The 57,671-nt window shown below is 36.2% G+C and carries 50 protein-coding genes, 1 tRNA gene, 1 pseudogene and 1 riboswitch (1 of these 53 only partly in view); of the genes and pseudogenes, 14 read left to right on the forward strand and 38 right to left on the reverse strand.

Features of this window, described 5'->3' with window-relative positions:
• Nucleotides 1-626: 626 nt before the first annotated feature.
• From AB3H93_RS03885 to AB3H93_RS03925, 9 genes are all read right to left on the reverse strand, one after another.
• The gene (locus tag AB3H93_RS03885) at nt 627-5,819 is read right to left on the reverse strand and encodes an LPXTG cell wall anchor domain-containing protein (protein ID WP_368020175.1); all 5,193 of its coding nucleotides are present in this window, start codon (nt 5,817-5,819) and stop codon (nt 627-629) included.
• Nucleotides 5,820-6,306: 487 nt separating this feature from the next.
• Nucleotides 6,307-7,107, reverse strand: a complete 801-nt coding sequence (locus AB3H93_RS03890) for an Asp23/Gls24 family envelope stress response protein (protein ID WP_034698113.1) — start codon at nt 7,105-7,107, stop codon at nt 6,307-6,309.
• 14 nt (nt 7,108-7,121) lie between these two features.
• Nucleotides 7,122-7,304 carry a DUF2273 domain-containing protein gene (locus tag AB3H93_RS03895; RefSeq protein WP_010719084.1) on the reverse strand — a complete coding sequence of 61 codons (183 nt, stop codon included), beginning with the start codon at nt 7,302-7,304 and terminating at the stop codon, nt 7,122-7,124.
• Between the two features lie 12 nt (nt 7,305-7,316).
• The gene (gene amaP / locus AB3H93_RS03900; protein ID WP_368020176.1) at nt 7,317-7,886 is read right to left on the reverse strand and encodes an alkaline shock response membrane anchor protein AmaP; all 570 of its coding nucleotides are present in this window, start codon (nt 7,884-7,886) and stop codon (nt 7,317-7,319) included.
• 18 nt (nt 7,887-7,904) lie between these two features.
• Nucleotides 7,905-8,798, reverse strand: coding sequence for an SDR family oxidoreductase (locus tag AB3H93_RS03905; RefSeq protein ID WP_010719082.1), 894 nt, complete (start codon nt 8,796-8,798; stop codon nt 7,905-7,907).
• A gap of 29 nt (nt 8,799-8,827) precedes the next feature.
• Nucleotides 8,828-9,766 (reverse strand): magnesium transporter CorA family protein, encoded by a 939-nt coding sequence (locus AB3H93_RS03910; protein ID WP_010719081.1) that lies wholly within the window; start codon nt 9,764-9,766, stop codon nt 8,828-8,830.
• A 27-nt stretch (nt 9,767-9,793) separates the two neighbouring features.
• Complete coding sequence (locus AB3H93_RS03915; protein ID WP_010719080.1) at nt 9,794-10,144, reverse strand: iron-sulfur cluster biosynthesis family protein; 351 nt, start codon at nt 10,142-10,144, stop codon at nt 9,794-9,796.
• A gap of 45 nt (nt 10,145-10,189) precedes the next feature.
• Nucleotides 10,190-11,092 carry a glycosyltransferase family 8 protein gene (locus tag AB3H93_RS03920; protein ID WP_034698121.1) on the reverse strand — a complete coding sequence of 301 codons (903 nt, stop codon included), beginning with the start codon at nt 11,090-11,092 and terminating at the stop codon, nt 10,190-10,192.
• On the reverse strand, nt 11,085-11,942 hold the full coding sequence (locus tag AB3H93_RS03925) for a glycosyltransferase family 8 protein (RefSeq protein WP_368020177.1): 858 nt from the start codon (nt 11,940-11,942) through the stop codon (nt 11,085-11,087). The genes AB3H93_RS03920 and AB3H93_RS03925 overlap by 8 nt, the downstream gene beginning before the upstream one ends.
• Before the next feature lie 320 nt (nt 11,943-12,262).
• On the opposite strand from AB3H93_RS03925, the gene AB3H93_RS03930 reads away from it, so the two are divergent.
• Together AB3H93_RS03930 and AB3H93_RS03935 are read left to right on the forward strand one after the other, a co-directional pair.
• On the forward strand, nt 12,263-13,072 hold the full coding sequence (locus AB3H93_RS03930; protein ID WP_368020178.1) for a Cof-type HAD-IIB family hydrolase: 810 nt from the start codon (nt 12,263-12,265) through the stop codon (nt 13,070-13,072).
• 21 nt (nt 13,073-13,093) lie between these two features.
• Nucleotides 13,094-13,585, forward strand: a complete 492-nt coding sequence (locus tag AB3H93_RS03935) for an isochorismatase family protein (RefSeq protein ID WP_010719076.1) — start codon at nt 13,094-13,096, stop codon at nt 13,583-13,585.
• Between the two features lie 317 nt (nt 13,586-13,902).
• Here AB3H93_RS03935 and AB3H93_RS03940 read toward each other — a convergent pair.
• A tRNA-Ile gene (locus AB3H93_RS03940) sits at nt 13,903-13,976 on the reverse strand.
• 406 nt (nt 13,977-14,382) lie between these two features.
• Between AB3H93_RS03940 and AB3H93_RS03945 the strand changes: the two genes are divergently transcribed.
• Genes AB3H93_RS03945 through AB3H93_RS03955 form a run of 3 tightly spaced genes read left to right on the forward strand, consistent with a single transcriptional unit; the run spans nt 14,383 to nt 15,339 of the window.
• Complete coding sequence (locus AB3H93_RS03945) at nt 14,383-14,637, forward strand: hypothetical protein (RefSeq protein WP_010719075.1); 255 nt, start codon at nt 14,383-14,385, stop codon at nt 14,635-14,637.
• Nucleotides 14,638-14,674: 37 nt separating this feature from the next.
• Nucleotides 14,675-14,920: a helix-turn-helix domain-containing protein gene (locus tag AB3H93_RS03950; RefSeq protein ID WP_063627160.1), complete on the forward strand. Its 246-nt coding sequence runs from the start codon at nt 14,675-14,677 to the stop codon at nt 14,918-14,920.
• Nucleotides 14,921-14,952: 32 nt separating this feature from the next.
• Nucleotides 14,953-15,339 carry a TIGR02328 family protein gene (locus tag AB3H93_RS03955; RefSeq protein WP_081127538.1) on the forward strand — a complete coding sequence of 129 codons (387 nt, stop codon included), beginning with the start codon at nt 14,953-14,955 and terminating at the stop codon, nt 15,337-15,339.
• 276 nt (nt 15,340-15,615) lie between these two features.
• On the opposite strand, the gene AB3H93_RS03960 is transcribed toward AB3H93_RS03955, so the two are convergent.
• Entirely contained in the window at nt 15,616-15,816 is a 201-nt protein-coding gene (locus AB3H93_RS03960; RefSeq protein WP_010719072.1) for a cold-shock protein, read from the reverse strand.
• A gap of 345 nt (nt 15,817-16,161) precedes the next feature.
• Here AB3H93_RS03960 and AB3H93_RS03965 point away from each other — a divergent pair, with 345 nt between their 5' ends.
• Nucleotides 16,162-16,311, forward strand: coding sequence for a hypothetical protein (locus AB3H93_RS03965; protein WP_010719071.1), 150 nt, complete (start codon nt 16,162-16,164; stop codon nt 16,309-16,311).
• A gap of 806 nt (nt 16,312-17,117) precedes the next feature.
• Nucleotides 17,118-17,286, reverse strand: a riboswitch (M-box (ykoK) riboswitch).
• Between the two features lie 367 nt (nt 17,287-17,653).
• Here the strand turns inward: AB3H93_RS03965 and AB3H93_RS03970 are convergent.
• Nucleotides 17,654-18,040, reverse strand: coding sequence for a DUF1093 domain-containing protein (locus AB3H93_RS03970; RefSeq protein WP_368020179.1), 387 nt, complete (start codon nt 18,038-18,040; stop codon nt 17,654-17,656).
• 443 nt (nt 18,041-18,483) lie between these two features.
• Between AB3H93_RS03970 and AB3H93_RS03975 the strand changes: the two genes are divergently transcribed.
• Nucleotides 18,484-19,086 carry a DUF4352 domain-containing protein gene (locus AB3H93_RS03975; RefSeq protein ID WP_368020180.1) on the forward strand — a complete coding sequence of 201 codons (603 nt, stop codon included), beginning with the start codon at nt 18,484-18,486 and terminating at the stop codon, nt 19,084-19,086.
• Between the two features lie 478 nt (nt 19,087-19,564).
• Here AB3H93_RS03975 and AB3H93_RS03980 read toward each other — a convergent pair whose 3' ends face one another.
• From AB3H93_RS03980 to AB3H93_RS03995, 4 genes are all read right to left on the reverse strand, one after another.
• On the reverse strand, nt 19,565-21,973 hold the full coding sequence (locus AB3H93_RS03980; protein ID WP_368020181.1) for a MucBP domain-containing protein: 2,409 nt from the start codon (nt 21,971-21,973) through the stop codon (nt 19,565-19,567).
• A gap of 16 nt (nt 21,974-21,989) precedes the next feature.
• Entirely contained in the window at nt 21,990-22,970 is a 981-nt protein-coding gene (locus tag AB3H93_RS03985) for a DUF916 and DUF3324 domain-containing protein (protein ID WP_249509705.1), read from the reverse strand.
• Between the two features lie 40 nt (nt 22,971-23,010).
• Nucleotides 23,011-23,697 (reverse strand): WxL domain-containing protein, encoded by a 687-nt coding sequence (locus AB3H93_RS03990; RefSeq protein WP_368020182.1) that lies wholly within the window; start codon nt 23,695-23,697, stop codon nt 23,011-23,013.
• A gap of 463 nt (nt 23,698-24,160) precedes the next feature.
• Nucleotides 24,161-25,630 (reverse strand): helix-turn-helix domain-containing protein, encoded by a 1,470-nt coding sequence (locus AB3H93_RS03995; RefSeq protein WP_368020183.1) that lies wholly within the window; start codon nt 25,628-25,630, stop codon nt 24,161-24,163.
• A gap of 746 nt (nt 25,631-26,376) precedes the next feature.
• On the opposite strand from AB3H93_RS03995, the gene AB3H93_RS04000 reads away from it, so the two are divergent.
• Nucleotides 26,377-26,601: an XRE family transcriptional regulator gene (locus AB3H93_RS04000; RefSeq protein WP_094940216.1), complete on the forward strand. Its 225-nt coding sequence runs from the start codon at nt 26,377-26,379 to the stop codon at nt 26,599-26,601.
• A gap of 261 nt (nt 26,602-26,862) precedes the next feature.
• On the opposite strand, the gene AB3H93_RS04005 is transcribed toward AB3H93_RS04000, so the two are convergent.
• Entirely contained in the window at nt 26,863-27,009 is a 147-nt protein-coding gene (locus AB3H93_RS04005) for a hypothetical protein (protein WP_161637840.1), read from the reverse strand.
• A 436-nt stretch (nt 27,010-27,445) separates the two neighbouring features.
• Here AB3H93_RS04005 and AB3H93_RS04010 point away from each other — a divergent pair, with 436 nt between their 5' ends.
• Together AB3H93_RS04010 and AB3H93_RS04015 are read left to right on the forward strand one after the other, a co-directional pair.
• A complete protein-coding gene (locus AB3H93_RS04010; RefSeq protein WP_368020184.1) occupies nt 27,446-29,215 on the forward strand; it encodes a CocE/NonD family hydrolase in 1,770 nt (589 codons plus the stop codon).
• Nucleotides 29,216-29,287: 72 nt separating this feature from the next.
• On the forward strand, nt 29,288-30,187 hold the full coding sequence (locus AB3H93_RS04015) for a LysR family transcriptional regulator (RefSeq protein WP_161651727.1): 900 nt from the start codon (nt 29,288-29,290) through the stop codon (nt 30,185-30,187).
• A gap of 1,946 nt (nt 30,188-32,133) precedes the next feature.
• Here AB3H93_RS04015 and AB3H93_RS04020 read toward each other — a convergent pair.
• The gene (locus AB3H93_RS04020) at nt 32,134-32,331 is read right to left on the reverse strand and encodes a cold-shock protein (RefSeq protein ID WP_010718754.1); all 198 of its coding nucleotides are present in this window, start codon (nt 32,329-32,331) and stop codon (nt 32,134-32,136) included.
• A gap of 293 nt (nt 32,332-32,624) precedes the next feature.
• A complete protein-coding gene (locus AB3H93_RS04025; RefSeq protein WP_010719054.1) occupies nt 32,625-32,819 on the reverse strand; it encodes a hypothetical protein in 195 nt (64 codons plus the stop codon).
• 392 nt (nt 32,820-33,211) lie between these two features.
• Between AB3H93_RS04025 and AB3H93_RS04030 the strand changes: the two are divergent.
• A pseudogene (locus AB3H93_RS04030) lies at nt 33,212-33,478 on the forward strand (transposase); the annotation flags it as partial.
• A 140-nt stretch (nt 33,479-33,618) separates the two neighbouring features.
• Here AB3H93_RS04030 and lepA read toward each other — a convergent pair.
• Nucleotides 33,619-35,454: a translation elongation factor 4 gene (lepA, locus tag AB3H93_RS04035; RefSeq protein WP_010719053.1), complete on the reverse strand. Its 1,836-nt coding sequence runs from the start codon at nt 35,452-35,454 to the stop codon at nt 33,619-33,621.
• 146 nt (nt 35,455-35,600) lie between these two features.
• Between lepA and AB3H93_RS04040 the strand changes: the two genes are divergently transcribed.
• From AB3H93_RS04040 to AB3H93_RS04050, 3 genes are read left to right on the forward strand one after another with little or no spacing between them, the layout of a single operon-like run.
• Complete coding sequence (locus AB3H93_RS04040) at nt 35,601-36,821, forward strand: enhanced intracellular survival protein Eis (protein WP_010719052.1); 1,221 nt, start codon at nt 35,601-35,603, stop codon at nt 36,819-36,821.
• Between the two features lie 16 nt (nt 36,822-36,837).
• Nucleotides 36,838-37,332: a nucleoside 2-deoxyribosyltransferase gene (locus AB3H93_RS04045; RefSeq protein WP_010719051.1), complete on the forward strand. Its 495-nt coding sequence runs from the start codon at nt 36,838-36,840 to the stop codon at nt 37,330-37,332.
• A complete protein-coding gene (locus tag AB3H93_RS04050) occupies nt 37,325-37,990 on the forward strand; it encodes a hypothetical protein (RefSeq protein WP_010719050.1) in 666 nt (221 codons plus the stop codon). The genes AB3H93_RS04045 and AB3H93_RS04050 overlap by 8 nt, the downstream gene beginning before the upstream one ends.
• Before the next feature lie 471 nt (nt 37,991-38,461).
• Here AB3H93_RS04050 and clpB read toward each other — a convergent pair whose 3' ends face one another.
• The 18 genes from clpB to murC form a co-directional block, all read right to left on the reverse strand.
• Nucleotides 38,462-41,074: an ATP-dependent chaperone ClpB gene (gene clpB, locus AB3H93_RS04055; RefSeq protein WP_010737669.1), complete on the reverse strand. Its 2,613-nt coding sequence runs from the start codon at nt 41,072-41,074 to the stop codon at nt 38,462-38,464.
• 223 nt (nt 41,075-41,297) lie between these two features.
• Nucleotides 41,298-42,332 (reverse strand): YbhN family protein, encoded by a 1,035-nt coding sequence (locus tag AB3H93_RS04060; protein WP_368020185.1) that lies wholly within the window; start codon nt 42,330-42,332, stop codon nt 41,298-41,300.
• Nucleotides 42,333-42,342: 10 nt separating this feature from the next.
• Nucleotides 42,343-42,615 carry a DUF1294 domain-containing protein gene (locus AB3H93_RS04065; RefSeq protein ID WP_010719047.1) on the reverse strand — a complete coding sequence of 91 codons (273 nt, stop codon included), beginning with the start codon at nt 42,613-42,615 and terminating at the stop codon, nt 42,343-42,345.
• 26 nt (nt 42,616-42,641) lie between these two features.
• The gene (locus AB3H93_RS04070; protein ID WP_025480176.1) at nt 42,642-43,547 is read right to left on the reverse strand and encodes a diacylglycerol kinase family protein; all 906 of its coding nucleotides are present in this window, start codon (nt 43,545-43,547) and stop codon (nt 42,642-42,644) included.
• Between the two features lie 132 nt (nt 43,548-43,679).
• Nucleotides 43,680-44,912, reverse strand: coding sequence for a peptidase T (gene pepT / locus AB3H93_RS04075; RefSeq protein WP_010719045.1), 1,233 nt, complete (start codon nt 44,910-44,912; stop codon nt 43,680-43,682).
• Between the two features lie 14 nt (nt 44,913-44,926).
• Nucleotides 44,927-46,048: a Nif3-like dinuclear metal center hexameric protein gene (locus tag AB3H93_RS04080; protein ID WP_368020186.1), complete on the reverse strand. Its 1,122-nt coding sequence runs from the start codon at nt 46,046-46,048 to the stop codon at nt 44,927-44,929.
• Nucleotides 46,048-46,746 carry a tRNA (adenine(22)-N(1))-methyltransferase TrmK gene (locus tag AB3H93_RS04085; protein ID WP_053766819.1) on the reverse strand — a complete coding sequence of 233 codons (699 nt, stop codon included), beginning with the start codon at nt 46,744-46,746 and terminating at the stop codon, nt 46,048-46,050. The genes AB3H93_RS04080 and AB3H93_RS04085 overlap by 1 nt, the downstream gene beginning before the upstream one ends.
• A gap of 116 nt (nt 46,747-46,862) precedes the next feature.
• Nucleotides 46,863-47,297 carry a lipoprotein gene (locus AB3H93_RS04090; protein ID WP_368020187.1) on the reverse strand — a complete coding sequence of 145 codons (435 nt, stop codon included), beginning with the start codon at nt 47,295-47,297 and terminating at the stop codon, nt 46,863-46,865.
• A gap of 505 nt (nt 47,298-47,802) precedes the next feature.
• Nucleotides 47,803-48,729: a primosomal protein DnaI gene (dnaI, locus tag AB3H93_RS04095; RefSeq protein WP_096709058.1), complete on the reverse strand. Its 927-nt coding sequence runs from the start codon at nt 48,727-48,729 to the stop codon at nt 47,803-47,805.
• Nucleotides 48,729-50,117 (reverse strand): replication initiation and membrane attachment family protein, encoded by a 1,389-nt coding sequence (locus AB3H93_RS04100; protein ID WP_096709057.1) that lies wholly within the window; start codon nt 50,115-50,117, stop codon nt 48,729-48,731. The genes dnaI and AB3H93_RS04100 overlap by 1 nt, the downstream gene beginning before the upstream one ends.
• Before the next feature lie 40 nt (nt 50,118-50,157).
• Nucleotides 50,158-50,652 carry a transcriptional regulator NrdR gene (gene nrdR, locus AB3H93_RS04105; protein WP_010719039.1) on the reverse strand — a complete coding sequence of 165 codons (495 nt, stop codon included), beginning with the start codon at nt 50,650-50,652 and terminating at the stop codon, nt 50,158-50,160.
• Nucleotides 50,653-51,096: 444 nt separating this feature from the next.
• A complete protein-coding gene (locus tag AB3H93_RS04110) occupies nt 51,097-51,429 on the reverse strand; it encodes a hypothetical protein (protein WP_010719038.1) in 333 nt (110 codons plus the stop codon).
• 52 nt (nt 51,430-51,481) lie between these two features.
• Complete coding sequence (gene coaE, locus AB3H93_RS04115) at nt 51,482-52,117, reverse strand: dephospho-CoA kinase (protein ID WP_368020188.1); 636 nt, start codon at nt 52,115-52,117, stop codon at nt 51,482-51,484.
• The gene (gene mutM, locus AB3H93_RS04120; RefSeq protein WP_096709056.1) at nt 52,081-52,917 is read right to left on the reverse strand and encodes a DNA-formamidopyrimidine glycosylase; all 837 of its coding nucleotides are present in this window, start codon (nt 52,915-52,917) and stop codon (nt 52,081-52,083) included. The genes coaE and mutM overlap by 37 nt, the downstream gene beginning before the upstream one ends.
• A 69-nt stretch (nt 52,918-52,986) precedes the next feature.
• Nucleotides 52,987-55,632: a DNA polymerase I gene (gene polA, locus AB3H93_RS04125; protein WP_010719035.1), complete on the reverse strand. Its 2,646-nt coding sequence runs from the start codon at nt 55,630-55,632 to the stop codon at nt 52,987-52,989.
• 166 nt (nt 55,633-55,798) lie between these two features.
• The gene (locus AB3H93_RS04130) at nt 55,799-56,482 is read right to left on the reverse strand and encodes a Bax inhibitor-1/YccA family protein (RefSeq protein WP_010737680.1); all 684 of its coding nucleotides are present in this window, start codon (nt 56,480-56,482) and stop codon (nt 55,799-55,801) included.
• Entirely contained in the window at nt 56,475-56,960 is a 486-nt protein-coding gene (locus AB3H93_RS04135; RefSeq protein ID WP_010737681.1) for a MaoC/PaaZ C-terminal domain-containing protein, read from the reverse strand. The genes AB3H93_RS04130 and AB3H93_RS04135 overlap by 8 nt, the downstream gene beginning before the upstream one ends.
• A 225-nt stretch (nt 56,961-57,185) precedes the next feature.
• Nucleotides 57,186-57,671: the end of a UDP-N-acetylmuramate--L-alanine ligase gene (murC, locus tag AB3H93_RS04140; protein WP_010719032.1), read on the reverse strand. Its footprint extends 849 nt past the window's final position; 486 of the gene's 1,335 nt are visible here — the last part of the coding sequence; its start codon lies beyond the right edge, outside the window; it ends in the stop codon at nt 57,186-57,188.

The raw sequence follows: 57,671 nt of genomic DNA on the forward strand, positions 1-57,671 counted from the left end.
ATTACTCTATTAAGAAAAAAATTTTTCTTTCATCAAGAAGCATATAAGGAATTATTTTATCGTACAATGTCATATTTTACCAACAAACCAGGAAAAATAGACTTACTTCAAATCGTTATTTTTTAAATTGTACTATAAATGTAAAAGGAAATGAAAAAAACTGATATTTATGGGATTGATGAATCATCATTGATTTTTCCGTTTCATTTCAGATAGTAAAAATGCTGAGAAAAACTGATATTACAATAAAATTCACTTTAGATAGAATTCACCCTCCCTCTAGATGTGGTTAATGAATAAATTTCAACAGGATGATTATCGTAGTAACTTGAAACCGATATGTACGTTTAGTTAAGCAGATATCATTTTTAATTTTGTTATAATAACAATAATTTTAGTTATACATATAATAAAATAGTTGAAAAGCTATTTTCCAAAGCTTACTAAAGAATTCTATTCGGATATTGATAGACGATGGATGTTATCCTCATGTTTGCATAGAGGATGACATGGGCTTTATTTGTGCAAATGGTAAGTCAGACAACTCAGTGACAAAGAGCTAAAAAACACTCATTAGAAGTTTTACGACAACTAATGAGTGCTTTATTTATTTCAATAGGATTATACTACTTTTTTGGTTCTTCTTTTGGTTTTTTCTTTTTCCAAAGCAGAAACATTCCTACCAAACTAATTAGCGCGGTACCTAAAAGTGGGAACATTGCATTTTTGGTTTCATTGGTTTTTGGTAAGTTACCACCGTTTGCTTCTTCTGTTCCTTCACCTTCCGCGTTGGTCTCTTCTTCTGTATTTCCTTCGCCTGAACTTTCTCCTAACGCTCCTGGTGTTCCTTCTTTCACCACCTCATAAGTCGCTTCAGTTTCAGTAGAAAATCCACCGTAAGAGCGGTCAACTTTGACCACTAATTTAGCGACACGATTTCCTAAACTTGAAGTATCGATTTCGGTTTCAGGATCTAATTTCACTGTATAGGCGTTTTTCGGTACTTCTTTCCCGTTGACTTTCACTTCTTTCAAGAGATCTTTAAGATCCACTTGTTTGGTATTAATGATTATTTTTGCTTCTGCCGGTGTCACGGTAAAGTCCCCAGTCGGTTCAAAGCCGTATTCGGTCACATTATAATACGCATAATTGGAACCATAGGTATAATTTTGCTCCGTTTCTTCTGCCATCAAGACATTCCCGCTTGGATCCGTATGATACACTTTGATTTGATCCCCTGCAGAAACTTTTAATGGCTCCCCACTATTGAATCGCTCGATTGCTTGAGCAATCGTTTGTGTGCCGCGCACTTCGTATTTATATTTACTAGTGTTATTTGTAAAGACTTCGATCCCATAATACACATCTGCATCGTTGACTTCAGTGACTCGACTAGCTAAGTTCGTTCCTTCTTTTCCTTGTAACGCCTGGAGTTTCAATTGTTTTTTGTCTTTTGTTAAGCCGAAAGTACCAACGGTTTCACCTTTTTTATTTTTGAGCTGGATCGTACTTCCCCATTTGACTTCGTAAGGTACTTCCACATCTGTAGAAGTGACACCATCTGAGGTAGACAATTTCACTGTTAACATCTTCGCTCCAGCGGTATTCGTATCAAAGTCAGAAACTTGTTCGACATCATATAATGTCGTATCTAATTTTTGACCATTAAAAGTGACATTTTTGATCAAATCCATTCCATCAATATCACTGGCATCTTCGCCTAATGTCAATTCTTGCGAAACTGTTTCAGCTTTCATCTCAGTGATCGGTTCAAATTCTTGATTGGCTACTTGATAATAGGCATAATTTGAACCCGCTGTATAATTTTTCGTCAAGTCATCTCGCATCAATAAATTATTCTTCGCCTCTGCATGATAAACTTTTACGATGTCCCCTTCTTCAATTGACAACGGCTGTCCATTATTAAACCCGTTAATGGCCTGACCCACAGTCATGTTTCCAGTCACATCATACTGGTATTTTATTTGTTCCGATAATCGAGTCGTCGGATCTAAGCCCATAATATTTTCAACGGTTACACCAGATCCTTCCTTCGGTTGATTTTCTGAACTTGCTACTACTTCGATCCGATAGTAAGTATCGCGACCAAAAACGTTATTCACGTGATTGGTTAAGACGGTGGAATCCTCTCCTTTGCCAGCTTGGATCGTCCACTCTCCATCTTGTTCCACAATACTATAAGCGCCCACATTCTGGTCATCTAATCCTTTAAGCAAGAAGGTACTTCCCCAAACCACTTCGTAAGGAACATCCAGTTCGATATCTGCGGTCTCATCGGCTGTCGTCAGTTTTAATCTGACCTCCTTTTTGCCCACAGTTGCGGTATCTAATTCAGAAAGTTTCTCCACTGTATAGTCTTCATTCGTAACGATTTCGCCATTGATCGATACTTGTGCTAACAATTGACTCAAGTCCGTCGTTTTCGTATTCTCCTTTAATGAGAATGCTTTGTTGGAGCCAACAGCTTCAATCACTGACATCGGCTCAAAACCATAGGATGTTACTCGATAGTAGGCATATTGCGACCCGTAGGTATAATCTTCTTCCATTTCATCTACCATTAACACTGAACTACCTTCTGAACGTTGAGGATGATACATTTTAACGACATCACCAGCTTGGACATTTAACGTTTGTTTCGTCCCGAAATTGTCCATTACCTGTTGGAGAGAAGCACGTCCCGGTACCTCTTGTAGATAGACAGAACGCCCGTCTCGCAATACTTCAATGGAATAATAAAGCGAAGAATCGGTACTAATAGGTGCATTGAGATCGGTTTTTAATCCTTGGTTAAAGACTAATACACGATTCGTACTGGAAGTCCCCGAATGTAATGAAAACGCCCCGGCTGATTGTCCATTTTGAGCTTTCATCAAAATCGTATCGTTCCATTTAACTTCATAAGGAACCTCGATTTCTTTTGAAACGAGTCCATCTTTCGTATCAATACGCACGTTGATCGTTTGTGATCCTGCCACCGAAGTATCAAAATCACTCATTTGTTTGACTGTATATTGATTACTTCCCACTGCCGTTCCATTAATCGTAATGCTATTGATCAACTTCGCACCATCAACGTTACTACTATCTTCACCTAAGATAAATTCTTGAGCCATCGAATCAGCCGCAACCGCTAAAATTGGTTCCAAGCCATGGTCAGTGACTTCATAATAGGCATAATTGGAACCAATCGTATAATCCTTGACTAATTCATCTTTCATTAAAAGATTTTTCCCAAGAGGATCGGCATGATACACTTTGATCACGTCGCCATTACTGACCGTCAACGGTTGCCCATTATTGAATCCCTGGATGGATTCACGAATCGACTGATTACCTGCCACTTCATAACGGAACTTGCTGGTAGCTCCTTGTAAAACTTCGATAGAATAGTAGGTATCACGCCCAAAATAATTATCCACCGGATCATTTAAGTTTGTGCCGTCCACTCCTTGAGAAGCTTGGATTTGCCATTGATTTTGATTCTTCAATAAACTAAACGCACCAACTGTTGCCTCTTTCAAACCTTTAATAACAAAAGTGTCTCCCCATTTCACTTGATAAGAAATCTCAATGATTTCAGAAGCAAGTTTATCTTTTGTCGTGACTTTGACCCGCATATTTCGTTTACCGATCGTGCTGGTATCAAACTCATCAAGAGGTTCTACTGTATAAAATTCATTGTCCGCTACCCCACCGTTGATCCGCACATTTTTTACTAGTTCATTCAAATTCGTTTGCTTCACGTCTTCGCCTAAAACGAACGCTTTTTCCGCACTTTCTGCCGTCATGACAGGTGCTGGATCAAACCCATAAGGAGTCACGCGGTAACGGGCGATCTCCGTACCATACGTAAAATCATTTTCTTTTTCCTTAATCATCACAACCGAAGCATTAGGTGTCTTGCTTGGATATGTGATTTGGATAATATCATTCATTTGTACCGTAGTGTTGTTATTAGCATCACCATAATCATTCATAATTTCTTGTAACGTGGCACGTTTCGGCACCTCTTGTTTGTAAATTTCATTGCCATTACGCAAGATTTCCAAACGATAATAAAGACCAAATGGATCGGTCATATCGCCAACTCCTTCATTTAAAGGAGACGCAATGCCCTGACGAATCGATAGCGTAGCTGGGGCATTATTAGAATTACTACCATCTAACGCAAAAGCTCCGGCGGAATAGCCATCAACCGAACGTATTAAGATGGTATTACCCCATAGTACGTTCACGGTAGTAGTTCCAGATCCTTTGATCATAACATTAGAATTAGGATGCTTCGCTTGCACAGTGATGCGTACTTCATGGGTACCAACCGATTGAAATTCAGTCTTGGACGATTCGTTCGCAACAAACTCAAGATCATCAATCGCTACAGGTTCCCCTAACAGTGTTGCCTCTTCAATATAGTTTTTAAACGTATTGGCTAACGTATCAGACGACTCCACCAAGGTTACGGTACGATCCTCAATCGGTTTTAATTTTAGTTGTAACTCAGGATGTGGCAGCACTCTCATGGTTATTGATTTCGTTATTTCTCGGTTATCAGAGGTTCTTACTGTAGCTTCCCACTTATGTATTCCTGCTGTCATTGTATTTGGGTTATTAGACCATTGAAGCGTATAGGATCCTTCCGTGGTTACCTCAAAATAATCATTGACATCTGGCAAAAGAGAATATTGATAGATTTCACCTGCTTCCTTTTTTACTGTGAGCAGAGATTTAACTGTCATCGTAAATGTTAGTTCTTTTGACCGACCTGTTTCATCTTCCACTAATACCTTAACGTTTTGATTTCCTAGTTTATTTGTATCTGGTTTTGTTATCCATGTATAAGTCACTTTTCCAAGGCTATCTTTCACCTCTACATAATCTTCTGGTTTAGGAGAGCTCTTTTCTTCGACCACATGAGGACCATCTTTTACCTCTGCCTTAAGCGTTCCTTTACTTTTAGGAAAATCAACGTTAAACGTCATCGGAACATAACGAGTAGTATAAGCTACCCCATAATCATGATTGATATTACTATAAGGGAACTTACTTACTTTGAATACTTCTTTTTGAGGAATAGCTACTTTTAGTCGCGTAAAGGTAACATATAAATTATTATCTGAAGGTGCTACATAATAAAGTCCCTTAGCTTGATCAGAGGTGGTAATTTTCATTTGCCAATTTCCACTTTCTGATTCACTAGTAACATAAAACAAGGCATATGTACCTCTTAAAATATTTAGAAGAGTGACTCTATAATTACTAGAGTTTTCCCAGTTCTCCCAGAAATCACTGAACTCACTAGAAATGATTTCAGCTCCATTCGTATTCCCACCTAGAAAGACGCCAGGAATTTTATAAGTAATTGTATCGCCTACTTTAAAATCATCTGTCGAATTATCTATCATAAGATTCAACTTTTTAGAAAGAAATTCATTTACAGCTTTTCCAATTTCTTTTTCTGAGTCAGTAGATGCCGCTATAATGTCAGCTCCAACAGGTATTGGTAATTCAAATGTCGGATTAGCAAAACTTTCAATTGAACTTTTTATTTTATTACTTTCTGTTGAACCAGCAACTTTTTTGTCTTTCTCGGTGTTTTTTTCCTTCGTGCGTTTCTCGTCTTTTTTTACTTCTTTCTTGGTCGTAGTTTTCTTTTCATTCATTTTTGAAATTTTCTTGACATCAATACTTCCCACTGAACTTAACATCGAAACAGCTTCAACAACTGTCCCGCTGGTTTGTCCAAGCGCTAGCGCTAATATTAATGTACTATGTAATAACTTTTTTCTGGTTTTCAATGTACTCCTCCTTTTAAGGCTATATCTTTAAATGGCAATAGAAAAGTAATGTCTGTTTTCTCATAAGAAAGACTCCTTTTTATGCCATACTTATGTTTGATTTCTTCCTTTGTTTCTGCCAATTTAGTAAAGTTAAAACGTTATGTTTCTTAAGTTTTTTTTCTTTTCTCCCAATTCGCCCCTTTTACGTTTATTTTTATGGAAAAACTTCAATAAAACCCTACTTCTTAAGTTTAATGTGAATCACAAGAATATGTAATGTCACTTTTTCACAATGGACAAACACTAAAAGACAGAAGCTGTTTTTGTTATGTAAAACATTTTACTTACCATTAAAAAAGGAGCCTTAGCCAAAAATAGAAGAGACCGAGACAAAAACTTGTCTCGGTCTCTTCTATTGACTCTATAAATAAACTAATTTTTAGTTACTTCGCTTTCAACTACTTAGCGACTGAACGAACAGCTAATTCGTGCTTGAATCAGTTGATTATTGGTTATTTTCTTTTTGTTGCTCAATTGCTGATTTGGCTTTTTCCGTTTGTTCAGATGCAAATTCTCCTGTGGCTTTTGCCGCATTTGTCAATTTATCTTGAACTGTTTCACTGTTTGCTTCATATTCTTCTTTTGTCTTAATGTCGACCACATCGACATTGACTTCAATGACATCTAGATGTGTCATTTCATGAACTTCTTTGGCAATGATTTTTTTGATTTGTTGGTAAATTTCTTCGATGTCTTTGCCGTATTCAACAACGATCTTAAGATCAACAGCGACTTGTTTTTTCCCAACTTCCGTGTCAATACCGGCTGTTACATTATCAGTGTTGACTAATTTTTCTGCCACGTTAGAGAAGAAGCCACCATCAGCTGTTAATAATCCATCCACTTTTTCTAAGGAGATGCCTATGATTTTTTGAATGACTTTATCTTCATATGTCACATCACCATTCATAGATTCACCGTTTTCCGTTGTGTTTTTTGGATCTTTTGCTGGGGCTTCTGGCTTAGGTGGTGTATGCCCTGGCATTGGAGGTTTTGGCTGATCTCCATGATGTTCTTGTGGTTTACTAGAATTTTCATGTTTCCCTTGTTGTCCTGATTGTCCTTCGTTTTCTTTTTTATCATGAGCCACTTTGTTTTCAACGTTGGGTACAACCGGATCTGGATGTGCTGAAACGGGTGCTGTTTTATCTTTGGCATCATGAACACCATTTGCATTGTTCGGTGTCGTTGGATCTGGATGTGCAGATACTGGTTTGTTTTGGTTGTTTGTTTTGTTGTTATCCATAATAGAATTTCCTCCTAAGATTTATGATCAAAAATTTTCGTTTGTTTTAAATACATTCCGACCGCCACGCCAATGATCGCCATAAGGATCAGCAACAAGGTTTTAAAGAATCCCACTGTAATCAATAGTACGGCGAGAATCAACCCAATTGCCCCGCAAATGATCGGAAGCTTATAAGCAGCAAAAAGTTCATTCATTTGTGCCCCTCCTTATTCCACACGAGCGTGTTCGTTTGTTTGATATTTATTGGTAGGTGCTTGGTAACCTGTATACTTCACCGACACTTTTACTTGCTCGTCTGTGCCGAGTAACTGTTTCACTTCTTTTTCGATTTCATTCATCAATATTCTTGTTTTCCCGATCAATGAAGAAGTCCGTTTTAATTCACCTTTAACTGTAACTGCGATCTTATTTTTTGTGGCTTTGATATTGACCTTAGGTGAGTGAATGAATTCATCTTCATGTAAATGTGAACGAACCATACCTTCAATCGCTTTTTTATCTAACGTTAATTCGCCGTCCCCTTTTTTCAATAAGAAGGTTCCAATCGTTTTCGGATAAAAAATGACGATCAATAATGCAATAATTAGTAGAATCGCTAAGCCGACTGCTACCCAAAAAATATATTGCTGCATATAGTAATTCGTTATTGTAAAGAAACGGAATCGTTCAAGCATCAATGGTAAAGGATAGACCGCACTGATCAAGACGACAAATAGTAGAATAGACAAAAGTAGCAGAGAAAAAATGACACCAATTGTTTTAGTCCCTTTATTCATCCTGGCACCTCCCATTTTTTATAAGTTGATAGCTTCCCCACCAGTTACACCATAAATTTGTGCAGTAACGTAGCTCGCTTTATTTGAAGCTAAGAAAACGTAAACTGGAGCTAATTCTACTGGTTGGCCGGCACGTTCAAGCAAGCTTTGTTGGCCAAATTCAGGAATAGAATCTTCCGGTTGTCCTTCGTCTAACTGTAGTGGTGTCCAAATAGGACCAGGAGCTACTCCATTAACACGAATGCCTTTTGGTGCTAATTGTTTTGCTAAGCCAATTGTAAAGTTTGCAATAGCTGCTTTCGTGGAAGCGTAATCTAAAAGATGTTCACTTGGATTGAACGCTTGAACAGAAGTAGTGTTGATAATTGCCCCTCCTGCTGGAATATGCGGAACCGCCTCTTTAACAATCGCAAACATCGCTAAGATATTCACCATGAAGGTATCTTTCACTTGTTCTAATGGAATTTCTTCAATAGCCGGGCAAGAGATTTGTTGTCCCGCATTTAATACTAATGTATCTAAGCCACCTAATTCACTGACAACTTTTTCAACGATTTCTTTAGGCGCTGTTTCGTCTCTAAGATCATATGGTAGTAAAACAACTTTTCGTCCTGCTTTTTCAATATAGGAAGCTACTTGTTTGGCATCTTCTTCTTCTCCTGGGAAAAAGTGCAAGCCGATATCTGCCCCTTCTCTTGCAAAAGCAATAGCTGCCGCGCGCCCGATCCCTGAGTCTCCGCCAGTAATCAGAACACGGCGATTTTCTAGTTGATTTGATCCTTCATAAGATTCTTCTCCACAGTCAGGAACTGGTTGCATTTCTTTTTGTAATGCTGGTGTATCCTGATCTTGTTTAGGAAATTCCTCAGTATGGTAAAGTTTACGTGGATCAATTAATTTTGGTTCTGTCATGTGTATCCTCCTCATAGTTTGGTACTTTTTTATTTTGTATAATCTTTTCGGTAAAGATGGTAGCCTACAGCTCCTGCAACAACGATCGAGCCAAAGATAACTAATAAAAAGGCTAAGCCAGAGCTTTTACCAGGTAATCCGCCAGTATTCATCCCCCAAATCCCTGCAATCAATGCTGGAACAGAGATCACTAATGCCGCCGAATCAAGATATTTCATTAGATGATTCAAATGATTGTCCATCATTCCATTAAAAAGATCCCCAATACTTTCTAACAAGTCACGATAGATCAAAATCATTTTTTCTGTTTGTCTTTGTCTCAATTGGATGTCATAAAGTAGACGAGCATCAGCTAATTTCTCAACAAAATCTTCTGATTGCCATAAGGTATCTAAAGTCTCTTTTTGATCTCTCAACGTATGGTCAATATAAACAATGTCCCGTTCTAAATCCGCTTGCTTATATAGTTCTTCGTTTTCCGTCGTTTTACGCGCTTCTTGATCGAGGGAATCAATCCTCTTTTTCATTTCTGTTAGTTCTTTCACGTAATGGGTATAGATGTTCAAGACAGAATATGCAATAAGTGTTTCAAAAGAATTAATCTTATTCCCATGTTTTGCTAATACTCGATCAAAAAAGTCCGTTTTTTTATCGATACAACTAATCAATAACTCATCCGAATAAATAAACGAAATAGGCATTAATCGATTCTCGATTTTCTGCTCCTGGTTGGACAAATTCAGTAGCACTAAGGAAATCGGATGGTTCAAATTCGTCCCCACAAGCTCTTCGATTCTTGAAACTTCTTCTGGTAGAGAAGTTCCAACAAAGATATCTTTTGGTAAACGATACTTTTCAATCACCTGTTCGATTTCCTTAGTGTCACTACTGTCGATCACGAGCCAATTATAGTTGTTTTTGTCTGTCGTTATTACTTTCTCTTTTCCAATAAAGTAATAGTCCAGCATGATCAATCTCCCTTTCTACAAAGGATGTTAGCTAAAGAAACAGTTACTTAATTTAATGTTACGATCCAAGACAACAATCTCATTTTCTAAAGAGAAACTGTTTAATTGGTGGTCATAGGCAAGATTCAAATGTCTACCTAAATAAGATTGCTCTAATTTAGATGTGTAGATTTCCAGAGTGGGATGTTCGATTTTATTGACGTATTTCCCAAATTCTACAAAGAAAGGAATAATCTGGAAAAAACTGCCTTTTGCACAAGCCCCTTTATCTCTTAAAAACGGATCTGAAGAATCAATCAATGCCAAAGCAATTTTTGAATCTTTTCCTACTTTTTTTGTCAATGCCTCCATCGCATGTTTTGTCATCGTGATTTCCATCATCATCATCTCCTTCAGATTATATATAAGTTACGACATTTTTCCTCAGCGGCTCACTTCTGTGTTACGATTGATTCTGGCATAAAGTGGATATTTAGGAAATTTTGCGACACAACGGAAAGCTGTCATGTTTGCATATTTATCGTAGTATTTTTTAGTTGGCCCTTCAAAATCTTTACTCCATGGTTTAACATGACCAGAGAAGTGGATGATCGATGGATCTTTACGTGTTTCTTCGTATTCCTTTTCTCCTTGTGGTGTTGGATGTTTTTTCGCTTTTGCCATGATATATCCTTGAGCATTCCATTTTGGATGTAATGGAATCCAACGATCATGTAAAATTGCATTTAACGCATCTTGATCGTGGAAACGTAATTTTTCAGGATTTTCTTCAATGAATGTTAGAACTTTTTTAGTAATGTCTTGTTCTAACCATTTTTCAACATTGATGAGCATCAATCCAGAATTGAAGTAGCGTGTTGATTTTGCTGGAATCTCCATTTTTTCTAATCGTTGGTGGAAACCAGCATCTTCTACAGCGGCCAAGATCGCACCGTTAAATTCAAGATCCCATAATGGTGTAACATCTTTTACGGTAATCATGTCACAGTCCATATATAAAAGACGTTCGACATTTTTTCCTCTAAATAACTCAGGAATAGCAATACGATAGTAAGCAGTTTCCGGAATACGATCACTTGTTACTACATTTTCAAAGAATTTTTTGTTGATCTTCAAGAATTCAACCTCTGTATTCATACGAGAATTCTTAACAGAGAAACGTAATAATTGTTTGCTTTCATTATCAATGTTGTCATCAATGACATAAAATCGTACAAAAACTTTTGGATCACTATTTTCTAATACTGAAACGAACAGCGCCGCTAGATGAGGCACAAATTTGGTATTACAACTTGATACGATTGCGATTTCTTTTCTTCTATTCATTTACCTCTCCCACTTTCTTTAAAACGCTATGCGCTAATTTTTTTAAATAGACATTTGTATATGGATGATCTTTTAACGTATTCCATGGTTTGTCATGCCCTGTGAAATGAACGATCGACGGCGATTCATTTCCTGCTTTGTATAATTTTTCATACGCAGCATCTGGAGCAGGATGACGTTCAAAAATCAAGGAAGTCTGCATATTCCATTTTGGTTCTAATTGCTCCCAGTCTTCATACAGAACTGCATTTAACGCATCTTGATCATGGTAAATAATTCGATCACCATTTTCTTTTAAATAATTGATTGTTTTTTCAGTGATCATTTTTTCATTCCAACGATCAATGTCGATAACCATCACGCCTGAATTAAAATAATAAGCATCTGATTCAATTCCTAACCGTTTCAAAGCTTTCGTTTGACCTGGATCGATGACAGCTCCAATCGTTTTACCATTTAATGGTTGATCATATAAATGAACGATGTCATCCAGTACTAAAATATCTGAATCTAAATAAAGCACTTTTTTATAGTCGTATTTAGCTAAGATCTTAGGTAAAGATATTCTTAAGTATGCTGTAGTAGTAATATGGTCACTTACTAGGAAATCTTCGTAGATATCTTTATCAACTGTTAAAAATTGAATCGTTGCATTGTCTGAATGTTTTTTAACCGTTTGTCTAAGTCCTTCTTTGCTATATTCAGAAATACCGTCGTCAATGACATAAAAATAAATGTGTCTTGTTTTAGTGGAGTTTTCCAGTACAGTGGCAATCATCACGCTTAAGTAAGGAGCGTAATTTTCATCTGAAGCAGTTACTACCGGAACGATACCTTGTTTCATCTCCATTAAAATCACTCCTTTTTCTAATCTTTTTCTAACCTTTTCTATATCCAGAATATGCCTCAATAAACTTTAAAGCAAAAGATATGCTTCATTTTCATTGAATAATTCATAAAAATAAACCTTTTTTATCGAATTGAAAACGTTAACTTAATCGTTTTTCTGCCTATTTATTCAATTATAGGATGTGGAATACTACCTATATATGTCTAATGAAAACTAAGAATATTTTTTGAAAAAATTCAAAAACACAAAGCATTTTATTTTTATTTTAGGAAATTCTCATTTAACCTTAGAGTAAGCAATAGATAAAGGGAGCGAATAATATGAAATTAGCAGCAATTGATTTAGATGGTACTTTACTCGATCGGAATGGAAAGATACCAAAAGAAAATATCGAGGCACTTCAAAACTTTGATCGACATGGTGGGATCGTCACGATTGCGACTGGTAGAAATAGCATCTCTGCTAAAGATGTATTTGAAGAACTTGGGATCGGCGGCTATTTGATTTCATCTAATGGTTCTTTCGTGGCAAAGATGATGAAAGGCGAGATCCTTCACGTATTGAAACGTTCTAAAATTGAGCTTGCTACCCTTAAACGGGCCTTCTTCTTAGCACAAGAGGCAAAAATATCAATTATTGCTAGTCGAGAAACTCAAGATGATCAATTAACCTTTGATGAGTCAAATTTGGTGAAAGATGATCCCTACTACCAACATTTCAATTTACAAAATCAGACATTTCCTGAAATCACTAAGTTATTAGAAGATCCATCTGTCAGCTATTTAAAATTGGCATTAACAGATAAAGATGAATCAAAATTGCAAAAACTGCAACAAGATTTAAAAAGTGAAGGGATTGATTCCGTCTTTTCAGACCCCCATTTTTTGGAAATCACACCTAAAAATGTAACAAAGGCTCACTCATTAATCTTTTTAGCTGAGACCTTGGAAATCGATCCTCATGAGATCGTTGCCTTTGGTGATCAGGAAAATGATATTGCGATGCTAAAAGTCAGTGGAACAAGTATTGCGATGGGAAATGCACAGAAACAGGTAAAAAATATTGCGGATGAAGTAACCAAAACAAATGAAGAAGCTGGTGTAGCGTATATTATCAACAATTATTATTAAGGTTTAAGGAGGGAGACAAAATTGTTAGTAATCGTCGATATGCAAAATCATATTCTAGATCCTGAGAGTAAATATTATGTTCAGCACGCAGATAAGTTAATCAAACAAATCCACTCACGTTTAGAAGCTGCACGTAAAAAAAACGAATATATTCTTTTTACCAGAGATATACCAGTCGAGCGAAAAGAGCAGGATGAAGAAGGCGAAGATTTGCAAATCATTCCTACACTTGCTCCTAAAGAAAATGAAAAAGTCGTCAAGAAATACTACTTCACGATGCCACCGGAAAGCTTACTTGAGATTAAACAAGAAGCTTTTGACCAAGATGAAAAAGAAAAGCACATTGAAGTCGTTGGTACAGAAACGAATCTCTGTGTCTTATCGAATACCATTGCTTTACAAAGCGTATTTCCAGAAGCTGATTTTTTAGTGGATACAGCTTTTGTTTCTGAAAACAAGCATGGCGATCAAGCGCTAAAACTACTCAAAGATTTTAATGTTGAGTTGAAGTAACCGAAAATAAAACGCCCACAACATTTAACTTTGTGGGCGTTTTATTTCGTTATTTACTAAAGGCTTTTCTTTGTTCGTACTATCTATTTCCTAAAATTTGTATTGATCGTTCCCTCACTTTGTGGAAAGTAACGGTTAGGATTTTCTTACTAATAAACTTCCTATAGAGTTTATAAAAAATATCAAATGAGGTTCCCCATCTCCAATAAACAATAGTTGAAACGTCAGTTATTAGTCATTTCTAAAAGCATGCAACTTTTCAAAATAAAAAAACAACGATTATCTAATCATTGTTTAAAGAAACGAGCGCTTTAATATGTACCCTGTAGGACTCGAACCTACGACCGGACGGTTATGAGCCGTCAGCTCTAACCAACTGAGCTAAGGGTACAGTAAAAATTTTAAGATATAAAAATAACTTATATCTACTATAGCATGAATAAAAATCCGAAACAAGCTTATTTAATAAAAATCCAAAAGCATCCCATTAAATAACAAATATTTTATTTGAATCAGACGATTTCCAGCTCTTCCCTCCCTCTTCACCACAAATGCTCTATCACTTGGTATATGAATTGTTTGAATCATTTGTTTTTTCAAACACGTAGCATATTATTTGTTCTGTTACTCGGAACGTGCTATCTTGTATTTGGGTTGTTTTTTTATTCTTATGATTATTTAAGTCGTAATCACTTTTCGAAGTGTTTTCCACCTCTTAGTATAAGTGGTTGTTCGTTGTTAACCTACGACTGAAAATCAATGATTATTTAAATACGAAATCTATAGGAGTTAGTACTATGATAACATTGAGTCGACTTATTTTTTTTATTCCTACCTTAATTCTTATCCCTATTATTTGTTACTTAATCAACTGGAACAAGGAACGCCTAATTTTAGCGTTTTTTACGTTACCAGCAATCTTTTTTTCATATAAAATCTTAAATTATCAGTATTTTGAACCAGATCAATTATTCGTAGCAGAACTGATTGGTTTGATTCTAGCTTTGTTATTACCAATTGCTTATTTGGTTTATTTAAATAGAAAGCATTGATCGATGAATTTATTTGAATGACAAAAGGAGCGAATTTATGAGTATTGAAGAAGCGATTTTATTAGATACACTACGCTGTCGGCTGGATTATCTCCGAAAAAAAAAGAATTTAACCGTTAAGGAAGTGGCTGAACAAACCTCACTCCCGTTGGAAACTTATCTACAATTAGAGCAGGGAAAACGTTGTCCGAGCGCTATCGATCTAATTTTTATTGCGGATTTTTATCATGTATCTGTTGACTATTTGATCGGACGATCAGAAAAACCAGACCGCGTAAATTAAACCATCTAATCTAAATGAAAGAGAGTGAGTAAATGCGCTTATGGCATGAAGAATTAATCCCTTTGCTTCCTAGAAAACAATTATTAGGTCAACATAGAGAATGTTGTGCATTAAGAGGTAATGGTTGGGGAAGAAAGCATGCAACAGTTGATTATGTCTTCCAACATTCCCCTTACAAGCTTTATCAGTATCACCATCTTATTCTTACTGAAATGAAAAAGCGCCATTATCTTCCTTCTCCAGAATGGTCTGTCCCGGAGTACCGTGGGAAAGCCTGTGATCCTTATACTTATCTTTCTCCTCAAAAACAAACTTCACCTATTTATCCTGAGCATGACGAGGACTACCTGATGATCTGTTTAACAAACCTTAAACAAAAAGGAATTGATTTAATCCATATAAAAGCTGCGGATTCTTAAAAGTTCATCAGATTTTCCTCATTTATTGATCCAAATAAACGTAATGAATATGAGAGTATGAACCTTTTCTCACTCTCATATTCATTATATTAGCATTCATTTAAACTGTCTGACTGACACATTCATTCGTCGATCACGATTCTTCGCTATTGAATAGGGAGAGGTCCGTATCCCTTCCTCAATAGTCTTCACTTGAGCGGCAGAGCAGCATTTTTCTTTACTAAGAAAAAACAAAAAAACTACTCTAATGGAAGAGCAGTTTTTATTATGACAGTATTAACCTTTTACGATGTTTACTGCTTGAGGGCCACGTTGACCGTCTTCAATATCAAAAGTCACTGCTTGACCTTCGTCTAATGTTTTAAAACCGTCACCTTGGATAGCTGAGAAATGTGCAAAAACATCATTTCCATCTTCAGCAGTGATAAATCCAAAACCTTTGTCTGCGTTAAACCATTTTACTGTACCGTTATTCATATATATTTCCTCCTAATACGTATCAACGTACGATTTTATTGCAATAAATTATTGATAGGCAAAAGGAGTCATAAACTAAAATAGTTAGCTCAAATTACGTTTCAAAATAGATTACTTACTTAATATAGCATAGATAAATGAGAAACACAAGAATAAACCTCTACTTTTTTTATAGTTTTTTAATTAAAGCGAATAGGCTATTTCTATCCTGTTTATCTTATCTTCTATATAAAGTTAAACAATCCTTAATTAGCAAAGTTTTCTTCTTTATGCTATAATAATAAATGGAATTTCGTTATCAACGTTTCGTTGCCTTTCGCAAGAATTTAAGAAAGGAGAATGATTATGACATTCTATAACAAAGACTTACAATATCGTGTAACTCTAAATACTGATTTGAATCTATTTGTGGTATTTGATAAAACAAATGAAAATCGAGTAGCCACTGGAGTGACGATTGAACAAGCAGTGCAAGAATTGAAAAAATCCGCATAGGAGTGAAAACCCCAAATGAACGATTACAGTTCTAGTTCACTTTAAAAGCACCTATTCATTCAATGGTAGGTGCTTTTTTGTCGTCTATTTACCTCACTTTATTCAGTTCTCTCCTTAACTTATTCCGCCATTAATGAGTATACAATTAAAAATTGGACAAGGTAATACAAAACTCTTTGTCGGTTATATACTACGTGCTATTATCTAAATTATGCAAAGGCTGTATAAGGATGGGTCATATGATTACGATGAGTAAATTACTGTTTTGGATCCCTTTTATTGGTATTATTCTTTTTTTGTCTCTTTATACAAAATGGAACAAATATGACATACTAATGCTTCTCTCCTCTTTTCCGTCTATCTATTTTATGATCCAAATTTTAGAATATTCCTATAGTCAACCTGTTCAATTATTCGATTTCTATCTTAAAGGACTCGCTTTTTCCACCATCTTCTATTCCATTCTTGTTTTCATTATTATCAAAAAGAAGAAATAGCTCACTTGTTTTAATGACAAGAATATTATTTTTCACTTTTTAAAATCTGTAACTACTGGCATTCTAACAGAGAAAACTATGCAAGGTGTCCAGCGATATTCAATCGATGTAATAAAAATAATCTTACAGCCTAAAAAACTAACCTAAACAAAATTAGTAAAAAAATTTTTGGAACACCTGCTGCAAAATAACAAATAAACGGTGCTCCAGCATCAGTTCTTCAGACAGGATAAATGTTGAACGTCTACCAACGTTTCATTTTTTTATCCTGTCTGAAGAACTGATTGATGCTTTTGCTACCGTTTTCGTTTGACTTACGTCACGTTTGAGCTTTGGCACTATGCAACGTAAAGTTTGCACTTAGCTACCTTAAGAAAAGCCTTGCTATCGACAATCCCTGTTCTACCCATTGGCGTCTCTCGACATTTTTGGGCAGTAGCTTATGTTTACATAGAAGCCTCACCTAACTATTTGAAGATATTTAAATGAAAATCATCAACGACACTAAAAGTCCAAAAAAGCCGACTACCGGAATCATTCCCCAAGTTACAAAGGTTTTATCCTTAGCAAGCTTAGAGTACCTCTGGTCATTATCCATTTCATTCACCTCATCTTTCTATTCTTAATAAACCATATTAATGATTTTTTGTCAAAATTTCATTCGTGAATCCTAGAATGCGTATTTGGACAATCCCCTGCTAATCTATTTCTCCATCTAATTGAGTCAATGCTCCATCACATGGAATAACCGATCAACAAAAAAATCTAACCAGTACATGCTCCGGCTAGATTTAATAGTTGATTTTGAATCAGACTTTTTATCGTCTCTTTCATTTTTTTGAAAACTAATTTAATTCGTCTACTTTATTTTTGATTTCTTTAGGAATCTTTTCTTCTGCAATTACTCTAGGAGAGCTTGTTCTTTTGTCACTGATGTCAGCTTGAACGTAACTGCCTGGTTTCAATGGTTGTGGTGCTTCTCCACTCACACTAAATGTTCGTTTGGTTGCTTTACCATCAGCTTTTACAAAAGTCACGTCATAATGGTAACTATATTCACCCGCAATGATTTTCCCATCGCTGTTCTTTGATTTCGTTTTTTCTGGCACTTCTGTTGGAATCTTAGTGTATGCAGTAGTTGTTTTATACGTTTCGCTATAATATTTGTAACCGAAAAATCCTCCAACTCCTAATAAAATTAATACAACAACCCCGAATATTCCCTTTTTCATAAACTCACCTCATCAATAAATTTAACTTATTTTATCTTTTTTGAGCTTTTTTTTCCATTTATTTATCTTTCAAATTTGTCACATAAATGACATTAACCACTTATCAATAGATGCTTATCATCTCCTACATCTTTTTTGATAATCCTACTTCTCTATTACTTTCTCGATACCTAACATGATCTTTCGAATAATAAAAAATAACAAATTTTATAATTACATATTTCCAAATCAAACACATCATGTTACTATATGTAAGTAAAAAATGAATATTCTTATTTGATGCGAACTGTTAGGTGTTTTTTTGAAGCTTTTCATTTGTGAAAAACTGAATATTTGGTAGTAAAGATGTCTTAATAAATGAAACACAAGATATCTATATTTTGGCGACTATCACTACCTGCCATTAAGTGGGAGTAAATTAGATAATTATTATGGAGGAAACAATGGTTAAAAAAAGTGTTGTAGGGGAAGATGGCAAACGTTACGTAGTAAAGGAGAAAAAGCCATTTTATAAAAAAGTTTGGTTTTGGGTACTAGCAATCATTCTTGTAGCAATAATTGGATCTGCACTGGGTGGCTCAGATGACAATAAAGCAAGCGATAACGGCGGAGAAAAAGTGACAAAAACAAGTTCTACTAAAGAAGCTACATCAAGCTCTTCTTCAAAAGAAGCGCAAGAAAGTTTTTACCAAGTTGGGGATACTGTAAAAGTTGGCGATGCTGAGTACACATTAAACAGTGTGGAACTTACTGACGAAAGAAATCAATTTGCAGATGAACAACCTGCTCAAGTAGTCAAGATTACTTACACAATTAAAAACAATGGTCAAAATGACCTTCCTGTAGGAATGGATGTAGAAGTTTATGGCTCTGACGATAAAAAAGCTTCTTCTTATCCAAATGACAATACAATGGGATCAGTTGCTCCTGATAAAGTAATGGATTGTACTGCTCATTTTAGTCTAAATCAAACTGGAGACATCGAAATTCAGTTTAGCCCATTAGTTTCTATCGAAAAAGCGGCTAAATTTAAAGCAACAGTCTAGTTTATAGATTCATATCAGGCCATTTTAGAAAAAAAGTTAAACGACGGTTAGCTATTGATATGGTTAACCGTCGTTTTTTGGTGAAAAACAAGTTCAGAAATAGCGAGTATCTACTGTCCTTCTTTTAAATAGTCACTATCTGTTATCGTTTTGAACAGTTTGTGTATTTTGCGTTCATTTAGTTTTGTTTAGTTTTTTTCATCTCATCCTTCCTAATACTAACTTCTATATATTACATAAAATTTATATTACATAAGTGAACTAATTTTTCGATCGTATTTCATAGTTCCCGCATATCATTTTATAAACCTCGATTGTATTCTTCTAGTTGGAGTAATCGAATGACAAAGTCTTTGATAAGTCTCTTGATAACAAAAAGCTTAGGACACGAATCAACTATTTTCTGACTCGTGTCCTTTGCGTTTATCCTTTTTCTTATGAGGGACTATAAAAAAAGAATCGTTTGGTCAAAACCATCTTATCCTGGCGCATCTTCAAGCGTCCAAATTAGGCTCCCCTGATACGATCCTGTTTTATCGGAAGGATGTAAATTTAACTGGATCTTATGATGATCAGTGAAGCTTGCACTACCCTCTCCTTGCCAAACCAATTGGTCTTCTGCATTAATCGTTTGATCCACTCCACTCCTCTGCAGATGAAGAGCATTATGCAACTGGTCATTCTCTTGGTTAGTTAAAGGTCGTTCTTCTTTTAACTTAACGTGCCAATGACTCTTCTCCAACACACTTTCATCGATAAGCTGAATTTCTTTTTGATTCGTTGCTTGTACCGATTGATCTTGACCCGGAATCTGTTGTTCCCCAAACGTCAACTGTTCCGGTAATCTAAGCTTAACCCCGTGATCAATTAAAACCTGACGGCTCTCTTCCTTTGATTTTTGTCCTTTTTCGTTTTCCATATAAAAAGCAACTTCCTTGTTCAACCAATTTTCAGGAAGCTGAACATTCACTTTATCTTGGATCTCGTTTTCGGAACTTGGATAGTCCTTTAACCTTAAGACTTCATCTCCACATTTCGCCATAAATGATAAATTCTGTTTCTCTTCATAAGAAATATGAATCGTCACCTCTCTTGTTTTTGAGAAACGAGAAAACAGTAAAGGATTTTCTTTAGGCATCAAAGTAAATTCAATTGGCGAACCTTTCTCATAATGATGAACGAATTGCTGTTCTTCTGGAGTAAAGATTCCTTGATCCCTTTCCACTATTTCCTTGACTGGATAATATCCGTTCAATTCTGGATATTCTTGTGATAGATCAAAAGAATCTGTTATGATTCCTGAAATGATTTTAGGATCAGAAAGTTGTTGGTTATTTTCATCCAAGTAATTCAGTATGACCTTCCCCACGTAGTATACAGAAGAATAGGCAGAACTCGTTCCTTTCTGTTTGTGATTAATCTGTGTAGTAACAGTGAAAGGAATGTTTAAATAGCCTTCTTTCAAATTCGTTTTATCTACCGGATTTTGCTTACTCCCAATCCACTCAAGATTAAGTTGATAATTCAAAACTGTATCATAAAGATTTTCATTGTTAGGGTCTTTTAACGTTAGTTGATAGGAGTGATCCTCTTTTTGATTCCCCACAAAAAGATCACTAATGTCCGTCCCATCAAACTTCACTACGTTAAAATCTTTAATCTTATATTGTGAGTGAGCTGTCACATCATCCAATGAAAAAGTCACAGATAAATCTTTCATTTTATTCCCATGTCCCACATTCGGTATGGTTTGCATCGCATTTAAAGTAACCTTTTGTTGTTCCTTATCAAAACGCTTATCCACTGCTTCAGCAGCAGGAAACTCTGGACTAGCCAAAAAATCTGTTTCATACATGAGAGAGGATGGCGTATTATCTAAGTTTTTAACAACCGTTTCTATTTTAGTTACTGGTTTAGTGATAATCTGGAACTCTTGTGTAGGATGCCCCCATGGTTTCGAAAAATTATTTTCAAAATACGTCCAGAAAGAATGATCATCACTCCACGTATGGTAACTGATATCTGTTGGATTATTCGCAACAAGATATTTTGCCACCTTACCGATATGATTATAGCCGATATACTTGTTTCGATTGATCCCAAAATAATTAAAAGAAGTTTCAATTGGAAAAGCATTCCCCGCTTGATCGAAAAATTCATAAGTAAGAAAGACTTCGCCAGAGATATCGATATCTAAAAAACTCTTTGGATTGCCAATACCGATCTCTCCTCCTGCTTGTCCATCCTTTTTTTTCATTATTATTTTAACATCTACTGGTTTCCCATTGAAAAAGCCAACATTTTTGATCAACGCACTACTTTCTGGATTCTCCTGATTGACAACCAGCCAATTCCCAGAATACTGACCTTTAACTTGTTCCACAGTTGTAAAACTACCATAATGCATCATAAATGTGTTATTGGCGGGAGTTTCTATCGTATTTGCATATCTGAAATACGGAAGATTTGTAATACTTCCAGCTGCTCGAACTTCTTTTGGAAATATGCCAATCAACCCTAACAAAAAAGGAAGTAACCAAATTTTATTAAACTTACGAACAAATTTCTTCCTCTTTTTACACCAATACAGGATGATTAAAGTCAATAGAGCTACACCAATAAAGAGATATAAATGATGGTTAGATTGGTTTGTTTTGGGATACATTTTTATTTTTCCAGCTTCTTCAGACTTCGCTTGTCCATCAGTAACTGGTCTATTTCTCTCATTTGGATTAAGAACTTTTTCCATTGGGACAATTTGGTGCGCACTCGTTGGTTGGTAAAAACGAATCCCTACCTGACTATTGACCTGGCTATCAGCTAAACCAATTCGTGGGAAAACCACTAAGAAAACCAGTAAGAGTATATTGAGCCATCGTTTTTTCATCAATGTGCCACTTCCTTTAATTTCCTTTATTCCTTCGCAATTTTGTAATATGCCACAGTAACAAGCCAATAATGAGTAAGCAAACAATTAGCCCCCCATATAAGTATTGGTAGTTATTGTTCTTCGATTTTTTAAGCTTTACCGTTTTGTTGTTAAGACTTTCATCTTTTCCTTTTACCGTAAAGTCTTTTTTCAACGTCCAAACTTTCCCCGACTTTTCTTTCAAAACGGTAGTTAACGTATACTCTCCTTTTTTTAAAGGTTCATTTTCCCAACTAATCGGTAATTTGAAGGTACTTCGTGGTGCTAAAGAAACCAGCTTACTAACATCGTGCAGTACTTCTTTCTGTTTCTTTTTTGTGATGAAAGCATGAAGATCCAATTGACTCATAATCATTGGTTGTGGATTTGCCAATTTTGCATAGACTGTTAAATAACCATTATCTAATCCTGGCTTTGCCTCCAAGAGTTTTAGTTCAGGAGCAATTTTTTTGTCTGAACATTGGAGTTGGATACCAATTGTATACGCAAATTTATTTGCTAAGCTAAATCCAGTTGGTTGGTCCTCTGCCTTATTCTTTTCTTCATAGCAATAAAAACCACCCAGAACCGTCCCCTCAAATCCAGTTGACGGAATCTTTAATTGGAACACGACATCTTTTTCTTCATTCGGATTCAGTTCAACCGTTTGAGGACCTGAAATCAGTTCTTCTAAAGAAGGACCACCTAATAATTTTTGATCATGTTGTGAATAATCTAGCACCCCATTTTTATTGGTAGTCGCATTATTGGCTGCTACTTTGACTTTTATCTTTTCAGAGCTGGTATTTTTAAGCTTTATCGTCAACTCTTGGGACTGGTTAGGCTCAACTTTAAGATCATAATAGCTTGCTTCTGAACGTTGATTCTCTGGCAAGACAGCCTTAGCTTCAAAGTTCACTTCTGTTTTTTCAGCAAAAACTGAGGCAGGGTGGCAAGCAAACAGTAAACTTGTCATAAAAAGGATGGAGACTATCCATCCCCATCCCGGCCTAAATTTATACTGGAGCATCGCTTAACGTCCAAGTAATCTCAGCTGTATAATTTTTTGCTTCCACACCTGCCCGGGGAACATGTAATTTCACATTTTCGTTCTTGCCATCTGTTCCTTCGAATACTGCAGCAAAAGCCCCTGCACCTTCGCCTGGTTGAGCCAACATAACGGTTTGATTGACTTCGTTTAGTACAAATGTATGATCTTTTGACTCTGCCAAATGAGGTGCTTTGGATGAGTTGTTTTTCGTTACTACTTGACCATTGTTTAAAGATAGCTGTGCGCCTGTCAACTCCGAGTGATCTTTATCTGTTGAAGTAAATGGTGAGATAGATACACCTAATGTCCAGCCTTTCGCTCCCCCACGAGTATCATTCACTTGGACAAATGGCTTTTTATTCAATGCAAAATAATCCGCATCTCCTTGTTGGATTTCTTGTTCACCAAAAGTAATGTTTGATGCGAAAGGAATAGACAATGAGCCTTTCGCTCCTGTGCTTGGATCGTCATCATGGGTATCATCTGGTACCACTGGCTGAACATCACTACCCGAACCTTCCTTCAAAGTTACATTTGTTTTATTTGTGACTTGACTTGTTAGTCCTTCATTTTCAGCTGCACAAACCACGGAACTAGATGTCCCTAATGCCAATAAGGCAAGTCCAGCTATACTAACAACTTGTTTCTTCATAATTCTCTTCCTCCTAATAAAAATTAGTCTGCCATTGCGACTACAACTATTCTTCCATTTCTTGATGAGGAAAAAAACAGTAAAAAAATTCCGGAATCCGGAAAAAAATTAGAAGTACTTTTTTGAAAAACGATTCGTCTCTCATTTGATTTCCTATTGATACTGCAATAATTGATTGAAAACAGGTGCCAATTCGACTTATTCTCAGCTAAGCCATTTACAATCAAATCCAAAAGTGCTGATTGACTCAATCTATTTTTCAATTAAAAAGAGGTCGTGATATGTCCAGATTTGAGAAAAAGCCGGAGAATCCAAGACAGTTTTCCTATTTTTGGAATTCTTCGGCTTATTTCAAGGAGCTGATGCTTAAACATCGTTTAGAGTAAAGTGTGAGTTTTATGTCTCAGACTCTGACAAATAAACCCTTGAAAATTTTGATTGTTGATAAGTTTAAAAAAAATAGTTATTTGTTTGTAGCTCTTTCTCTATGCAACTCATATAAGATTTTTTCAAGATTTCGCCAGTTACGTTCTGTCGGAATGTTTTTCATTAACAGTAACGGTGTATTTTTCGTATCCAAGAAATAATTTGAGATTACTAAATCAACCTCTTCAAATTTGGTTTCAGAATCAAAAAAAGAAAGAGCATAAACATTACTAAACAATGTTTTGATTTTATTCATTAACCATAATCGATGAGGACGATGCAGATCATCCGTGAGCAAAATTTTTATTGGTTGAATACTTTTGAGTAACAATCCATAATAATCCAGCAAATAGTAATAATTTAAAAACAGCTGGTGCGTGTTCTTTAAATGGGGTAATAACTCTGCGGGAGCTATCTGTATCATCGAGTCATGAAACTTCTGAACCATTCGGCAAATTTGAGGATCAAGCTTTTCTACTTCAGATATATATGATTTATTGAAAAAAACATCGGGATTCCCCCAGAAAAAACAGCTTCTTTCATAAAACGCAATCAAGCTAAACAAATGGTTCTGGTTCCTTCGATCAAAGTCGTAATCAAAGACTTCTTTTAGCGAACAACTGAGCAATTCAACTAAACGATAGGCTAAACTTTGACTTCTTGTATGAGCACGCACCGCTTGTTGCTCATAGCACTCCTTTCCCTCAACAATACCGAAAGCATAGATTACCCGATATAGAAAATATCGTTCATTGTCTGGCAATAGCAACTGGCTTTCTTTCAACCACATCGAGACCAATTCAAAGTTTGGATCACTCTCGATTGTTGATTTCACCTCTTCATCTAGCGAAATATTCTGCTTCTTAGTTCTTTCAAGTATAATCGCTAACCAAAAACTCAGCGTTTTCGTTTGTAAAGCATCTAATTTAAATCCATAGGTTTTTTCAAAACATTGAACATACTTCATGATCCTGTCACAATCAATCAAAAAGGGCCAGTGACCATCTCGTGTTGATTCCCAATAAAAATAGTAATAAAAACTTCTGATATTGATCTCTTCGGCTTCTATTTCCAGTTTAAACGAGTGAAAACCGATCTTGTATCTTTTAAAGTAAGGAACTAATAATTTAGCATATCTAAAAACGGTAGATGTACTCGTATATTGTTTTTCTGCAAAGTCTTCGATTCTTTTTTCGGGATATTTGAACATAAAATCAATTAATTGGTAATTATATGATTCTTTATAATAGGGAAGATAAATACTATATATGGGAAAGTCTTCTTCCTTTTGGATACCAAAGCGCTGATTATTCTCATTTTGTAAAACAATTTTCCCATTAAACTGTTCAAACAGCTCTGATAATTCCTTCATATAAAGAGAAATTGATTTAACAGATCCTCCTATATATTGCTTTATCTCATCCATCGTATACCCATTGTCCGCTTCAAGTAAAAAGTGAATTAGTTTCACTTTTTTTTGGGAGGCTTTCGTCAAAAAAGTTTGCATCCAATCACCACCAATTTAAATATTTTTAACTTTCTTAACATTCAAAAGACATTGTTCGTTAACGTTTTGGATTATAGCATACACTCGTTTACGATCAATTCATATGAAATTAACGAGTCATTTTTCAAGTCACAAAGCTAAATCCATTCTCCCATGACAATCAGAAAAATCTACCATTCGGGTAACATTATTTATAATATTTTGTCCAAAATAAAAAGCTCTAGATAAGAGACATTTTTGTGTTTTTTTCTATAAAACTACGATCAATTACTAAAATATAAAACCTTGAATCGCCAATAAACGTTCACGCATGCTTTTAGATCTACTTCTGTTTACAGGAATACTGGTTATGATTCTATAAACCCTTTCCTTATTTTTTACACTTTCAAGTAGCTAGTTGTATAAATAACTTGTTTTTCGGGCTTGTTTATCTTTTTATTAAAGGAAAATATTGAATTCCGATACTATTGATAGTGTGAGATAAATAGAGTTAAGGAGGTGAAAAAAAGCTGGAAAAATGAATTGCTTCTCTAGTCAATATCGTAACTACTCCTCAGCTCTGACACAGCAAGACGAAAACAAAATACGAAAGTCAACTAAAGAAGTATCAAGGGGGTCCCCTCTTCGGTTTCAATCTAGCATAATTTTATGAACCATATAGTGAATTTGCTCTTATTTATTTCAATAATAGCGGTAGTTATCAGTGGATTAAGATATCTAGTTTATAAATTTAAGTAGGTGATAATATGAATTGGTTTGATCAATACAAAAAAGACTTTGGTTTCAAAAGCAACTATCAAGTCAGTAAAAAAACAGGTATCACAGCGAGTAGTCTAACCCGTTTAAACAATTCCGATGATTGGAAAAATGTCAAAATCGGTACGATGCTTTTATTGGCAGAAGCGGTGGAAAAGAATCTTGATGGTCTAGTTGGATATCTTAATGAACAAAAAAAGCACTCAACCAACTAAAGGATGAGTGCTTTTTTATAATTTTTTTGCTAGTCTACGTCACTATATCTGCAAGAGGACTGATCACACCCTCCTAAACATCTCTGTAAGGCTTTGACTGTATCCTGCCCGAGCAAACCATCTTGTTTGACTTCAAAAAATCCTTGTAATGCTTTGATCACATTTGATTTGGTCAATGTATTATTGAATTGTGTTGCATATGCCTTCTGATAGTATACTTGCTTATACCGATGGCTGATTACACCGTCTTTGCCAGCTATATCAAAGTATCCCAGTAATCGTCTTGTTTATAGCATTACCGAATCGTCCATCGATCGTTAGTTTGATCATTTCCGGTTTGCTAAAAGGTAATAATTCCATGTCACTGGGACGAATCAATAAATCTTTTTTAACTAGTGACGGTTGCAAAGATGATTTTTATCAACTCCGTCAATTAATGATTGACTCTATCAATCAATCTATTTATGATACTCTTGCTTTATCTTCTAACATAACCTAGCAGTCTTCTTAGTATAGCTCTGCAAGAAAAGGGGACTTATCCATCTGATTTTTTTGCATTTACAAAATAACGATATCAACTACCCCAGCTTGAGAAAAATGATCATTGCTCTATTTATTCTTTCACTAGTGGGATCAATCATAGTGAAAAGAATAACTTTTCATATATTGACTTTTTTACAGAATCTAACTAGCTAGTTACATTTTTAGGGAATCTATTCATTTTTTGAATAACACAAAAAATTGGTGGATGACTATCCAAAAATACAATTTTACTTCTGAAATACTACCTCCTATAATTAAAACAGTTTAATTGATTCATACTATTTAATTGGAGGTAATAAAAATGACTGCAAAAATTACTGAAGAAATGTGCTTTAGCCCATCATTCGAATACATTGATAATGGGATTGAACACGGTGTCCTTAGTCCTTTTGAGACAAAAGAAATAACTTTAGAGAAAGGACAACTGATCGCAGAAGGATTCAAGCCATTATCTTGTGATATCAAAATGTTGAAGGATGTCCCTGTCAAACTACGTGATGGGGTGACAATATATACCGATATTTATTTACCGATTACTGATGAAAAAGTACCTGTTCTGATTGCTTGGAGCCCTTATGGAAAAAGTGCCGGAACCGCACCTCGTTATAAAAACCTATTCAACATGTTAGGTATGGGCAATCATTGGAATTCTGGCTTAACGAAGTTTGAAGCACCTGATCCAGCCTATTGGTGTACGCACGGATACGCTGTTTGTAATCCTGATATGCGTGGTATCGCTCATAGTGAAGGCGATACTACGATGATTGGCTCTCAAGAAGCAGAAGATGGCTATGATTTGATTGAATGGCTGGCTTCTCAATCTTGGAGTAATGGAAAAACAGCCCTGACAGGAACGTCCTATCTAGCTTTTTCGCAATGGTATATTGCTGCCGAACAGCCTCCACACTTAACTTGTATCAATCCTACTGAAGGGCTTGCTGACGGATATCGTGATTTGGCTTTTATTGGCGGAATTCCTGATAAAAATTTTATTGAACGATTACAAGTCAATCATGTTAGCGCAACAGGTGCGAAACGCGAATATTTAACAAAAGAAATGACTGCTTATCCATTAGCAAATGCTGCACTTTGGCAAGACAAAGTAGCTGATCCAAGTAAAATCATCGTGCCAGCTTTTGTTATTGCAAGTTATTCAAATACTTTGCATACAATAGGAACCTTCCGCTCATGGCGTTCTTTAGGATCGAAAGAAAAGTGGCTTCGTATCCATGATCGTCAAGAATGGCCATACTATTATGATGAAAGCAATACTGAAGAGTTGCGCCGATTCTTTGATTATTATTTACTGGGAAAAGAAAATGGCTGGCCAGACACTCCAACTGTGCGCTATTCTCTTCTAGATCTTCAAGGTGGAAACCAAACAGATATTCCAGCAGAATCTTTCCCACCGGCAACTAGCGAAAATAAACGCTATTACATGAATGGACAATTTCGTTCTTTACAAGAAACACCTGAACCTACAGACCTTCCTGTCAAATATCTAGCAGATAATCTACCTGGTCGTACTTCTTTCCAGATGACCTTTGATAAAGAAACCCACTTTGTTGGCTATCCGAAAGTGAAACTCTTCATTGAGGTCGATGGTTATGATGATATGGATGTTTTTGTATGGGTTCAAAAATTGGATACATTCGGAAATGTTTTAAGTGAATTTGTAGTTCCTAATCATGGTGCTGCCCTTCAAGATTTTACGCAAGAAGGTGCTTCTGCGTTGAGATATAAAGGTGCTTGGGGTCGACTACGTGCATCCATGCGCCATCTTGATAGTCAAGCGACTGATGAAATCCCTGCTTACAGCTTTGACCGAGTTGAAAAACTGTCTCCAAAAGAAATTGTTGATTTGGATATCAGTTTAAGTCCAATTGGCCTTTCTTACCAAGCTGGCGAGACTTTACGAATCGTTATAAGCACCAAAGATGAGCTCGGATCAGTAATGCCTGGAACACCTGGCTGTATACCGGATAATAAAGGAGCACATATTCTCCATACCGGCGGTGAGTATGCTTCTTATCTACAATTACCTGTTATGCAAACTTCAAACAATTCTTAGAAAAACTTGTGAAACTGACGTGTTAACTTTATACTAAGACTACCATAGTATCTTTACCAGAATGGAGTCATTATGAAGTTATCAACCTTAAGATTCTTTGTTGAAGTTGCTGCTGAAGGTAGTTTTACAAGAGCTGCACAAAAATTGTATGTGTCTCAACCTACTTTAAGCAGGCGAATACAAGAGTTAGAAGCTGAATTAGGTATTGCATTGTTCATTCGGCACACACATACCCTTACATTATCAAGTGCCGGTGAACAGTTCTTACGTGAAGCAACCGATGTTTTAAGACGAGTAGATTATCTGACACACATGTTTGATCAGCAAATAGAAACACGTAAATCTGCTCAATTATTAAAAATCGGTTATCCCTCAAGCTTTAATATGGGTAAAATGTATGAACTGTTTGAACAGTTCAAAATAAGTCATCCAACCATTAAATTTTTGATAAAGCAAGATACACCGATGAATTTGACAGAGGGGCTCTTAAATGATCAATATGATTTAGTGTTTAATTTATCACCTTATTTTAAACACACAAATAATATCGATACATTCGTATTTATTCAGAATCATTTACAGCTTGCTTTGCCTATTCGTCATCCACTAAGCGCTAAAAACAAATTATACTTTGAAGAATTGAGTCAAGAAACCTTTGTTTTACTGGAAAGAAAACACTCCCCTATGATTGTTGATTATGTCGTTAATCAGTTTGTTAAACATGGATTCAATGTAAAAGCAAATGCCTACGTGAAATCTCTTGACGAAGGACTATCAAAGGTATCAACGGGAGAAGGATTGGCTTTCTTATATTCCGGAATGAATGACGGAACTTTAGAAGATAAGTACCATATCAAAATCATGGATTTAGAAAATGATAATGACGAACAAAATATTGTAGTTGCTAGAAATGAAAAAATCCAAAATGATCTACTCAAAGAATTATTTTTATTTGTGAAAAATAATAGCTAGAAGCTGTTGAAGCCTGTATAGTAGGCTTCAACAGCTTCTGGTTTTATAATCCATTCTTTGAAAATTCGACACTAGTTTCATTAAATCCTCACAAACATAAGAATGAGAGCAAGAATAAAAGTACATCCTAATAAATCTCTTATAATATCAAACGAACTTTTGATTTTTTTCAGGTCTTTAACACCCCGATTATTTCCATAGGAATAATCGTTCTTACTCTGTAAACATTAACTAAATGAACATCTTCTACATGAGTAGATATGATTTTTACCATTGCAGAATAGGCATCTATTTTTTTTACTTCACCAACAAATGAGAAAATCCAAGGGAAATCTTTTCTTGGAATACAGCGACTCTTATCACCAACTTTTACTTTCTGTGTTGTTTAGAATTTTTAGTTGGAAGATCTGCTACCAATCCCCCAATTCTGTATGCACTTTTATAAAATCCGTCTTTCAATTTTGATTCTTATTCCCCTATTTTATCGATTATTTAATTACATTACTCACTGAGCATTGACTATAAATTTAATAAGAGATACACTTTTTTTAAAGTGATAGGGAGGAAAAAACATGACACTTCTCAGCAAACTTAACACTAATATATTGGTATACACCGGAATGATTCTTGTTATACTTAATGCTATTTTTTTTGATTTCAACCTTTTCATAAATATTTTGGGATTTGCTCTTATCTTATTTTCTAGCAGTGTCCTCAAATTAATTGGTAACTTTCTAAAAGATAATCACTAGTTGATTATCTTTTTTCTAAATAAATGCCTGTTGTGTCTCCTCCCCTTACTGCTGTTTTCAATTTTCAAAAGCTTTTCTTACTTCATATCACATCATTAATAATTTTCGTTAATGTATCAGAAGGATAGATACGCTTATTCAGTTTTTTTTTTCCTGTTCATAAAGTCATTCGAGCTTCCCTATCATCTCATCACCTAGAGAATAACTTGGACGTTTCTTCTTAAGTGGGACATCCGTTTTATTCAGCTACCTCACCTACTTTTCTCTTCTTTGGTTAGGTACATACAATCATACCTTGCACAGAATTGTTGCCTGCCTTACTATGTCTAATTAATGCTTTAGTGGTTCATCTAAGGTAAAAATCAAAGGTTAAACATTTTTCTTTTTTAAAAATGAAACGGTTGAACTTAGAAAGAACGCTTGAGGTTTGCCACCAAAAAAACACCGGTGGCAAATCTATGTAAACATGATCTAATTTTTACACTATTTTCAAACAATCACTACTATTTTTTCGATTCATCCTCATCTCGAAAAAATCGCTCTCCTTATTCTTTCCTCCTATATACCCTATTCTATTTTTGTGATTTTATTGAAAAAACATTGATTCATTTGATATTTTTGAAAAAATGCTACACGATAATGCCTTTGATCCTTCCCTTTCACATGTGGGAAAACCGTGGGAAAAACAGATAAAAAAGAGGTTGAGACAAAAGTGTTTAGCATCAAGAAATAAGAAGGAATTTCCGAAAATTGCTTCTCAAATTTTTGGTAAATTTCGGCTTATTTCCGAAGATGCTGCTTTTGTCTCACCGTTTATTCGTTTTAGAGATACTAAAAGAGCCTGAGACAAGTTTTGTCCCAGGCTCCTTTGCTATTTCTTCGGTTCATCCTCATCCATTTTCAGAACAGCCATGAAGGCTTCCTATAAGATTGTGTTATTCACAAAGTTTTTCTAATATCTATACATCATTATAAATCCTATTATACCAACTTTCATATTAAGCAAGAGCCTATTATTTAATACTTGCTGATACTCATATAATAATAATTGATATTTTATAAATGGGCGAAAAAATGGCGAATTTTCTTCTTTAATAGAATATTTTTTACCCTGTAGGACTCGAAGATACGACCGGACAGTTATGAGCCATTATATAAAAAAACCACCTCGATTGAGATGGTTAAAGTTCAACATTATTTTACGATATTTACCGCTTGAGGTCCACGTTGTCCTTCTTCAATATCATAAGAAACAGCTTGACCTTCATCTAATGTTTTGAATCCATCGCCTTGGATAGCTGAGAAGTGTGCAAATACGTCATTTCCATCTTCACCAGTGATAAATCCAAAACCTTTATCTGAGTTAAACCATTTTACTGTACCGTTATTCATATATATTTCCTCCTAATACGTATATAATACGTGTTTTGTTGCAATTAATATTACTTGGTAAAAGGAGTTTTTATAGTGTGAATATATCGCTCAGATTACGTTTCAAATTAGATTACTTAATTACTATAACACGGATGCAATGGTAACACAAGGATAACTGCTTGATACACTTTTTAATACAAAATTTGGAGTAAATATTTAGAATGATTAATTAAAGGATGAAAAAATTGAAAATAAACGACTAACGCCACTAATTACAATATTACATCATTTACTTAAAACTTTAATAAATTTTACTTTTCTACTATATTGACTATTGCTTTTCCACAAATTAATTCTTGTTCTAAAACTGATTTTATTTGCAATGCACATTCTTTTGAAAATGGTTCAGCCTCTTTCCATGATCCTAATAGTGGATAATTATTGATTACACTTTTGACATATTGTTTGTTTTTTACTCCTCGTGTTTGTACTTCTACATAATACATAGTGATACCTTCTTTATTAGTTTTTTATGTAAAGACTACTCTTATGAGTAGTCTCATAGATAATAAATCGCAGTAAAATACAGGAGATCTTTGTGAGGTTGATCGTAGTTACTACGAAATTTATTTTGTGCTACATAGTTTAACCTGAATAATGCGAATACAACATGTAATATCTTGTAGCACATTATAATTATAATCTATTAAATTAAGTTTTTTTATTCGTTTTTGTTATATCTAATATAAAAAATATTACCTGATAATAAAAAACATTATATTTAACCAAAAATGGCAGAATAGAAATACAATCTATTTTTTATAAAATAGATTAATCAAAAGCAACTAAAAAGAGCTACTCTTTCAAGTAGCTCTGAATAGATGTCATCAATCTTAAAAAGAAAAGAGATCATTCACTATTTGAGGACTGTTTATCCAGAGAAGTCAGCCGGCTACCTGAAACTTATGCGACAACTTTGCGAACATTTAAAAAGTTTCTGCCACAGATCCAAAATGCCCTCCGCTACAGTTATTCAAACGGACCACTAGAATGTTTAAACAACCATATTAAAATATTAAAACGCAATGCTTATGGGTTTCGAAATTTTTATCATTTCAAACGACGGATCATGATTCGACACGGTAAAACTATTTTAACCAAATAAAAAGAACAGAAAGAAGTTTTTCTTCTTTCTGCCCCAAATTATTCTAAGATTTTTCTTTACCAACATCATTTGACAAAGAGCCTGGAAAAACCGTGGGAAAAACAGATAAAAAAGGTCTAGCTCAATGGCTAGACCCTTTGCTATTTCTTCGGTTCATCCTCATCCATTTTCAGAACAGCCATGAAGGCTTCTTGTGGGACTTCGACGCTGCCGATTTGTTTCATTCGTTTCTTTCCTTCTTTTTGTTTTTCAAGAAGTTTGCGTTTCCGTGAAACGTCTCCACCATAACATTTTGCTAAAACGTTTTTACGTAATGCTTTGATATCTGAACGAGCAACGATTTTTTGTCCGATAGCTGCTTGAATCGGCACTTCAAATTGTTGACGTGGAATTAGTTTTTTCAGTTTTTCAACGATTGCTTTTCCTCGTTCGTAAGCAAAGTCTCGGTGAACGATGAAACTTAACGCATCGACTTTTTCTCCATTTAATAAAATATCCATTTTTACTAACTTGCTCTTTTGATAACCAGACATTTCATAATCCAAGGAAGCATAGCCTTTCGTGCTGGATTTTAGTTTATCGAAAAAGTCAAAAACGATTTCAGAAAGTGGAATGTTATAAACGACATTCACTCGATAATCATCTAAATAATCCATTGTGATAAATTCTCCACGTTTTCTTTGGGATAATTCCATCACTGCACCAACGAAGTCATTTGGAACCATGATTTGTGCCTTGACAAAAGGTTCTTCAACATCTTGGATCGTTACTGGTTCTGGAAAATCTGCCGGGTTATCGACGACTGTCATAGACCCATCTGTTTTATTCACATGATAGATTACAGAAGGTGCCGTTGTGATCAACTCTAAGTTGAACTCACGTTCCAAACGTTCTTGGACTACATCCATGTGTAATAAGCCTAAGAATCCACAACGGAAGCCAAAACCAAGTGCTTGTGAGGTTTCAGGTTCAAACTGTAGTGCTGCGTCGTTTAGTTGTAATTTTTCAAGTGCTTCACGCAGATCATTGTAGCGGGAAGTATCAATTGGATATAATCCACAGTAAACCATTGGATTCATTTTACGGTATCCAGGTAGCGCTTCTTCTGCTGGATTATCTGCCAACGTAACTGTGTCCCCTACTCGCGTGTCTTGGACCGTTTTGATGCTTGCCGTGATATACCCTACATCACCGACCATCAAGAAATCTCTAGCAACAGCTTTGGGTGAAAAGACTCCCACTTCTGTCACATCAAATGTTTTGCCGTTACTCATCAATTTGATTTTATCGCCTGGTTTGACCATGCCGTCTGTGATTCGAACATTCAGAACGACTCCTCGATAACTATCGTACACGGAATCAAAGATCAATGCTTTCAAAGGGGCATCCAGATCGCCTGATGGGGCTGGTACATATTCAACGATTTGTTCAAGTATTTCTTCAATCCCAATTCCTGCTTTAGCACTAGCCAGGACTGCCTCACTGGCATCGATTCCGATAACATCTTCGATTTCTTGTCGTACACGTTCTGGATCAGCAGCTGGAAGATCGATTTTATTGATGACTGGCAAAATTTCCAGATCATTATCCAAAGCTAAGTAAACATTTGCTAATGTTTGAGCCTCGATTCCCTGTGCCGCATCAACTACTAATACCGCACCTTCACAGGCTGCTAAACTCCTTGATACTTCATAAGTGAAATCGACGTGCCCAGGGGTGTCGATTAGATGGAAGATATAGGTTTCGCCATTTTTGGCTGTATAATTCAATTCGACAGCATTTAATTTAATCGTGATTCCACGTTCACGCTCTAGATCCATTGAGTCTAATAGCTGATCCTGCATTTCACGAGACGTCACAGTGTTCGTCTTTTCCAGAATACGATCGGCCAGCGTTGATTTTCCATGGTCGATATGAGCAATGATCGAAAAATTTCGAATTTGCTCTTGTCGTTGTTTCATTTTTTTTATATCCATAGCGTCTCCTCTTTTCGTTTAATCAGCATCTCTCATTATATCAATGAAAAGCATGAATTTAAAGACTTTTTACCTAGTCAGCTTTAGAAGTTTTTTTTATGAAAATTTGCTATACTAATAACAAGTAAATAATTGGAGATGAAAGAATGGATGAAAAAGATTTCAGAGAAAATCTTGAATTAAAACCTGTTACTGAAAAAGATGTTGATCAATTCAATGAGTTATTGTCTTATGTCTTTCAAGTAACAGAAGCAGACATCGAAGAAAGTGGTTTTGAAAGCAAAGGGGCATTTATTCGCTCCAAGCGCCCAATTTTGGAACTATCGGAAGTATTTGGCTGGTTCCACCATAACAAATTGATTTCTCAAATTGCGATCTATCCATGTGAAGTCAACATCCACGGTAAACCATACAAAATGGGGGGCGTTACCGGTGTCGGAACGTATCCTGAATATGCAAATCATGGATTGATGCAAGATTTGATCTTGGTTGCGTTAGATAATATGCGTAAAAACAAACAATGGATCTCTTATCTTTATCCCTATAGCGTGCCTTATTATCGACGCAAGGGTTGGGAAATCATGTCTGATAAGTTGACATTTAAAATTCGTGATACCCAATTACCGAAGAATGTTCCTGTGGATGGGATGGTTGAACGATTACCAGTGGATCATCCAGATGTTTACCGAGTGTATCAGAAATTTGCGGCTCAAAATCACGGTGCTTTGTTTCGTAGCCAATTTCATTGGGAAGAATATTGGCGATTTGAAAATAAAGAGGAACGGACAGCTGCGATCTACTATACGAAAGAGCATGAACCAATTGGTGTTTTATTTTATTGGGTCGCTGAAGAAATTTTCCATGTTAAAGAGATGTTTTACTTGAATCAAGAAGCTCGGAATGGTTTATGGAATTTTATTTCAGCACACTTTTCAATGGTTTACTGGGTTCACGGTGACATCTACAAAAATGAGCCACTGGCTTTCTTGATTGAAGATAGTCAAATAAAAGAACAGATCGAGCCTTACTACATGGCGAGAATCGTAGATGTCAAAGAGTTTCTGAAGCAATTCCCCTTCGTTTCTACTGCGAAACCTTTCCACTTTGTTGTCGAGGACCCTATCGCCTCATGGAACAATGGTGTTTTTGGGTTGGTCTGGAACGAAGACGGACAATTGGATGTCGTGGACGAACCTGTCGGACAATCGGTTCAGTTGTCCATTCAAACATTAAGTTGTTTGATGATGAATTATCGTCGCCCTTCTTATCTTGCAAGGATCGAACGAATCAAAACAGATGATGAAACACTTAAAACACTTGAATTGATTCTTCCAAATATGGAAGCTTATTTCAGTGACTATTTCTAAGAAAAGGACGATGAAAATGAATATTTATTTTGCTGCCCCACTTTTTGCGAAAAGTGACTTATTATATAATGCGAAACTTGTAGAAGAAATCAGGAGTCTTTCCAATGAATTAACCATTTATCTTCCGCAAGAAAACGAAGCGATCAATGATAAAACAGCCTATGCTGATAGTCAGATGATTGCTTTAGCCGATACAGAAAAGGTGTTGGAAAGTGATTTGATGATTGCACTATTAGATGGTTTGACCATTGATCCTGGTGTTGCATCCGAAATTGGTGTTGCCTATGCTAAAGGGATTCCTGTCATTGGATTGTATACAGATAGTCGGCAACAAGGCGGTACCCACCCGCAAAAAATTGCTGCTTTACAAGAAGTAGCTGAAAACCAATTCCATTATTTAAATCTTTATACAATTGGGTTAATCAAGCTAAATGGCGCTCTCGTAACTAGTGAAGAAGCGTTACTCAGTCAAGTAAAGACTTACTTAGATGGAGGTTTGAGTCATGAATAAGACAATGAAAAAAATCCAACTTGCACTTGTTGCTTTTGGTGTGTTTGTGGTTTGTTATAACCTTTATGAATTTATTACTAAAAAATATTCAACTACTCAGGGAGTTACTTTCATCATCGAATCTTTAGCTGGGATTCTATTGATTTTTCTCCCTCAGATCGTTAGAAAGATCGCAAAATTATACGTTCCAGATGCCATTGTTTTATTTTATTGGTTTTTCTTGTTTATTTCCGTGTTCTTAGGTACCGGTATGCATTTGATCAGTATCATTTCATTCTGGGATAAAATTTTACACGCCGTTAGTCCTATGGTATTGACTGCCCTAGGTTACGGATTGATCGGCTTATTATTGAAAGATGCACCAATTGCGAAGACTAGTCCATGGTTGTTTTTACTGTTTGGTTTTGCCTTTGCTGGCCTCTGTGGCGTGTTCTGGGAATTTTGGGAATTTCTCTGTGATCAATTCTTAGGAATGAATCTCCAACGGTTTGCCGCTTCAGATGGCACCTTATTTGTCGGACGAGCTGCTTTGATGGACACGATGGGTGATTTATTCACAAATACGATTGGTGCATTGGTCATGGGAATCTTTGCTTGGACCCAAGGAAGAAACAATCGTGATTATTTTGAAAATTATCGGTTGAAAATTTTGAAATAGAGCAAAAAAAATATCACATTAAAGAATTGTGACAAAAGTGAGATGCTTCCTAAAAATTGTGCGTGAAAACGTCAATGGTTAGGTGGCATCTCATTTTTTCTCACCCACTTATTTCTTATCATCAACCCTTACGGTGATTTTGTTACCATTCCCAATGAAAATTGTACTTAGTGACAAGGGTTGAAATGATGGGAACCAAAGAAGATATTTACCTGCCCACTCCTATTTATATGGGGAATAAAAACATTACCTTAGTAGATGAACTTGGAGATAACGATTGAAATCAACTTATTTTATGAATGATTTATTCAGACTTATGACCAAATTACAAAAAAACAATAAAGCTAGGTTGTTGACCTAACTTTATTGTTTTATTTTTTTGAGAGCTGAGATGGTGTGTGGCTCAACTAAACATTTGATCGATTCTACTGTTTGCCAACACCCGTTTTCTTGCGAAAGCTTACCGTTTCTTTACTCTTCCGTGTCTTCAAGTTCTTCCGTTTGGAAATGAAGTTTCTCTGCTAGCAAGGTAATCGTTACTTTAGATTTTGGTAAGATGTGTCCTGCTACGATTTCTTTGGCTAATGGTGTTTCTACTTCTTTCGTAATAAAGCGTTTCAATGGTCGAGCCCCGTATGCTGGTTCGTAGGCATTTTCTGCGATCCATGTTTTGGCTTCGTCGCTGATTGTTAGATGAATTTCTTGATAATCCAATCGTTTTGCCAATTGTGCCACCATTTTATCAACGATTCCTTTCACATTTTCAAGACTTAATGGTGTGAATAAAATCGTATCATCGATTCGATTTAAGAATTCTGGTTTGAAATGACCTCGAAGGATCGTTCTTACTTGTTCTTCCACTTCTTCAGGGATAGTGCCATCTGCTGACACTCCTTCTAATAACAGTTGAGAACCAATGTTGCTGGTCATGATAAGAACGGTATTTTTGAAGTCAACCACACGTCCTTTAGAATCAGTTAACCGCCCATCATCTAATACTTGTAACAAGATATTGAAGACATCTGGATGGGCTTTTTCGATTTCATCGAGTAAAACGATCGTATAAGGATTTCTGCGAACGGCTTCCGTCAATTGTCCGCCTTCTTCATAGCCAACATAGCCTGGAGGAGCCCCAACCAAACGAGATACGGCATGTTTCTCCATATACTCACTCATATCGATCCGCACCATGTGCTCTTCAGAATCAAATAAGTTTTCTGCTAAAGCTTTCGCTAATTCTGTTTTCCCAACTCCGGTTGGTCCTAAGAATAAGAAAGAACCTAGTGGGCGGTTTGGATCTTGCAATCCTGCTCGAGAGCGAATGACCGCATCACTGACTGCATCTACTGCTTCATCTTGTCCAATCACACGTTTATGCAATGTTTCGTTGAGCTTGATTAGTTTTTCTCGTTCCCCTTCAACTAATTTCGTGACTGGGATACCAGTTAAACGTCCAACCACTTGCGCAATTTCGTTTTCAGTGACTGATTCTTGAACCATTTTGATTTCACTGTCTTTAGCTTTTGCTTCCAATTCCTTTAATTCTTTTTCTAATTGAGGAATCGTTCCATGTCTTAGGACGGCAGCCCGTTCTAAATCATAGTTGTTTTCTGCATCTTCTAATTCATGTTTGGCTTTATCGATTTCCGCACGTTTAGAAGAAACGCTATTGACTTCTTGTTTTTCTGTTTCCCATTGCATTTTCATCGAGTTTGCTTCTTCACGAAGATCAGCTAACTCTTCTTGTAGATTTTTCAAACGTTTTTTACTTGCATCGTCGGATTCTTTTTTCAATGCTGCTTCTTCGATCTCTAATTGCATCAAGCGACGAGTCACTTGGTCTAGCTCAGTCGGCATAGAGTTCATTTCTACTCGGATCGTTGCACTTGCTTCATCGATCAAATCAATTGCTTTATCTGGTAAAAAGCGGTCTGTGATATAACGGTCAGATAAAGTTGCAGCAGCGACTAATGCATTATCATGAATGTTGACTCCATGATGAATCTCAAAACGTTCTTTCAATCCTCGTAAGATACTGATTGTATCTTCTACTGTCGGTTCTTTGACTAAGACTTTTTGGAAACGTCGTTCTAATGCTTTATCTTTTTCCATATATTGACGATATTCATCTAATGTAGTAGCACCGATTAAATGCAATTCACCTCGAGCAAGCATTGGTTTCAATAAATTTCCAGCATCCATGCTGCCTTCAGTTTTCCCTGCACCAACGATATTATGGATTTCATCAATAAATAAGATGATTCGTCCATCACTTTTCTTGACTTCTTTCAGCACAGCTTTTAATCGTTCCTCAAATTCACCACGGAATTTAGCACCAGCAATCAATGCCCCCATGTCTAATGAAAAGATCGTTTTATCTTTCAAGTTTTCTGGCACGTCTTTTCGTACGATACGTTGTGCTAACCCTTCTACAATTGCTGTTTTACCGACACCAGGTTCACCAATCAATACTGGATTATTCTTGGTTTTACGAGATAAGATACGGATAACATCCCGAATTTCTTCATCACGTCCAATGATTGGATCCATTTTCCCGCTTCTGACTTGTTGAACAAGATCAACGCCGTATTTTTCTAATGCTTTATATTGTTCTTCTTGATTTTTAGATGTCACCTTTTCTCCTCCTCTCATGTCTTCGATATTTTTACGTAACTCTTTTTCTGATAAACCATTTTTGGTCAAATAAACCGTCAATGGATAATTTTTCAATTTCATCAAGGCTAAAATTACTATCTCTGTTGAAAGAAATTCATCGCCAAAACTTTCTCTTAACTGGTCTGCTTCATTTAATAAACGGAATAGATTTTGGCTTAGATTCTGACCATATTGGACGTTTCCCCCTGAAACTGTGGGATATTCATCTAATACACGATCTACTTCCTTTTCAAACGTATCAACATCCATTCCCGCATCAGTGTATAGATTGCGCCCAAAATGGTTTGGTTGTAAAAAAATCTTCCACAAATGCGCAATATCAATTTCTTGATGTTTTCTTGTGACAGCGATTTGTTGCGCTTCAGCAATCGCTTCTTGAAGCGTGGTTGTCATTTTTTCAATGTTCATTTTACTTACCTCCTGAATATAAAATTTCAATATTCAATATGATACATCTCGTTCCAATAAACATTATACCTCTTTGGTCAGTCTTGGTCAAAAGATAACCTCGCTTATTTTATCGTAAATAAGTGATCAAAAAAAACACAACAGAGGCCTCTTGGATGGACTTACTGTTGTGTTTTGGATCTAATAATATGACTCAATACAATTGCTGTAATGGTCAATTTGATTATTTTTTATTGTTTTTAACATCTTGGATCTCTTGTTTGATTACCTTTCGACGATCAGCAATCACGTAACATAACCCATAAATAAAAGGTAAGATAAATGAGCTAAACCGATACAGTAATAAAGAAGAAAAAGCATCTACGGTTCCCACAAGTGGTCTGAATAACAATAGATAGACAAATTCAAATGACCCGATTCCAGCTGGTGTAGGGATGACACCAGATAATACTACCGCAAAACTGATGAATGAAAAGGTCAATAGAAAGTCGATTGTAGGATGGTTTTCAACCAAAAAGAGATAGGGCATGATATACCAAAAAATAAGTTTGACCATATTCCAAAAATAGATGCGTAATAGAGCTGTTCGATCTTTGACAATTGTCTGGACAGTTTCTCTCAACGAATAGATTTGTGTATTACATGTATCTACCCAACCTCTGATGCGTTCACTTCGAAACAGTTTGTTTGAGATACTCATAAAGAAAATTTGTAGATTCAGACTCATTGAGACCATCAATAAAAAGGCAATGATCAGCCCAGTTAAAATAATGCCAGCAATAATGAACCAAATCATGTTTGGTCCTTTGGAATAAAATAAAGAGAACTGGATGATCAAACCAATGATCGCATAGGTAATCACGGCTAATTTATACATAATCATATGCAACGCAGTGACACCTGCACCTTGTGAGTATTTCATTCCTTTTTTATTATAAAAATAAATTTCTGAAATCAAAGTTCCCGTTCCAAATGAAACGATTCGATAAAATGCAATATAGCAAGACGTCCAAAAACCATCCCAAGTGGAAAATGTTGGTTCGAACGGCTGGGCAATCTCTTTGATTGAACGCCCTTCTGCCACCTGATAGATCGTTCCTAACAAGAATGCCGCTACCAGAACGATAAAGCTTGTAGACAGCAATTCAGCGAAAATATCTGCAAAAGATTGGTTGATCAAATAATAAATAATGGCAAAAATTCCAATCAATAAGAATAGATTTAACGCTATTTTCGTTTTTGCACCTTTTGTCGCCATCAATTACTCCTTAATGAAAAAAATAAATCAACAGTAAATCCACCAATACACCTAGTACAAATCCTACTGTAAATTTCTTTTTTCTCGTTTTATGATGGAATACTTTACGAGAAATTAATCCCCCAATTCCACCGCCTAATAAACTAACAAAAATCAAATTATTTTCTGGAACGCGCCAACCGCCTTTTTTTGCTTGATACTTATCGTAACCCATCAAACAAAATAAATATAAATTGACAATCACTAAATAAAACCACAAAGGATTGTGTAGTAAAGCTTCCATACGTGTTTTCCTCCACCTCTAGCACATCATTTTTGCTCTTCTTTAGGAGCAAAGACCGACAACCCTTTTTTGACTACGACTAATTCGATAGGCAGATTATCTGTCGTATCACCATCTGTACGAGTGCCAACTGATTTTTCCCGTGCTTGGATATTGATTTGACTAGCAGTCAAATAATTGATACCTGGGACAGAGTAAATTTTTCCTTTGATTAAACGAGGCAAATAAAAAACAAATCGAAAAATATCTAAAGATGGGATGATTGTGACATGAAACATACCATCATCGGGTGAAGCTGAATCATCAAAATTCGTGTAACCACCTACTGAGTTAGACATTGTGACTGTCAATAATTGTGTTTTTCCTCGCCAATGTTCTTTTTCTGTTTTGATATCTAAATGATACTTTCTCTTTTTTAATAATAACTTGATGAACCGTTTGATAAAAATCCAAGAACCATATTTTTGCTTTTCTTTTTGACTGATCCAAACAGCTGTATCTGCCAGTATACCGATCGTTAAAGTTGAGATAATGACTTCATCATTGACTTTTCCATAATCGATTTGACGGATTTGTCCCTCTAAGATAATGTCTGCAGCTTTTTCCTTTTCTAATGGAATACCGAGAACACGGGCTAAATTATTGACTGTTCCTCCTGGTAGTAGTCCTACTTGATAATGCTCAAGTTTATCTTGAAAAGCCTGTACAATATGATGGATCGTGCCATCCCCTCCGATTACGATTAAGGTATCTGCGTGCGTTTCTTCAGCTTTTTTGACTAATGTCTCATGCTTGATCGAAGGACCTGTTTCCGTTAGATTGATGATTAGTTCTGGTCGTTTCTTTAAGGCATATTCTTTAAACCAGCTTGCTAATTTTTCACCTTCATCTTGTCCTGAGCTTTGATTATAAAAAACTAGCAATTTTTCCATTTCTTTCTTCCTCCCATTTTTACACAAAAACCAAGGGGTCAGACGTTCCATTGTTGGAATACGCCCACCCCCAGCTAAAAGGATAGATCCACTTCGTTCACTTAATTGATCCATCCACGTTCCTATTTGATTTTATACGTTTGTATTCAATTCTGCAATTTTTACAATCACATCTGTTGCTTTTTCCATCACTTGCAGAGAAACAAACTCAAATCGGCCGTGCATATTTTCGCCACCTGCGAACAAATTAGGCGTTGGAATGCCTAGATAAGAAATTTTCGATCCATCTGTTCCACCTCGTACTGGTTCAATCACAGGCTCGATTTCTAAATCGATCATCGCTTGTTTTGCTAATTCCACAATGCTCATATCTTTTTCAATAATTTCTCGCATATTATAGTACTGATCATACATATCAACTTTCACACGTGTCTGATCGAAGCGACTATTTAGTTTTTCTTGGATTTCAGTAATTTTCGCTTTCCGTGCTTCAAATTTTTCTCGATCGTGGTCACGGATAATATAACTCATAGTTGCTTCTTCGACATTTCCATTTAATCCCATCAAATGGAAGAACCCTTCATAACCTGTCGTTTTTTCTGGGACTTCATCTGCTGGTAGTTGATTATGGAAGTCTATCGCTAATTGTAATGCATTGATCATCGTATCTTTGGCTGTACCAGGATGGACATTTTTTCCTTGAATTGAAATATTAGCCTGAGCTGCGCTGAATGTTTCATATTGCAATTCGCCTAAAGGTCCACCATCAACGGTATAGGCAAAATCAACATCAAACTGCTGGACATCAAATTTATCTGCCCCTACCCCAATCTCTTCATCTGGTCCAAAAGCTACTTTGATCTCACCATGAGGGATAGTTGGGTTTTTCAGCAGAATTTCCATTGCGGTCATAATTTCAGCGATCCCAGCTTTATCGTCCGCACCTAACAACGTACTGCCATCAGTTGTGATCAATGTGTGTCCTTCGTAGTTTTTCAAATTAGGGAAGTCTTTGGTATTTAATGTATAATGTTCTTCACTATCTAGAACAATCGTTGATTCCCCATCGTAGTTCTCAATGATTTGTGGATTAACATTTACTGCATTGAAATCTGCGGTATCCATGTGGGCAATGAAACCGATCGAGCGAACTTTCTTTTCAATGTTACTTGGCAATGTTCCTATAACAAATCCATTTTCTTCATTGTAAAATACATTGGTTAGTCCTAAATCTTCTAATTCCTTTTTTAAGACTTGCGCAAAAGCGACTTGTGTTTGTGTTGAAGGAGTCGTTTGACTACTTTCATCAGATCTGGTTTCAGTCTTAACATAGCGTAAAAAACGTGGTAAAAGATTTTCGTACATACAACAGCTCTCCTTTAGTTAAATTGAAATGGGTTCGTATCCGTTTCTGAAACAAAGAAATCAACGGTCCAATTTTCTTCTTGTTTCCATTTCTCAAATTTTTCGACAAACTTTTCTTTACATAAAGATTCAATATAATGACCTGGATCAATCGCAATCAAGCCTGCACTTTGCATATCTTGAGCTGTGTGGTAATAGATATCTCCAGTAATATAAACATCCGCTTTTTGAGCTAATGCATAAGGATAGAACTTTTCGCCACTACCACCACAAATGGCGATTCTTTTAACAGTGCTCTTTGTATGAGTTGGACGAACAACTCGTAGCCCTTCTAAGTGGAAGACTTCTTTTACTTTAGATACAAAGGTATCTAAATCAAGCGCTTCTGGTAATTCTCCGATTCGACCGATCCCCCAGGTTTGAGTCGGTTCGTCAATTGAAAACAAATCAAATGCTACTTCTTCATAAGGATGGACACGATACATAGCTGATAACACTTTTTCCTCACGGTCTTCAGGAAAAATCACTTCCACTTTAGCTTCTTCTACCTTTTCTAGTTGGCCATTTTTACCAATTGCGGGATGTGCCTGTTCATTCGGTCGAAAACGACCTTCTCCAATACTGGTAAAACTTGTATGATCGTAATGACCTTGTTCACCCGCACCAGCCTCAGCTAAAGCCTTACGTAATTTGTCAGCGTCTTCGATCGGTACATAAACAGCTAGTTTTTTGTAATGCCTTGTATGTGTCTTTAACAAATAATTTTCGACATTGATTCCTAATGCTTCACAAAACCAATCATTCAATCCATCCTCGATAATATCCATATTGGTATGTGCTGCATAGACAGCAATATCATGTTTTAATAAATCAGCATACATTTTTTCTTGTGGATGATCCGTTATTAATCGTTTAATTGGTCGAAAAATGGGAGGATGTTTAGCAATTAACAAATCAATCTTTTTTTCGATGGCTTCTTGCACAACTTCTGGACGAACATCTAACGTCATCATTATGCGTTGAATCGGTTTATTTAATGTTCCGAGGTGTAGCCCCACAGGATCTCCTTCTTCAGCCAACCATTGAGGACAATATTCTTCAAATTTGCGAATAAATTCATTACCGTTGATCGCCATTAAGCTAAAACCTCCTCGATCATCTGGATTTCTTTTTTTATCGCTTCAACACGTTCTTCTTGGTTCTGTGCTTGTGACAATTGTTTTAAAATCGCTTGTCTTTGTTTTAATTCTCTTTGCCATTTCTTTTGGAAGACCACTGTTTTTCCTTGCAATAAAAATGGACCAAACAGAATCTCTTCCTCATTATAGATATGCTTCGTCGGTGTTTTTTCAGCTACAATGATTTCATAGATTTTTTTGTTTTCCTCTAAAATCTCTTCTGCAATGATTTGATAGTGATTGTCTTGCAACCATTTTCTCACTGCTTGCTCGCCAATATTTGGTTGGAGAATCAAACGCTCCTTCCCTGTTAAACGATGCTGTTTGGCGCCTGCTTCTAAAATATCTCGAATCAAAGCCCCACCCATACCAGCAATCGTGATCGCATTGATCTGATCTGTTGGCTCAATCGCATCTAATCCGTTAGCTAAACGAACAACGATCCGCTTTTCTAAACCATTTTTCTGTACTTGTTTTTTTGCTGACTCATAAGGGCCTTTCACCACTTCGCCAGCTACAGCAAATTCAATTTTATCCTTTAACATTAATGCAACTGGCAAGTAAGCGTGGTCAGAGCCAATATCTGCTAAAAACGCTCCTGTTGGGACATGTTCTCCCACTAATGCTAAGCGTTTCGATAAATCTAAGTGGTTCATACCTTCACTCCTTCCCCCTCATTATAACATTTTCCCTATAAATGAAGGAGATTTGAAAAAGAAAAATTTCAAATCTCCTGATGAGCTATTTGCTTTTACGAAACGTTTAACACTGACTATTCAATAACTCTTGCCTCAATGATCGAATTACCAGGAATTTGCGGAGGGATTGACATTGTCATAATTGGTTTTTCTTTTAAAGTAAACTTGATCTCGTCACCTTTTTGAAAAGATTCCTTACCTCCGACTAATTGATCATTCGAAACATTTAGTGTTACACCATCATTATCAAAAGAGGTTCCAATATTCTCGGGGTCTTCGATTTCATCTACATTGACCACTTTGATTTGAATGGTATCATCGACTGAGTCATCAATACTTTCAATTTCACCCTTAAAAATACTTTGTCCTTCGTTAGAAGAATCCTTCGCTTTAGTCGTTGTTTCCGCACTAATCGAATCGATCGATGCCTCATTTTTATCTCCATTACCACAACCTGTTAGCGAAAAAAGTAACCCTGTCGCCAACAAACAAGAAAAAATCACTTTCATATCTTTATCCTCCGGCTAATTATTTACATTACTTCAATTGATGATCGTTCTTTGACTTTTTATTTAGTTGACGATAATCAATATATTCTGTTTTTAGTCGTTCAATTTTGTTTTTGATACTTGTTCATCAGAAATTTATGGTTGTCTTTTTTCGTTACCATGATGACTATTGATCAGGCATAAGCTTCTGTAATCATCACTCTATCCAGTATGACACCACTTTTGTAGCTTGTTACGATCAATATAAGTGGCGTTAAGTATGAATTCAGATACACTTTCATCTCAAATTATGAGTTTCTTGAATAACTAAGTGAACATCGAGAGTCATTGAAAAGAGAATTATTTGCAGACTTCTCTCAATGAATTGTTTGCATTGCTTATTTTCCTACCCATCAAAGCAATAAGCAGGAAATAGGGCAATAACTAATTCAGCAAAAGGCTTTCTCGATCACATCTTCTAAGCCTACTAAGGCTACAATTATGACTTCTATGCTTTCTCTTTTCGCTAGCCATTTCTCCGATTGCGTCCAGTCATTTCAATTTCTTTTGTCAAATAACGAATCCGTTCCATGATTCGTTTGGCTTTCAATGGTTCTTCATCTCCACGCTGTGTCACAGCAAGATGTTGTTCCAATTCATTCATTGTAAAATTGGAAGAGAAAAAGGTTGGCAGTTGCTCTTGCATTCGATATTGCAAGATCACACCAAAGACTTCATCTCTGATCCAACTACTCATTGCATCAGCGCCAATGTCATCCATCATTAAAATGGGTGAACGTTTGACCGCATCTAGTTTTTCTGCGACTTGATCTTTTCCAATCGCTTGTTTCATTTCAACAGCAAAAGTAGGAAAATGGACAAGTGTAGTTGTAAAGCCTTTAATGGCTAGTTCTCTGGCAGTCGCCCCTAAAAGATAGGTTTTTCCTATTCCAAAGCTACCAACTAAATAAAGTCCTTTATGATATTCTTTGGGACTTGCACTATAATTTTCCACAAAGTCTAGTGCTTCAAAACTTGCATAGCTCCGTCCATCGGTACGCTCAAAATTATTGAAAGAAGCATCTTGGATATCTTTTGGCATATCGACAGCTTTGATCCGGTTCCTAATTTCTTCTTGTCTTTTCTTCGCCAATAAGGCTTCTGTTGGAACATAAGTCACATCGACATAATGAAAATTCAAGGTTAGCTTGGGCTCATAGCCAGGAGCGATCATCGTAGGGTCATTTTTTTGGTATTTTCGTTTTTCTTGGACAAATTCATATAGTTTTGCATAACTTTTTTCGATATCTGCTTGTGTTAATTCATCTTTGTGATCCGCCAAAAAGGCTTGCACATCTGGATCGTTGAGGACTTCTTCGATCATTTCAGCATATTTTTGTTGATAATTTCGCTGGCTGATGATCCGCTTTAATTCTTTTCCTACATCTTCCATTAGCTATCTCCCTCCTTCTTGGCAAAATATTCTTTGAATCGTCGTTCGATCTCCGCTTTTTTCTCACTACTGATTTTTTTCTCTTCTTTTGGCTGGTTGACCCAATCTGGTAGTTTCTCACGACGAACGTTTCGACGATTAGTTGAATAATTCTGGTTGGTATTTTTAGTATTTTGTTTGCCTTTGCTATTGGTTTTCCGAATATGTTCAATGGCTTCTTCTGGGGTCATGATCTTTTTTTGTGCCCATTCGTTAGCGATCGTGTTGACAAAGCTTGCGGTTAAGCTAGGACGATCTTTGATTACTAAGACATAATTGATCAGGATATTGATCAAACTATTCGACAATCCCGATTGTGAAACTAAATCCTGTAAAAGCCAAGTTTCTTGTTTTGACACATAGCCGCCTTTTGCTTGTTTCAGTGCCTCTAAATATTTCATTGGCGGAATGCTTTTGGCTTCGTTCACTAACTGTAGTGTCGCATTTGTCAGAGCAGTTGCTTCCTTAGGTGTCTCATTCTGATTGGCAGAGGTTGCTTCTTCATTTTGATTAGCCAATGTATTTGTTCGCTTCGTCTGTTGGTTCACCAATACGATGCGTTGAAGCTCTTTGACAGATACTGTCTGCTCAGAAAAATCATACGCTTGTACGACCCATTCACCTAATGTCAACTCATCCACGCCATAAAGTAAATGATACATTGTTAACTGTTCCTTCAATGATTCATCTAGATTCATGATATGTTTTTTTGCCAACCAATCTGTCAAAAAGCGCCAATCAAGAGTGGATTGTTCCATGGACTTCCCCAGATCAGCTGATTTGGTTGTAAATGACTGTTGGTTTTCCTCGAGTTTCTCTTGATCTGCAGCATATGTTTTTTCATTAAATCGATATACTTCTAAAAATTTCTTCGTGATCTTTTGATAATCATTCGTCGAAAAATGTTCCGGCTGAAATAGTTGGATCAACTGATCGAAACGCCGTTGACCGACTTTTTCTAATAGCAGAAAAGACAATAATGTATCTTTAAAAAATGCTAACGGTTCAATTGGCTCAAGTAACTCATAAATAAAACATCCCCCTAAGCTAGGGTCTTCTTTGAAAAAAACTTCTAAAAGTCCTATCCCTTCTAGTTTTTTCCGTGCTTCATAAAGCTGAGGAATACCACAATTCAAGCTACTTAACAGATCAGCATGTAATCCTTCCGGTCCAACGCCTTTTTGTAAAGGAATTTCTGATAGTAAGGTAAAATACAAACTCAAAGCTTCACTGCCGATTAATGGCTGGTAGAGATAAAGTAATGAGGATTTCCCTTCTTCTCTTAGCGGATAGCTTTTTCTTCCTTGGTAGATATTTTTAGGTTGAAGCTCTTTCCATGCGTTATCCAAGGAATTTGGCCTCCTTTTATGACTTGATTTTATTTCTGATTTATTCGTTGTTTTCTTTATGATTCTCTTTATTATTTTCTTTTGCTTTATCAACGATGTCTTGTAATTCTTTTAAAAACACCGACATATCTTTAAATTGACGATAAACACTGGCAAAACGGATGTAAGCAATCTCATCTAAATTGACCAGATCTTCCATCACGTATTCTCCGATCAACGTCGTCGATACTTCATTTTCACCAAGACTTCGCACCCGATTTTCAACATGATTTACGATTTGCTCCATTTGTTCCATCGCAACTGGTCTTTTTTCTGCTGAACGGATTAATCCTCTTAAAATCTTGTCACGATTAAATTCTTCCCGTTCCCCATTTTTTTTGATCACTAATAAAGGTGCTGCTTCAATTCTTTCAAATGTTGTAAAACGAAAAGAACAGTTTTCGCACTCTCGTCTTCGACGAATTGCTCGACCATCATCCGCTTGTCGACTATCAATCACTCGGGAATTGTTATGTTGACATCTAGGACATCTCATTATTTTCACCTCTTAATCTGAAATTTTTCTGATATACATTCATTTAATATATTGAATCAATTTATATAGTATTGATTCAACGAACATTCAAAGGATAAATTTTCACTCAATAATAGTTACGTAAATAATTACGTATGAAACAATATTTTTATGATTCACTCCTGCTTTTCATAAAAAAAGTTTCACACATGTAACTAGTTGTATTATAACATGAAACAATTCTTACAGGCGACTCTCCTGTATAAAAAACCTCGTTAGAAGAACCTTTTTTTCAATCGATTGATCGAAATTGTTCCAAAGCAAAACAATTAGGCTTGACTTTCGAGAAAACTGCATGTAAAACAGTGCTTCTTAAAAACTTCTTTCAGGTGCATACTTCAAAAAAAACAGAGAGTGAGACAAAACTTGTCTCACTCTCTGTTTCAACAGTCTAAGTTATACCCATTAAAGTTTTTCTTCAATTCCTGTATAATGTTTCATTCGTTGTTCATCGATTTTTTGTTGTTCAGGAATATGATCGGCTTCTGGTAAAGGTGTTTTTTTGTGTGTTGGATCATCTTTTTTTCGTTCTTGGGTCAGATCTTGCTCCTTGGCTTCTTTTTCTGCTTGTTGGTCTTCTAATTCATCGACTCTGGCTTTGTAGCGTTCATCATTTTCTTTTGCAGCTTCTGATTGTGCCCGTCCTTCATCTACCAGTTCATCTTTATTCAAGATCTCTCCTAGTTTTTCTTTTGCAGAACCGACTACTTTATCTTTTTGATTTTTAAAAGTCCCCATACCAATCCCCCTCTTTTCTTTATATTCAGCATAGCAAACTATCTAAATATACTCAAAGAAATCGATTGTTGAAGTCCGAGAGCCAACGTTCGATTTGACAAGTCAGTTCATCCTTACTACCGGAATTGTCAAAAACGATATCTGCTAATTTTTTCTTCTCTTCAATCGGCATCTGGCTTTGTATTCTTTTCTTTGCTTCGTCCAGTGTCAATTGATTTCTTTTCATCAAACGTTGCAATTGAATTTCTTCTGGAAGGTAAACGACTGCTACAGCATCCATTTCCTGTTCATAATGACCTTCAAATAATAAAGGGATATCAACGACAACTAAAGGATAATTTGCTTTTTGTTGCCTAATCTGTTCCGTAATCGCTTGACGGATAAATGGGTCTAATAAGCGATCAAGTTTTTGTCTTTGTTCTGTCGAATCGAAAATAATCTTAGCTAAAGCTACTCGATCAAGCGAGCCATCTTCTTGAAGGATTTCTTCCCCAAATTCTTGAACGATTGCCGCCAATCCAGGAGTCTGAGGTTGGACGACTTCACGGGCGATGATATCTCCATCGATCATCGGGATTTGGTGACGGCTAAAAACAGCTGCTGCAGTGCTTTTCCCAGTAGCAATCCCACCAGTTAAGCCTAAGACATAGCCTACTTGCTGATTTTTAGTCTTTGGCAATTTGGACAATAGTGCGTCCCCCTTTGCGCTACTTTTGTTTTGACGATCGGTGTATGACAACGAACACATGGTTGACCAGTCTGACCATAGACATGTAAAGCTACTTGAAAGTTACCTGACTCGCCTAGCGCATTGAGATAACTCCTGATCGTCGTTCCGCCTGCCTCGATTGCCCGAGACAACACGTCAATAATTGCTTTTCGTAACAACTCTGCTTCTTTGGGCTTCAATGTATCCGCTGGCTGTTCTGGATGGATCTTCGCTTCCCAAAGCGCTTCATCCACATAGATATTCCCTAAACCTGTTACTAATTTTTGATCTAATAATAATGGTTTAATCGCTTTATGAGATTTTTGTAAGCCTAAACGAAAGCCGTCTAATAAAAATGTATCTGGCAACGGTTCTGGACCTAATTTCATGATGCCTTTGTAAGCATCACTCGCTCCTTTTTCAACTAATGTCATTCGTCCAAATTTACGTACATCATGGTATCGGAGTTGGCTACCATCTTCAAAGAAAAAAATGACATGCGTGTGTTTATCGATCGGTTCATTTTTTTCAACAAATTGGTATTTTCCTTCCATACGTAAATGTGAGATCAATTCATAATGAGTCAAACGAAAAATTAAAAACTTGCCTCTTCGATCAATAGCCAGAATCTCTTCGCCAACTAACGAAGCTTCAAAGATTGCTGTTTCTGGTTGTTCAATGATTCTTGGCCATAAGACTTGGATTTTTTGGATTTTCTTTCCAACGACTAAACGAGACAAGCCTTTTCGTACAGTTTCTACTTCTGGTAATTCTGGCATGTTTTCACCTTCGACTTATTTGCTTTTTTATCTATTTATTGAACAGATCGGTTCAATAGCGGCAATCAGCTATTTCGCTTCATACCACGTCTTCCCCCAACTACTATCTGTAATCAATGGTACGTGTAAGGACACGGCATGTTCCATGACTTCACTTACTAATTTGTCTAATCGTTCTAATTCTGTTTCTGGCACTTCAAAAACCAATTCATCGTGTACTTGTAACAACATGGTTGCTGATAGTTTTTCTTCTTTTAAGCGTTTATCCAACTCGATCATCGCGATTTTAAGAATATCAGCGGCACTTCCTTGGATTGGGGTATTGATTGCTGTTCTTTCAGCAAAAGAACGTATATTATAATTTCGTGAATTGATATCAGGCAAATAACGTCTACGATGGTAAAGAGTTTCGACAAATCCTTGTTCCTTCGCTTCACGAACGATACGTTCCATATATTCTTTGACTCCAGGATATTTTTCAAAATACGTATCAATATACTGTTGTGCTGCTTTTCTTGTAATCCCAAGATTTTGTGATAAACCATAGTCAGAGATGCCATAAACGATCCCAAAATTGACTGCTTTTGCTTGACGACGCATATTTGGTGTAACATCTTCTGCTTTTTCAATCCCAAAAACACGCATAGCAGTACTTGCATGGATGTCTTGTCCTTCAAGAAAGGCTGCTTTTAAATGTTCATCATTTGAGATATGAGCTAAAACTCGCAATTCGATTTGTGAATAGTCAGATGAATAGATCAACCAGTCTTTTTCTCTAGGCACAAATGCTTGGCGAATCTTTCGCCCTTCATCTAAGCGGATAGGAATATTCTGTAAATTAGGATCTACTGAACTTAAACGCCCTGTTTGAGTCAATGTTTGAACATATCTGGTATGGACTTTTCCATCGGATTGAATGACTTTTAACAAACCTTCTACATAAGTTGACTGGATCTTGGCGATTTGGCGATACGTCAAGATGTCATCCACGATTGGGGCTTGTTCTCTTAATTGTTCTAAAACATCGACTGCAGTGGAATAGCCCGTCTTCGTTTTCTTGATCACCGGTAACCCCATTTTTTCAAATAAAATGACACCTAATTGTTTTGGTGAGTTTAAATTGAAGGATTCACCAGCCTCTTGATAGATTGTTTCCTCGATCTCTTTCAATCGATTGGAGAATTCGATTTTCATTTCTTGTAAACGAGAAGCATCAACTTTGATACCAGTGATTTCCATTTCAGCTAAGATGATTGAAAGGGGTAGTTCCATCTCACGGAACAAGGCCATTTGGTTTTTTTCTGTTAATTCTTGACTTAACTTAGGTGTTAAAACATTAATGGCAGATACTTTTCTGGCAAGGTGGGCAAAAAATACTTCTTCCTCTTCCGGTAATCCTTTTTTTGCCCCTTTTCCATAAATTGCTTCATCTGACTGCACTTCATGATAGCCATAATGGGCAGCGATTCCTTCAATATCCGTACTTTTCTCATTTGTATCAAGCAAGTAGGCACCAAGCAAGACATCAAAATCGATCCCTTTTGTTTTCGTGGCATACCGATTTAAAGCCACATAGGTCCGTTTGGCATCATAGACTTTTTTCAACCGTGTTGGATCAGCTAACCAAGCACAAAAAGCTTCGTTCTCAAATAACGCTAGATCATTCGTAACATAAATTTTTTGTTTCGTCCCCCAAGCTACACCCACGATATCTTCTGTATGGTAATTGTCTCCCATCATCTCCACATATAAAGCCATGTCAGTCGTGAACATGTCCTCATGGTATTCATGGACTACTTCAAATAGGATATCTTCAAGTTCTACTTCTTCCTCAACAAGGTCCAGCTTTGCCAGGAATTGTTTAAATTCCATTTCTTTATAAAATGGCACCAATTTCTCTAAGTTTTTCCCTTCATATTTCAATGAATCAATTGAGACTTCAACTGGCGCATCTGTATTGATCGTCGCTAATTGTTTGGATAAGAAAGCTTGTTCTTTATCATTGATCAAATTTTCTTTCATTTTGCTTTGTTTCATTTCATCAATATGCTCATAGATCCCTTCAACGGATCCATATTGTTTTAACAATTTGATTGCTGTTTTTTCGCCGATTTTCGTCACACCAGGAATATTGTCTGAAGCGTCTCCTGCCAAACCTTTCATATCAATGATTTGATTTGGAGTCAACCCATCATATTTTTCAGCCACATGTTCAGGTGTGTAACTTTCGATATCACTCACACCTTTCACCGTAATGTCTACTTTGATTTCATTACTAGCTAATTGAGTCAGATCTCGATCACCAGATAAAACAACGACATCAAATTCTTCTTTATTGACTTTTTCGGCTAATGTCCCAATGATGTCATCCGCTTCATAATTAGGTAATTCATAGTATTGGACACCTAGTCCTGTGAGTAATTCACGAATGTAAGGCATCTGTTCTTTAAATTCTCCAGGAGTTTTTGAACGGCCACCTTTGTATTCTGCATACATCTCGGTTCTAAACGTCGTCTTTCCTGCATCGAATGCAACTAATACATGAGTAGGTTGCTCTTTTTGCATCACATTTTCAAACATCGTGTTAAAAGCATAGATCGCATTTGTATGCAACCCATTTCTATTTTTAAACCGTTCTAATGAATTGTGTAAAGCAAAAAATGCGCGAAAAGCAACACTATTTCCATCTACAAGTAATAATTTATTTTTTGTCATCTGCCTAACTCCTTACTGTAAAGTTCTTATTTATTCTAACAAAGAATACTGAGGAAAGCGAAAAGAAAAACGCAAATTAGTCACTTTACTGGACAAAAAAGAGTGAAAAGACTCAATGCTTTTCACTCTCATAATTATTGTTCAATTGAACTGTCCATTCAATCGCCTAATTGTTGCGTCCGAAAATTCTTAAGAATGCTAAGAACAAGTTGATAAAATCAAGGTATAGTTGCAATGCCAAGAAAACGGCAATTCCACTGTGTGCTGTCCCATTTGATTCTATATAGATTGACCGGATCTTTTGGTTGTCATATGCGGTAATTCCTGCGAAGATTACGACTAAAAGAAGAGAAATAAACAACTCTACTGCGCTGCTTCGTAAGATAAAGACATTTAAGACCATGGCAATAATGACACCGATCAATGCGGCCATTCCGGCACGGCCGACACCTGTCAAATCTTTTTTAGTAACCAAGCCTACAACGGACATCCCTAAAAACATTCCAGTTGCTGTAATAAACGCTCTGGTAATGCTACCGATATCATACATCGCTAATGTGACAGCTAACGTCAGTCCATTCAAGAGCGAATACGCAATAAAACCACCAATAGCTAAACTTGGGTTTTTAGCTGCTTTAACGCCCAATACAACTACTAAAATCAACTCTACGATCCAGAGACCCATAAAGCCTAATGGGAAATTATTGATGAACGAGAAAACTTGTTGAGGATATACTTGTAATGCGAGATAAGAGATAATCGCACTTAATGCTAGACCTCCTCCTAGATAACCATAGACCTTAGCATAGAAGCGATTCAGTCCTGTTGAAATAGTACCTTGATTATTCATATGTTTCACCTTCACTTTCAAGAGTAATCTCTAATTCTGGTTCGACCGGTGGCTGAACCATCACTACTGCATCCAATACCCGATTTTCTTCGCTATTGTTTGCTTCGACAGAGATTGTCACGACATTTTTCATTTTGTCTACTTTGATAATATCAAACTGAAAAGTCAATGTTTGATAATGAAAAACTGGCTCAATAAAATTGACAGAAAAATTGACTACATGAGACCCAGGACCTGGCAAATGTTTTGAAATTGCACTGGTGATGATGCCCATCAACATGACAGAAGGCACAATCGGTTGTTGGTACTCCGTTTGTTTCGCAAAATCATGTTGGATGTATAGTGGATTCGCATCATTTGTTAGTCCTAAATACAATAACAGCTGATTGTCTTCAATCGATTCAGTTAAAGACAACGAGTCCCCTTCCTCCAGTTCATTGATGGTTTTTCCTAATTTACGTGGTTTACTTATGTTCAAGTTAGTAACCCTCCAGTTTATATATTGATCACTTCTTATTGTATCAAAACAGTCCAAAAAGGCAAGTTACACTGATTAAAACAAGAAAATATTAACGAAACTGAAAGAAGACAGCGATGTTGATTCCTCTTTTGAAAACCAGAAAAATCAAAAAATCTCTACCTGTTAAGTTTCATTCTTTAACAGATAGAGACTGCTTTACAAGCGACTACTTAAAAAAATAGATTACAATACATTCTTTGTCGTACTACTTAATAATTTTTCATACGCTTGTTCAAATTTTTGAACATCCCCTGCACCCATAAAGATAATGACAGCATCGTGGAAATCAAGTAAAGGAGAAACATTGTCTTCTTTGATCACTTGACCACCTTTTTTGATTTTATTGCCAAGATCTTCAATTTTAACATCGCCCTGTTCTTCACGAGCAGAGCCAAATATATCACATAGATAAACTTTATCTGCAAGATCTAGTGCTTCTGCAAACTCATCCATCAAAGCAATTGTGCGGGTAAATGTATGAGGTTGGAAAACTGCAATGATTTCTTTATCAGGGTACTTTTGTCGAGCCCCATCGATTGTTGCTTTGATTTCAGCTGGATGATGAGCATAATCATCTACAACTGTCATATCAGCTACGATTTTTTCGCTGAAGCGACGTTTTACACCTGGGAATGTTAACAATTCTTTCGCTACTTCTTCTTGGTCTAG

The sequence above is a fragment of the Enterococcus sp. C74 genome, from assembly GCF_040887125.1.
Classification (GTDB): Bacteria; Bacillota; Bacilli; order Lactobacillales; family Enterococcaceae; genus Enterococcus_B; species Enterococcus_B hirae.

Bases quoted from the DNA above. Each gene is read 5' to 3' on its own strand.
- AB3H93_RS03890 (WP_034698113.1), bottom strand. From the start codon at position 7,107: ATGGATAACAACAAAACAAACAACCAAAACAAACCAGTATCTGCACAT.
- AB3H93_RS03895 (WP_010719084.1), bottom strand. From the start codon at position 7,304: ATGAATGAACTTTTTGCTGCTTATAAGCTTCCGATCATTTGCGGGGCA.
- amaP (WP_368020176.1), bottom strand. From the start codon at position 7,886: ATGAATAAAGGGACTAAAACAATTGGTGTCATTTTTTCTCTGCTACTT.
- AB3H93_RS03905 (WP_010719082.1), bottom strand. From the start codon at position 8,798: ATGACAGAACCAAAATTAATTGATCCACGTAAACTTTACCATACTGAG.
- AB3H93_RS03910 (WP_010719081.1), bottom strand. From the start codon at position 9,766: ATGCTGGACTATTACTTTATTGGAAAAGAGAAAGTAATAACGACAGAC.
- AB3H93_RS03915 (WP_010719080.1), bottom strand. From the start codon at position 10,144: ATGGAAATCACGATGACAAAACATGCGATGGAGGCATTGACAAAAAAA.
- AB3H93_RS03920 (WP_034698121.1), bottom strand. From the start codon at position 11,092: ATGAATAGAAGAAAAGAAATCGCAATCGTATCAAGTTGTAATACCAAA.
- AB3H93_RS03925 (WP_368020177.1), bottom strand. From the start codon at position 11,942: ATGGAGATGAAACAAGGTATCGTTCCGGTAGTAACTGCTTCAGATGAA.
- AB3H93_RS03930 (WP_368020178.1), top strand. From the start codon at position 12,263: ATGAAATTAGCAGCAATTGATTTAGATGGTACTTTACTCGATCGGAAT.
- AB3H93_RS03945 (WP_010719075.1), top strand. From the start codon at position 14,383: ATGATAACATTGAGTCGACTTATTTTTTTTATTCCTACCTTAATTCTT.
- AB3H93_RS03950 (WP_063627160.1), top strand. From the start codon at position 14,675: ATGAGTATTGAAGAAGCGATTTTATTAGATACACTACGCTGTCGGCTG.
- AB3H93_RS03955 (WP_081127538.1), top strand. From the start codon at position 14,953: ATGCGCTTATGGCATGAAGAATTAATCCCTTTGCTTCCTAGAAAACAA.
- AB3H93_RS03960 (WP_010719072.1), bottom strand. From the start codon at position 15,816: ATGAATAACGGTACAGTAAAATGGTTTAACGCAGACAAAGGTTTTGGA.
- AB3H93_RS03965 (WP_010719071.1), top strand. From the start codon at position 16,162: ATGACATTCTATAACAAAGACTTACAATATCGTGTAACTCTAAATACT.
- AB3H93_RS03970 (WP_368020179.1), bottom strand. From the start codon at position 18,040: ATGAAAAAGGGAATATTCGGGGTTGTTGTATTAATTTTATTAGGAGTT.
- AB3H93_RS03975 (WP_368020180.1), top strand. From the start codon at position 18,484: ATGGTTAAAAAAAGTGTTGTAGGGGAAGATGGCAAACGTTACGTAGTA.
- AB3H93_RS03980 (WP_368020181.1), bottom strand. From the start codon at position 21,973: ATGAAAAAACGATGGCTCAATATACTCTTACTGGTTTTCTTAGTGGTT.
- AB3H93_RS03985 (WP_249509705.1), bottom strand. From the start codon at position 22,970: ATGACAAGTTTACTGTTTGCTTGCCACCCTGCCTCAGTTTTTGCTGAA.
- AB3H93_RS03990 (WP_368020182.1), bottom strand. From the start codon at position 23,697: ATGAAGAAACAAGTTGTTAGTATAGCTGGACTTGCCTTATTGGCATTA.
- AB3H93_RS03995 (WP_368020183.1), bottom strand. From the start codon at position 25,630: ATGCAAACTTTTTTGACGAAAGCCTCCCAAAAAAAAGTGAAACTAATT.
- AB3H93_RS04000 (WP_094940216.1), top strand. From the start codon at position 26,377: ATGAATTGGTTTGATCAATACAAAAAAGACTTTGGTTTCAAAAGCAAC.
- AB3H93_RS04010 (WP_368020184.1), top strand. From the start codon at position 27,446: ATGACTGCAAAAATTACTGAAGAAATGTGCTTTAGCCCATCATTCGAA.
- AB3H93_RS04015 (WP_161651727.1), top strand. From the start codon at position 29,288: ATGAAGTTATCAACCTTAAGATTCTTTGTTGAAGTTGCTGCTGAAGGT.
- AB3H93_RS04020 (WP_010718754.1), bottom strand. From the start codon at position 32,331: ATGAATAACGGTACAGTAAAATGGTTTAACTCAGATAAAGGTTTTGGA.
- AB3H93_RS04025 (WP_010719054.1), bottom strand. From the start codon at position 32,819: ATGTATTATGTAGAAGTACAAACACGAGGAGTAAAAAACAAACAATAT.
- lepA (WP_010719053.1), bottom strand. From the start codon at position 35,454: ATGGATATAAAAAAAATGAAACAACGACAAGAGCAAATTCGAAATTTT.
- AB3H93_RS04040 (WP_010719052.1), top strand. From the start codon at position 35,601: ATGGATGAAAAAGATTTCAGAGAAAATCTTGAATTAAAACCTGTTACT.
- AB3H93_RS04045 (WP_010719051.1), top strand. From the start codon at position 36,838: ATGAATATTTATTTTGCTGCCCCACTTTTTGCGAAAAGTGACTTATTA.
- AB3H93_RS04050 (WP_010719050.1), top strand. From the start codon at position 37,325: ATGAATAAGACAATGAAAAAAATCCAACTTGCACTTGTTGCTTTTGGT.
- clpB (WP_010737669.1), bottom strand. From the start codon at position 41,074: ATGAACATTGAAAAAATGACAACCACGCTTCAAGAAGCGATTGCTGAA.
- AB3H93_RS04060 (WP_368020185.1), bottom strand. From the start codon at position 42,332: ATGGCGACAAAAGGTGCAAAAACGAAAATAGCGTTAAATCTATTCTTA.
- AB3H93_RS04065 (WP_010719047.1), bottom strand. From the start codon at position 42,615: ATGGAAGCTTTACTACACAATCCTTTGTGGTTTTATTTAGTGATTGTC.
- AB3H93_RS04070 (WP_025480176.1), bottom strand. From the start codon at position 43,547: ATGGAAAAATTGCTAGTTTTTTATAATCAAAGCTCAGGACAAGATGAA.
- pepT (WP_010719045.1), bottom strand. From the start codon at position 44,912: ATGTACGAAAATCTTTTACCACGTTTTTTACGCTATGTTAAGACTGAA.
- AB3H93_RS04080 (WP_368020186.1), bottom strand. From the start codon at position 46,048: ATGGCGATCAACGGTAATGAATTTATTCGCAAATTTGAAGAATATTGT.
- AB3H93_RS04085 (WP_053766819.1), bottom strand. From the start codon at position 46,746: ATGAACCACTTAGATTTATCGAAACGCTTAGCATTAGTGGGAGAACAT.
- AB3H93_RS04090 (WP_368020187.1), bottom strand. From the start codon at position 47,297: ATGAAAGTGATTTTTTCTTGTTTGTTGGCGACAGGGTTACTTTTTTCG.
- dnaI (WP_096709058.1), bottom strand. From the start codon at position 48,729: ATGGAAGATGTAGGAAAAGAATTAAAGCGGATCATCAGCCAGCGAAAT.
- nrdR (WP_010719039.1), bottom strand. From the start codon at position 50,652: ATGAGATGTCCTAGATGTCAACATAACAATTCCCGAGTGATTGATAGT.
- AB3H93_RS04110 (WP_010719038.1), bottom strand. From the start codon at position 51,429: ATGGGGACTTTTAAAAATCAAAAAGATAAAGTAGTCGGTTCTGCAAAA.
- mutM (WP_096709056.1), bottom strand. From the start codon at position 52,917: ATGCCAGAATTACCAGAAGTAGAAACTGTACGAAAAGGCTTGTCTCGT.
- polA (WP_010719035.1), bottom strand. From the start codon at position 55,632: ATGACAAAAAATAAATTATTACTTGTAGATGGAAATAGTGTTGCTTTT.
- AB3H93_RS04130 (WP_010737680.1), bottom strand. From the start codon at position 56,482: ATGAATAATCAAGGTACTATTTCAACAGGACTGAATCGCTTCTATGCT.